This is a genomic window from Gordonia sp. SCSIO 19800, assembly GCF_018132775.1.
GTDB classification, from domain to species: Bacteria; Actinomycetota; Actinomycetes; order Mycobacteriales; family Mycobacteriaceae; genus Gordonia; species Gordonia hongkongensis.
In genome coordinates, this window is record NZ_JAGRQM010000002.1 from 109,496 (window position 1) to 165,529 (window position 56,034).

The following is a 56,034-nucleotide window of genomic DNA, read 5'->3' on the forward strand; positions in this document are numbered from 1 at the left end:
GCGCTACAAGATCATCCGCGGCTCGCTCGACACCCAGGGTGTCAAGGACCGCAAGCAGGCTCGCAGCCGCTACGGCGCCAAGAAGGGGAACTGATAAGTCATGCCACGTAAAGGACCCGCTCCCAAGCGCCCCCTCATCAACGATCCCGTCTACGGTTCGCCGCTGGTCACCCAGCTGGTCAACAAGATCCTGCTGGACGGCAAGAAGTCGACCGCCGAGCGCATCGTCTACGGCGCCCTCGAGCAGGCTCGCGACAAGACCGGCACCGATCCGGTCGTCACCCTCAAGCGCGCTCTCGACAACGTGAAGCCCACCCTCGAGGTGAAGAGCCGCCGCGTCGGTGGTGCCACCTACCAGGTGCCGATCGAGGTCAAGCCGAACCGCGCCAACACCCTCGCGCTCCGCTGGCTCGTCAGCTTCAGCCGTCAGCGTCGTGAGAAGACCATGGTCGAGCGTCTCGCCAACGAGCTGCTGGACGCGTCCAACGGTCTCGGTGCTTCGGTGAAGCGCCGCGAGGACACCCACAAGATGGCCGAGGCCAACCGGGCGTTCGCGCACTACCGCTGGTAATCGACCCCAAACCGGGTACTGGGCGCTCGGCGCGAAGCGACGACCGCCCAGTCCACCCGAACTCGTTCGGGTGGGGGCGAGCGCAGCGAGCCCGGGGCTGATAAGTGAAGACAGCCTTTAGTCCGAAATCTTCCCGAAGGGAACTTGATGGCACAGGAAGTGCTCAGCGACCTGAACAAGGTTCGCAACATCGGCATCATGGCCCACATCGATGCCGGCAAGACCACCGCCACCGAGCGAATCCTCTTCTACACCGGTGTGAACTACAAGATCGGTGAAACCCACGACGGTGCCTCGACCACCGACTGGATGGAGCAGGAGAAGGAGCGGGGGATCACCATCACCTCCGCGGCGGTGACGTGTTTCTGGAACAAGAACCAGATCAACATCATCGACACCCCCGGCCACGTCGACTTCACCGTCGAGGTGGAGCGCAGCCTCCGCGTGCTCGACGGCGCGGTCGCCGTGTTCGACGGCAAGGAAGGCGTCGAGCCGCAGTCCGAGCAGGTCTGGCGTCAGGCGGAGAAGTACGACGTCCCGCGTATCTGCTTCGTCAACAAGATGGACAAGCTCGGTGCGGACTTCTTCTTCACCGTGCGCACCATCGAGGAGCGCCTCGGCGCCAAGCCGCTGGTCCTGCAGCTGCCGATCGGCGCCGAGGACAACTTCGACGGCGTCGTCGACCTCATCGAGCAGAAGGCGATCACCTGGCGCGGAACCGTCGAGATCGGCGCTGCGCCGACCTTCGAGGAGATCCCCGCCGACCTGGTCGATCAGGCTGCGGAGTACCGCGAGAAGCTCCTCGAGACGGTCGCCGAGACCGACGAGGCCCTGCTCGAGAAGTACTTCGGCGGCGAAGAGCTGACCACCGAGGAGATCAAGGGCGCGATCCGCAAGCTCACGATCGCCCGTGAGTTCTACCCGGTGATCTGTGGCTCGGCGTTCAAGAACAAGGGCGTGCAGCCCATGCTCGACGCGATCATCGACTACCTGCCGTCCCCGCTGGACGTGCCGTCGGTCGAGGGTCACGCCGTGGGCGACGAGGAGGAGATCCTCTCGCGCAAGCCGTCCGCGGACGAGCCGTTCTCGGCTCTCGCGTTCAAGATCGCGGCTCACCCGTTCTTCGGCAAGCTCACCTTCGTGCGCGTGTACTCCGGCAAGATCAATGCCGGCACCCAGGTGCTCAACGCCACCAAGGGCAAGAAGGAGCGCGTCGGCAAGCTCTTCCAGATGCATGCCAACAAGGAGAACCCGGTCGAGGACGCCACCGCGGGCCACATCTACGCGATGATCGGTCTCAAGGACACCACCACCGGTGACACCCTGTGCGATTCGGCGTCGCCGATCGTGCTCGAGTCCATGAGCTTCCCGGACCCGGTCATCAACGTGTCGATCGAGCCGAAGACCAAGTCCGACCAGGAGAAGCTGGGCACCGCGATCCAGAAGCTCGCCGAAGAGGACCCGACCTTCTCGGTCCAGCTCGACGAGGAGACCGGCCAGACCGTCATCGGCGGTATGGGCGAGCTCCACCTCGACATCCTCGTCGACCGCATGAAGCGCGAGTTCAAGGTCGAGGCCAACGTCGGCAAGCCGCAGGTGGCCTACCGCGAGACCATCCGCAAGACGGTCGAGAAGCACGAGTTCACCCACAAGAAGCAGACCGGTGGATCGGGCCAGTTCGCAAAGGTCATCATCAAGCTCGAGCCCCTGGTGGACGCCGAGGACGGTGCGACCTACGAGTTCGCCAACGCCGTCACCGGTGGCCGCGTCCCGCGCGAGTACATCCCGTCGGTGGACGCCGGTGCCCAGGACGCCATGCAGTACGGTGTCCTCGCCGGATACCCGCTGGTGAACCTGAAGGTCACCCTGCTCGACGGTCAGTACCACGACGTCGACTCCTCGGAGATGGCGTTCAAGATCGCCGGCTCGCAGGCCCTGAAGGAAGCTGCGCGGATGGCCGGTCCGGTCATCCTCGAGCCCCTGATGGCCGTCGAGGTCACGACTCCCGAGGACTACATGGGTGACGTGATCGGCGACCTGAACTCCCGCCGTGGCCAGATCCAGGCCATGGAGGAGCGCAGTGGTGCGCGTGTCGTGAAGGCACAGGTGCCGCTGTCGGAGATGTTCGGCTACATCGGAGACCTCCGGTCGAAGACCCAGGGCCGGGCAAACTACTCCATGGTGTTCGATTCGTACGCGGAGGTTCCCGCGAACGTGTCGAAGGAAATCATCGCGAAGGCCACCGGCGAGTAAATCCGGTCCTAGCGACATGCGCCGACCAGTTCTGCGCACCAACGTAAGAAGAAAACCCCTGCTGGGATCCGCCCAGTAGAGCAACAAGTCCAGGAGGACAATCAAGTGGCGAAGGCGAAGTTCGAGCGGACCAAGCCGCACGTGAACATCGGCACCATCGGTCACGTCGACCACGGCAAGACCACGCTGACCGCGGCCATCACCAAGGTGCTGCACGACAAGTACCCGGACCTCAACAAGAGCTTCGCGTTCGATCAGATCGACAAGGCTCCCGAGGAAAAAGCTCGCGGTATCACGATCAACATCTCGCACGTCGAGTACGAGACCGAGAAGCGTCACTACGCCCACGTCGACGCCCCCGGTCACGCCGACTACATCAAGAACATGATCACCGGTGCTGCCCAGATGGACGGCGCGATCCTCGTGGTCGCCGCCACCGACGGCCCGATGCCGCAGACCCGCGAGCACGTGCTGCTGGCCCGCCAGGTCGGTGTGCCCTACATCCTGGTCGCCCTGAACAAGGCCGACATGGTCGACGACGACGAGATCATCGAGCTCGTCGAGATGGAGGTCCGCGAACTGCTGGCCGCCCAGGAGTTCGACGAGGAAGCCCCGGTCGTCAAGGTCTCGGCTCTCAAGGCCCTCGAGGGTGACCCCGAGTGGACCAAGTCGGTCGAAGAGCTCATGGCTGCCGTCGACGAGTCGATCCCGGACCCGGTCCGCGAGACCGAGAAGCCGTTCCTCATGCCCGTCGAGGACGTCTTCACCATCACCGGCCGCGGCACCGTGGTCACCGGTCGTGTGGAGCGCGGCGAGGTCAACGTGAACGAGGAAGTCGAGATCGTCGGCATCCGCGAGAAGAGCACCAAGACCACCGTCACCGGTATCGAGATGTTCCACAAGCTCCTCGATTCGGCACAGGCAGGCGACAACGCCGGTCTGCTGCTCCGCGGCCTCAAGCGTGAGGACGTCGAGCGCGGTCAGGTCATCGTGAAGCCGGGCACCACGACCCCGCACACCGAGTTCGAGGGCCAGGCGTACATCCTGTCCAAGGACGAGGGCGGCCGTCACACCCCGTTCTTCAACAACTACCGTCCGCAGTTCTACTTCCGTACCACGGACGTGACCGGCGTCGTGACCCTCCCCGAGGGCACCGAGATGGTCATGCCGGGCGACAACACCGAGATGAGCGTCAAGCTCATCCAGCCGGTCGCCATGGACGAGGGCCTGCGTTTCGCCATCCGCGAGGGTGGCCGCACCGTCGGTGCGGGTCGAGTCACCAAGATCACCAAGTGATCTCGTTCTGACTCACTGACTCTCTGAGTCGAAGGCGCCCGGTCACGAAAGTGGCCGGGCGCCTTTTTCGTGCCCGGTCACCATGTGGCCGGGCGCCTTTCGTGCGTCGACAGCACCGCGCACAGCCTCCCGCGTTTCTTGACGCGCCGATCACTAAGATTCACGCCTCAGTGAAGGCTCTGACGACCCCGCTGGACTCTAGCGTCTCGAGGGCCGCTGCGCCCCAACTTTTTAAAGTTCCGCAGACTGCTGGACAGATCTATGTACATAGTTCACTATGATCCAGATAACACAGGTCGGGATAAAGTAACTTCGATCACGTGAGGTGCTGATGGTCGAGGCGCTCGAGGTTGCGAACCTCTCCAAATCTTTCGGTGGCCAGCGGGCGCTGGCCGACGTCTCGCTCTCCCTCGGCCCCGGCGAGATACGCGCGCTGGTCGGTCAGAACGGGTGTGGCAAGTCGACTCTGATCAAGGTTCTCGCGGGTTACCACGAGCCGGATCCGGGTGCAACGATCCTCGTGGGCGGGAACGAGCTGCACCTCGGTGTGCCCGGCAGCGGTGAGACCGCCGGCCTTCGGTTCGTCCATCAGGAACTGGGTCTCGTCGGCTCCCTGGACGTGGTCGACAACATGGCCCTCGGCCACGGCTACCGGCGAACGCGTCTGGGCACCATCGATTTTCGCGCTGAGCGTCGGCACGCACGATCAGCGTTGGACGAGCTGGGCATCGACCTCGACCTCAGGAAGCGCGCGTCCGACCTGAGTATGAGTGAGCGGACGATGCTCGCGATGGCGCGCGCGGTCCAGGGGGGCAGCGGTTCGGCCAAGGTGCTGGTGCTCGACGAGCCCACCGCCAATCTCCCGGCAGCAGAGGCCATTCGGCTGTTCGACCTGGTGCGCAGAATCCGAGACTCCGGCGTCGCGGTGCTGTTCGTCTCCCATCACCTGCCGGAGGTGTTCGACCTCTGCGACACGGTCACCGTCCTGCGGGACGGCAACGTGGTGACCACGCGTCCGCTGACGGGTCTCGACGAGGACGCGCTGGTTGCGCTCATGATCGGGACCCGAACGCCCGGAGCCCCATCCTCGCTTCCGGCCAGACAGCAGACCGCGCCGCCTGGTGGCGGTCTCGAGCGGTCCGCAATGCTCGATGTGTCGCAGATGTCCTGCGGGAACATCACCGGGTTCGATCTCTCTGTCGGGGCGGGCGAGGTCGTCGGGATCGCCGGGATCACTGGTTCCGGACGCGAATCGGTCGTTCCGGCACTGTTCGGCGGGATCGGCCGGGTCGGCACCATGACAGTCGACGGTGTGGTTGTGCGCGCCGACCGGCCGGACATCTCGATGGCAGCCGGGATGGGATGTGTGCCGGCGGAACGGTTGACGAACGCCGCGTTCGCGACGGCGTCGCTCCGGGAGAACGTTTCCGTGGCTGACCCGTGGGCCCACGCCATGGCGGGATTTCTTCGCCTGAAGCGCGAGAAGTCCGATGTGGCAACGTGGCTCGACCGGCTCGGGGTGCGCCCGGCCGGCGACACCGAACGTCAGCTCGGCACCCTCAGCGGTGGCAATCAGCAGAAGGTGATGCTCGCGCGTTGGCTTCGCCGCCATCCCCGGGTTCTCCTGCTCGACGAACCGACACAGGGTGTCGATGTCGGCGCGCAAGCCGACATCCATGCGCTCATCGATGACGCCGCCTCGGCCGGAGCGGCGGTGCTCGTCGTCTCCACCGACCACGCCGAGCTGACACGTTTGTGCGACCGGGTCGTCGTCCTCGCGGCGGGACGGATCGTCGACGAACTCCGGCGGCCGAACATCGATCCCGACGAGCTGACCGCCTCGACGCTCAAGACCTCCGCTCACGTACATGCGTAAGACCTCAGAACCGAAAGGACCCGCGATGACCACACAGTCATCCGAAGAAGTGCCGACCGCGTCCCGTGGCGGTGGTGCCGACGGCAATACGCCCGCGGGCCCGGGCGGGCTCGGCCCCGAATCGGCCCGACGTCGGCGCGTGGTGTCCCTGGGCCTTGATCGGTTCAGCGGCATCTACGTGTGGGTGGCCATCATCGTGTTGTTTGCGCTGTGGATCCCGGACACTTTCCTCACCGAGGGCAACCTCAGGATCATCGCCGGTGATCAGGCCATCACCGCGATCCTGGCGATCGGTCTGATCGTGCCGCTGGCGGCCGGGGTCTTCGACCTCTCCATCGCAGGCGTGATGGGCTTCTCGGTCGCCATGGTCTCGTATCAACTGTCCCTGGGGATCAGCGCGACGGTCGCGATACTCACCACGCTGCTGTGCGGAGCCCTCATCGGTGCCGTCAACGGCTTCGTGGTCGTCCGGCTGAAGGTGGACTCCTTCATCGCGACGCTGGGAATGTCGAGCATCATGCTGGCGGGGACGTACTGGGTCACCGACGGCAAACAGATCACCGAGGGGTTCACCGACGGTTTCCTCGGGCTCGGAAGCGGTATGTTCCTGGGTCTTCCGTTGCCCTTCTACTACATGGTGGTGGTGGCGGCGGTCATGTATGTCCTTCTCGAGAAGACCCCGCTGGGGCGGTACCTGTACGCCACCGGCGGAAATCGGCAGGCAGCCCGGCTCGCGGGTCTGCGCGTCGAGCGGATCATGTTCGGTTCCCTGGTCACCTCCGCGACAGTCGCGGCGCTGGCCGGCGTCGTGCTGGCCGCCAAGCTCGGCACGGCTGCGCCCGATATCGGGCCGTCGTACTTGTTGCCGGCGTTCTCGGCGGTCTTCCTGGGCTCGACACAGATACGGGCGGGACGAGTCAACGTGCTGGGCACCCTCGTCGCCATCTACCTGCTGGCCACCGGGGTCAAGGGACTCCAGCTCGCGGGCGCGCCGAGCTTCGTCAACGACCTCTTCAACGGCCTCGCCCTCATCATCGCGGTCGCGCTGGCCGCCCGTACGGCACGACGTTCGTGACGAACGCTCGCTGCCTCCTTCTGCCGCTGCGGCGGATCCCCATCGGCCGAGAGGCCATCGTGAAAGGAAACCGAGTGAGAACCAAGTCCTGGGTGCAGACGATGATCGCGGTGGCCGCCGTCGGTGCCGTCGCCACCGCCTGCTCGAGTGCCGACGGTGGGGGTTCGGGTGAGCCCGCAGATGTCTCGGCGGCGCGTAGCGTCGCGGATCAATACGAAAGTCCCCCTGATGGATTGGTGCTCACAACTCCGCTGAGTCGCGCTCCGCAAGCGGGTAAGTACGTGATCAGCATCGAGACGCCACAACCGATCTCGAGTGCAAAGGACGACGCGATCCAACAGGCCGCGGATCTCCTGGGGTGGCGCTACCAGCGAATCCTGCAGGGTACTGACGCCGATGCCGGTCCGAAGGCGATGGACCAGGCGATCGCTCTCGGGCCGGACGCGATCCACATCTCGGGCACGCCGCTGTCGATGTTGTCGACGCAGATCGAACGCGCCTCGGACGCCGGGATCCCGGTCATCGCCGACAGTGTGGGCGACGATCCGGTGCCCGGGGTGATCTCGACCTCGCTCGACGGCACCAAGCAGGTCCAGGAATGGGGCAAGATGGTCGCGAGCCAGGTCGTCGCCGACAGCGATGGTGAGGCCAACATCGCGGTCTTCACCATCACCGACTACCCGATCCTCAATGTCTTCACCGATGCCTTCACCGCACAGATGAAGACACTCTGCCCCGGCTGTCGTGTCGAGACGATCAATCAACAGGTGACGGACCTGGGTACCAAGACGCCGCAGAGTGTGGTCAGCACGCTGCAACGTGATCCCGAGATCAACTATGCGCTCTTCTCGTTCGGGGACCTGGTGCTGGGCGTCGACGCGGCGCTTCGAGCCGCGGGGCTCCAGGATCAGGTGCGATTCGCCGGTCAGACGCCGACGCCGGCCAACCTCGCATCACTGAAAGACGGAGACGACAGTGTGTGGGTCGGCTTTCCGGTGCAGATCCTCGGCTGGCGTGTGATCGACATGCTTGCCAGGCAGTTCAACGGCGACGATCTGAAACCAGCCGATGATGCGTTCTTGCCGACCCAGTTGCTCAACAGCGACAACATCGGGACTGCGGTTCTCGATCCGAAGACGGGGTTCTACGTCGGCGTGGCCGACTATCAGGACCAGTTCGAAAAGCTCTGGCTCAAGTAGCGCGCACCAGGCGCGGTCACGTCAGGCGCTCGGTCACATGTGTGACCGAGCGTCTCGCGTGGTACGGCCAGTGAGCGAGGCGCGCGCTCCCTGGTTCTCGTGACACATTCACTCACGACCCGCCTGTCGTTCCATGGCCGGACGCTGTGTCATAAGGGCTTCCGTCACCGCAGGTCCGCGCCTAGAGTTCGCGCATGACCATGTTCGGAGAGTCGGGGACCGGGCCACGTGTTCCTGCCCATGTGTGGAGTGCCGTGGGCACTTTCGCGTTTGTCATGCTGTGCGGGATCGTCGGTCCGATCTTCCTCGTCGCCTACTTCGTGATCGATGCACCCGACACGGAGTGGATGCTGTGGACCGGGATCGGCATCACCGTGCTCGATGTCGTTCTCGGCGTTGCCATCGCGTGGTTCAACTATCGGGGTGGCGCCAAGCTGGAACGCCTGCGCGCCGCCGGAGTGTTCGGCATCGCCGAGATCACCTCGATCGGTCAGACGAATGTCGAGATCAACGACCAGCCGCTGATGAAGCTCGGGCTCCGGATCCACGCCGAGGGACTCGCTCCGTTCGAGGTGTCGACGAGGAAGGTCGTGCAGCATTACCAGCAGCCGCTGCTGCACGCCCGTCGGTTGGCCGTGATGGTCGATCCCGAGTCCCAGGACTTCGAGATCGACTGGCAGGCAACCGCTTTGCTCGCCGGTTCGGTGCTGGCCAGGTTCACCTCCGAAGAAGACGGCCGGACCTACGATCTCACCGGCCAGGCGGAACCGTTGGGGGAGATCCTGCAGATCCTCGGACGTCACGGGGTGGCGGGCAGTGGCGTGATCGATCTGCGGTCCAATCCCGCGGCCCGAGCGGAAGTCATGGAGGTCGTGCGCGGCTGGGCGGGAGTCCGGGCGGATTCGGCGAGCTCGTCTCGGATGGACCCCCCGTCGTTCACCAAGGCCGGTGGCGGGTCGGGCCGGGGTGGTGACCCGGGCCGTTCGCCGGCCGAACGGCTCGCGTCGCTGGACGAACTGCGCCGCACCGGCGCGGTCACCGAGGAGGAGTACGCGCGGGCGCGTCAGCGCATCGTCGACGATCTCTGAGGATGCGTGGATGGTCTGTAACAAGGTGAATCCTCTGCCACATACGCCACTTCATTCACTGTAGTCACTCTGGTCACCACTCGATATCGATGTCGATGCCCTAGGGTCACAGCCGTGGCATTGCTGATCGTCGTCGAATTACAGTTCGTCGGTGCAGCTTTCACTACGGCCACGTCGGCTTGCCCGCCGACGTCGAGCCTTCGCGTTCGCCCTCGCGCTCCTCGCGGTGGTCGGCGTGGTCACCATCGGGTCGGGTAACGCGTCCGCGTCGGCCGCGTTCGGCAGGTTCCACGTGTCTGGCTGCGGCATGCCGAGCACCCCGGTCGACACCTGGACCCGGTGGGGCAACAGCAAAACCGTCATCGCTCTCGACGGTCTTCGCGCGACCGGTGACATCAGTGGCTGGCGTCGCGACACGCGTGTCCACCGCATCGCCGACTCCGGCGTCAACGTGATCCAACCGGTCGGAGGTCTCGCGAGCTTCTACACCGATTGGGAAGCGGCGAGCCCGGCCAACAAGGTCGGATATCGCTATCGGTGGACGTGCCGACTCGACACCATCGTGCGCGAACTCGACGCGCGCGGACTCGCCGTCGGCCCGCTGGGCAAATACGCGATCATGGGCATCTCCATGGGCGGTAACGCGGCGATGGTCTACGGGGCGTACCACCGCAAGCGCATCTCGCACGTCTTCTCGATGTCCGGCTACCTGAACCTGTCCGCGCCCACGATGCGAGAGGCTGTTCGGCTCGCGTTGATCGACGCCGGGGTCGGGGCGGGGGTCGGTCCGTTCAGCGCGGACGCCATGTGGGGACCGCCCTGGAGTGACCGGTGGACGCGCAACGATGCACTCGTCCAGCTGCCGCGGATGCGCGGGATGAAGATCCGCATCGGGTCCGGTTCGGCGACATGGGGTCCGCACAACGCCGACGCCGTGGCCTCGGTCAAGGGCACACCGCTGGAGGTGGTGTCGCTCGCGCAGACCCGGTCGTTCGAAGTCGCGGCCGCGTTGCGGGGCATCCCGGTCACGACGGACTTCCCGTCCGTCGGGACACACGCTTGGGGGTACTGGGAGGACATGGTGTGGCGCGCCAAGAACAGCGGCTGGTTCCGCGACCGGTGAGCAGCGGTCCGGGCGAGGTGCGGAGGGCCGGGTGGAGTGTGACGGCTCCCGCACGGCCGACGTTCGTAAGCTGACGGTCATGCGTGTTCTGCGTCGAAGCGGCGACCCCGACCTCGCGGTCCGGATCGCGGGGGAGGCCGACCGGGGCGTACCGGTCGTCCTCGTGCACGGGATGGCATCGGACCATTCGACCTGGCGCCGGCTCGCGACGGCACTCCGCGCCCGCGGGCGTGCGGTGATCAGCGTGGACCTCCGTGGACACGGGCGCAGCGGCCGGGCCCGTGAGGTCTACCGGCTCGACGACTTCCGCGACGACCTGGCCTATGTCCTCGACACCCTCGGGATCGCGGTCGCCGACGTGGTCGGCCATTCGCTCGGTGCCCACACCGCGCTGCGACTGGCCATGCGTGAGCCCACGAGAATCCGACGCCTGGTGCTCGAAGAGGTGCCGCCGATGCCCCGCGACGAGGCCGATCTGTCCGAGGGCATCGCCATGCGCGCCACCCTGGGCGAGCAGATTCGTGGGCTGATCGCGCTCGCGCGCAACCCCTTTCCGGTCATCCGCTACGACGGCCGGATGGGCGACCAGATCGTCGCCGAATTCGACGTCTGCGCGCCGCACTGGTGGTCGGAGCTGCCGGATGTGCAGGCCACCGCCATGGTCATCTCGGGTGGCGAGAAGAGCTTTCTGCCCCCGCGCCACCTGCGGACCCTCAGCGACGCCCTGCCGAACTCGCGGTTCGTCACCATCGAGGCGGGGCACAGCGTTCACCGCGACCGCGCCGAGGAGTTCGTCACCCACGTCGACGGGTTCCTCGGGCACTGACCCTTCGTGACGGCCCTCCGCAGGCTCCGGGCCTCCCCAGGGAGCGGAAGCGGCCGCCGCCCTCCGCAAGCTTCGGGCGCTCCTAAAGAAGCGAAGCGCTATCAGGCGGGCTTGTTGTGCAGCGGTCGCGGGTCGATCCCGACCTTGCGCCAGGCGTCGTAGGCCCAGGGGACGTAGAGGTACTTGAGCGGCAGGCGGTTGATCAACGGGTTGGCAGCCCGCATGAGGGCGGCGAACCGTTGGAAGTTCTTCTCGCGCCTGTCGTTCCACTCGAGGTCGCACACGTCACGCATCTGCTGGGGCAGCGTTCCGACGACAACGGTGCGGATGAAGGCGTTCAACGGAAGCGACAGGATCTTCCACACGGGCAAGGGGATCTTCTTGGGGCAGGGGAGTCCCTGCCGGATGTAACCGGTGGCGTAGACGATCGTCTTGTGCGGCACGAACCGGTCGAGCATGTCTTCCCAATACTGGACGAACTCCTCGTACGTCTGCGGCTGCCCGCGATCGCTCACCCCGTAGAGCTGATACCAGACCTTGCTCTCCTCGAAAATCTGGACCTTCTCGGCGTAACTCAGGCGTCGGATGAAGGTGTCGGTGATGTAGAGGACCTGGTCGACGAACGTCGCGTGCGCCCAGTAGAACAGCTCCGGATTGAGTGCGTGGTACCGCGATCCGTCACTGATGGTGCCCTTGATGTCGCGGTGGAAGTCGCGCACCGTGCGCCCCCACTTCTCCGGCTCGGTGCTGTACACGGTCCGCATGACCGGGGGGCCGGTCCGCTTGGCCCGGCCGAGGAAGTCGCTGAAGATGATCGAGTGATCGAGCACGGCCTGGCCGAGTTGTTCGATGCAGTTCTCGGTGCCGGCCAGACGCTGGAAGCCCAGCAGTCCGCGGTTGTCGCCGTAGAACTTCCACACGAGCGAGTCGGCGCCCAGACGTGGCGAGGCGATCTCGCCCGCGGTGTCCGGAGTGTCGTCGACGATCATCGGCTCTGCCTCGCGGATACCGGCGTCGAATCCCTGGTTGACTGACATGGCGGCGAGAATATCGCACTTGGAACAAACTTGGAAGGTTGTTCCAACGACGCGGGGTGATCTGTATGCGGAGAGGGAGGACGGATGATGCGGGGCAGGCAACCGGACTGGGCGCTTCCCGACGTCGAGGAGGTCCTCGCTTCCGCTGTCGCGGTGCGCCTGCCGATGCGTACGAGATTCCGCGGCCTGACCACGCGCGAGACGATGGTCTTCGCGGGGCCGGCGGGTTGGGGGGAGTTCGGTCCGTTCGTCGAGTACGACGACCCGGAGGCGGCCTCGTGGCTGCGGGCCGGCATCGAGGCCGCCTGGGTCGGCCCTCCCGCCGCGGTCCGCGACACCGTCCCGGTCAACGCGACCGTGCCCGCCATCCCCGCCGACGAGGTCGACGCATTGCTGCAGCGATACCCCGGCGCGGGAACCGCGAAGGTCAAGGTCGCCGAACCGGGGCAGACCCTCGACGACGACGTCGCCCGGGTCGCGGCGACGCGGGAGCTCATCGGCAGGGTGCGCATCGATGCGAACGGCGGCTGGACCGTCGACGAGGCCATCGCCGCCCTGCGCGCCATCGGTGAGGTCGAGTATGCCGAACAGCCCTGTCGCACAGTCGAAGAACTGGCGGCCGTGCGTCGGGCGGTCGAGGTGCCGATCGCTGCCGACGAATCCATCAGGAAGGCCGAGGACCCGTACCGTGTCGTCGCGGCCGACGCTGCTGACGTGGCGGTGGTCAAGGTCGCGCCGCTCGGCGGCATGCGCGCAACCCTCCAGCTCGCCGAGAACCTGGGACTCGACATCGTGGTCTCGAGTGCCCTCGACAGCGCGATCGGGATGGCCGCCGGCGTGGCTGCCGCGGCCGCGCTACCGCGCCTGGAGCTCGCGTGCGGGCTGGGCACCGGGTCGTTGCTCGCCGCGGATGTCGCCGCGTCCTTCCAGATGGTCGACGGCTCGGTGGGAACGCGATGGTTCGGCACCGACGCCTCGGTCGACGTGCGCGGACTCGCGGTCGAAGAAGAGCGTCAGCATTGGTGGCGCGAGCGTCTGCGGCGGTGTCACCGCCTGCTGACGATGGACGGGTCGCCCACGGGTCGCGGGCGAGGATAGGAACGCATTTTCCGATCTGTCTCAACGTGGTCTATCATGCGATGTGGGTCACATGCCGACCGTCCGTACCCGGGGCGGCCGTTGCGGGAGGGAGACGATCATGGCCTCGGTTCTGGCGACAGTGCCGGCAGCAGTCGATTCGGTCGGCGTCCCGTCTCCCGACCGCGACGGAACCCCGTTGCACGTCGGCCGGGGTCGCGGTGCCCGCGGACACCGGACCGCCGGGCTGTATTTTGACCAGATGGAGATCACGGAGATCAGACATCGCCGGCTGCACGAAAACCACTGGTCGGCACCCGAGGACTCGCTGCCCGCCACCCGTCGGCGGCGATGACCGTGGCAGGCACCGGAACCAAGGCCGACAGCAGGAATCGGACCTCGACGCGTAAGGTCCGCAACACCGCCAGCCCGGCCGACCAGGAAGCCGCGATCCTCGCGGCTGCCGGGGCGGAGTTCGCCGAGGTCGGTGTCCGCCGCGCGAACATCGACGAGGTCGCCGCGCGGGCTGGAGTGAGCCGCAGCACCTTGTACCGGCGCTTTCCGAACAAGGATGCGCTGCTCTACGCGGTGGCCAACGACGCCTACGAGACGGGCATGCAGAAACTCGAGGCCTCGGTGAAGGGGCTCGGACCCAAGGCCGCGCTGGTGGAGGCGTTCGCCGTCGGCGCCGAGTGGGTCAACTCCGATCCGCTGCTGAGCCGGATCGTCCTCACCGACTCCGAGATCAAGAGCGTCACGGCGACGATGACGTCGTTGTTCATCGACATGGTCACCGACCGGGTCGCGGCCACACTCCGCGACGAGGGTGCGCAGATGCCCGTCGAGGATCTGCTGGAAGCCGTCGAGATCCATGTGCGACTGGTGATCTCACTGCTGGAGACGCCGCCGTCGGACCCTGCTCGCAACGAACCCCAGCGCGTTCGGGATTTCGCCGCCAAGTTCCTCGCACCGATGATCTGGTGAAACCCCACCGGAGATGACGGGCCACGCCGGCCCCGTTCCTCTCGTCTGAAGTCCGCATCCACCGAAGGAGATCCAATGAGTCTGCGTGACAAGCTGTCCCGCACACCCGACCACGACGCGATCCGCGCCGCGCTACGGGACAAGGTCGTGGTCATCACCGGCGGCGCGCGTGGCATCGGATTCGAGACCGCGACCCAGCTGTCCGAGGCGGGGGCCAGGGTCGCGATCGGTGATGTGGATTCCGAGGCGGTGGGCAAGGCCGCCGCCGACCTCGGTTGCGAGGGCATCGAGGTGGACGTGACCAAACGCGAGTCCTTCGATGCGTTCCTGACCGAGGTCGAAAACCGGCTCGGACCGATCGACGTGCTCGTGAACAACGCCGGGATCATGCCGGTCGGACCGTTCCTCTCCTACGACGACACGATCATCCGCCGGACGTACGAGATCGACGTCCTGGGCGTGATCATCGGATGCCAGGAGGCGGCCCGCCGGATGGCGCCCCGCCGGACCGGCCACATCGTGAACATCGCATCGACGGCCGGGCGCATACCCACCCCCGGCCTCACCATCTACAACGGCGCCAAGGCAGCCGTCATCGAGTTCTCCGAGGCGCTGGGCGCCGAGCTGGAGCCGCAGGGCGTCGCCGTCAGCGCGGTACTCCCCACGTTCACGCGAACCGCCCTGATCTCCGGCCTGCAGACCAACAAGTTCATCCAGACCGTCGAGCCCGGCGAGGTGGCGTCGATCGTCGTGCAGACGATCGCGCGGCCGGTGGTCCGCGTCTACGCGCCCCGGTCGATGCGGTGGGCGGAGTCGGGCGCGTTGTTCCCGCAGGCGATGAAGCGGTGGTCGCGCCGGTTGACCAAGCTGGACTCGATCTTCCTGAGCCCCGACCAGCAGGCGCGCGCGGCATATTCCAGCCGGATCCGCGGTGAGAAGATCGACACCCGGGCGCCGGGCGACAGTCTGACGCAGCCCCAGGAGAGCACGCCCCTGTCGTCGTGAAGAGGGACGGCATGGGTGCTCGGTCGGGGGCGCAGGAGGTGTCCGCCGACCGGGCCGCGAGACGCGAGCTGCGCGAGGCACTGGACGATCTGCACGCCCTCGAGGTCGAGGCCGGACTCCGTCGGCGCCTGTCGCGGCTCCGCTGGGTCGTCGCGGTCGTGGTCCTCGTCGTCGCGCTCGTGCTCGCGGGGGTGGCGGTGACCGCGTGGCAGCGAGACCGTGAGCGGTACTCCGATGCCGAACTCCAGTCCGCGGCGGCCGACCGGGTTGCGGTGCTCATCGCCCCGAACAGCCGAGACGATCGGCGCGCCCAGCGCATCCTGGCCGGCGCCACCGGCACCTTCTACGACGAGTTCGCCCAATCCGCCGACAGCTACACCGAATTCATCCGGGCCAACGGCACCGTCGCGCAGTCCTCCGTCGACGGCACGGGGATCTCCGTCCGGACCGGCGACACCGCCACGGTCCTCGTCGCGGCCACCGTCGTCTTCACCGGTGGGGCGGCGCCGGCCGAGACCGGCGACCGGGCGCGCAGATTCCGGTTGCGGGTGCTCATCACACCGGCCGACGACACGCTGAAACTGAGTGCGGTGCAGTACCTTCCATGACGCCACCGACTCACACCCCGGGCGTCGAGCCGGTCCCGGGACGCGGAACGACCCGGCCCATCGGGGTGCGAGGTGCCGCCATCCGCCTCGCGATCGCGGCGGTTGTCCTGGTCGCGACGCTCGTCGTGGTGCTCGCCCTGTGGAACTCGCACCGTACCGGCTCCGACGTCGCGGAGAGCCGAGACCAGTTGCGAGCACAGGCGGGAACGATCGTCGCGGACGTGTTCTCGGTCGATGCGGACCGCTGGCAGCAGGACCGGACGCGGGCGCGGGAGCGGGTCGCCGACGAGTTCACCGACAGCTACGGGGCCCAGCTCGATCGGCCCCCGCCCGAGGGGACGTCGTCGGTGACCTGGCGCCCCGAGGTCGTCAGCATCGTCGCGGTCGACGCCGCGGAGGGGGAGGCGCTGCTGCGTGTCGTGGTGACAGTACGTCCGGCCGCGGGGCCGGCGACGACCGTTCAACGCACGGTCCTGGCCCGCTACGCGCGGTCGGACGACACATGGCTCCTCGCGGCGGCGGATGTGATCGGATGAGCGTCCAAAGGAATCTGCGGGTGCGGCGATGACCGAGAACATCACCACGCGAATCGAACTCGCCCGCGCCCGGGTCGACGCGGCGACCCGACGGGCGCGCACCGCCCGGATCGTCGCCGCGCCGGCGCTCCGGGCGCGTGCGGCACGCCGGACACAGACGGTGCGCCGGACTCTCGTCGGAGCAGCGATCGCGGTGGTCGTCCTCGTTGGCGTCGCCGGCTTTCTTGCCTGGCAGATCCGCGGCCAGCAGGCGGCGACCGAGTTGCAGGACGACGTGCTCGCATCCGCCCGCGGCGCCGTCACCGTCATGCTGACCGCCGACCCGGCCGACCCCGAAGGCTACGTGGTACGCGTGGCGGAGGTGAGCACCGGACCGCAGCTGAAACGGATCGACGCCGCCCGGGAGGCACTGGTGACAGAGGTGGGCGGGCAACGGGGTTCGAGTGTCGGGCAAGTGATCTCGGCCGGGCTCGTCACCGATCCGTCGTCCGACGACATCGGTGGAAGCGTGGACGTGCTCGTCGTCGCCGACGCGACGAACCCGGCGCTCCTGGGCGGGTCGGGGGACGGTTCGGAGATCGACACCACCGGAGAGCGGATCACGGCGCTGATCACCATGACGCGCACCGACGGCGGCTGGAAGATCGCCGAGGCGAGGCGTCCATGACCGCCGCCGACGACCGGGTCCTGCTACCGGCACGGCCGACCCGAACCCAACGCATCCGCATGCGGCTTCTCATCGCCGCATCGGCGGTATCCCTGGTGGTCGCGGCGATCGCGGGCGCCGCGACCCTGCGCCCCGATCCCGACCCGACCGAGGCGCAACGCAGCGAGATCCTCAGCGCGGCTGCGGCTGCCGTGAGTGCGCTTCTGACCTATTCGCCCGACGACCCCGCCGACCGGCGGCAGGCGACCGACGCGTTGCTGACCGACCCGCTACGCCTGGAGTACCGGAACCGCGGCACCGACGTCGTGATTCCCGGCGTCCGTGCATCAGCGTTGTCGGTGACCGGCGAGGTCGTCGGTGCCGGACTGCAGGAGGGCGACTCGGAACGCGCCCGGGTGCTCGTCTTCGCCGACCAGCGGGTGACAGCCGGGTCCGGTTCACCGGCACCGGGTGCCGCGAGCCGTCCACCGGCCGAGACGACCTCTATCGCCCGGTGGGCACTTATGCGTAAGGTCGACGGGAATTGGCTGCTGTCCGACCTGCAACCGGTCGGCGACGTGACCCGTTGAGACATGAGATGCCCGGCCCCGGGCGGTCCGCGCGACCGCCGGCGCAGACGGGTGCTCGCGGGTGGGATGACGAAAAGGGGACCAGAGATGAGTGCATCGAGCGCGGGTGTGGTGATAGTCGGGGCCGGACTCGGCGGGATCCGGGTCGCGGAGAACCTGCGGAACAACGGTTTCACCGATCCGATCACCCTCGTCGGAGCCGAAGCGCATCCGCCGTACGACCGTCCGCCGCTGTCGAAGTCGGTGCTGCTGGGCAAGGACGACCGCGTCGATCTCAAACCCGCGGAGTTCTACGAGGACTCCGACATCACGCTGCGACTCGGTGAAGCGGTGACCGCGGTGGCACCGACGGACCGGACGATCACGCTGGCCTCCGGCGCCACCGTCGCCTACGACACCCTCGTACTGGCGACCGGGCTCGATCCACGGCCGTTTGCCGGCCTCACGGAGAACGTCCGAGGCGCGCACGTGCTCCGCACCTACGACGACGCGGTGGCGCTGCGTGGCGAGATCGATTCCGCGAGCACCGCAGTCGTCATCGGCGCCGGCTTCATCGGATGCGAGGTGGCGGCCGGCCTCTCGGCCCGCGGACTGGCGGTCAGCCTCGTCGAACCGGCTCCGACGCCGCTCGCCGTGGCGCTGGGGGAGCGGATCGGCGCCCTGGTGTCGCGGTTGCACGTGGCCAACGGCATCGATCTGCGGACCGGGGTCGGGGTCGCGAAGATCGACGTGTCCGACGGGCGGGTCAGCGCGGTCGAACTCACCGACGGCACCACCCTGCCCGCCGACATCGTCGTCGTCGGTATCGGTTCGACCCCGGTGACCGGGTATCTGGACGGTTCGGGCATCGAACTCGCCGCGCGCGAGGTCGGGGGTGGGATCGCCTGTGATGCAACCGGACACACCAGCGCCGAGAACGTCTTCGCACTCGGCGACGTGGCGAACTGGCTCGACGAGGACGGGAGGCCGAAACGCGTCGAGCACTGGAACCACACGGTCGAGCAGGCCTCGGTCGTCGCGCACCAGATCACCGGTGGCGACGCGGTCACCGCGTCGGTCGCGTATTTCTGGAGCGACCAGTTCGACGTCAAGATCCAGGTACTCGGCTCTCCGCGCGCCGATGACGAGGTCCACGTCGTCGACGACGACGGCAAGAAGTTCGTCGCGTACTACAGCCGGGACGGCGTGCTCACCGGCGTGGTGGGCGCCGGCAAGGTGGGTGCCGTGATGAAGACCCGGCCGAAGCTGCAGACCCCCACGCCCGTGGCGGATCTGCTGTAGTGACGCAATGACGGATACGCCCACCGCTGCGCGGGTGCGTGATGCGGCAGCCGTGGTGGCCGACCCGGAACTCGCGCTCGGCCAGGCCGCGTTCTTCCAGGCCCGACCGGGGGGATACGGGGAGGGCGATGAATTCCTCGGAATCCGTGTACCGGTACAACGGAAGCTCGCGAAGGGGTTCCGCGGCATCGCGCCGGATCAGGTCGTCGAGTTGCTCGACTCACCGATCCACGAGCATCGCCTGATCGCATTGTTCCTCCTGCGTGAGGAGTTCGAACGCGAGCTACGCCGCGGCGGCGACGGCAAGGGCTGGGTCGACCTCTACCTCGACGCGGTGCGCCGCGGCCGGGTGAACAACTGGGATCTCGTCGACTCGTCCGCCGATCCTGTCCTCGGCGAATACTGCCGGCGCAGCGGCGAACTCGATCTCGTCCTGCAACACGCACGGGACGATGATCTGTGGCGGCGCCGGGTGGGGGTGATCGCGACCTTCGCCTTCATCAAGCACGGCGACCCGGCGGCACTGCTCGCGGTGGCGCCGCTCGTCCGCGACGACCGACGGGATCTCATCCAGAAGGCATTCGGCTGGATGCTGCGGGAGGTCGGCAAACGAGTCGACGAGACCGTCCTGCTCGGCTACCTGGACGACAACGCTGCCCGGATGGGCCGCACCGCACTGTCATACGCGCTCGAGCACCGGACCCCGGAGGAGCGCACGCACTACCGCGCCCTCCGGGATTCGTGACGACAGGGTCAGCCCTCGCGTGCGACCTTCGCGGCGGCCCAGATCATCGGGAACTGGAACGGCAACCGGGCCAGGGCGACGATCTTGTAGGGCAGCGGCCGGTCCCACCACAGCCGGACCATGTTGATGTTGGCGGGATAGACGGCGAGGAACAGCAGCACGGACGCCGCGCCGGCGGCGCGTCGGGTCTTCGGAGCGAGAAGTGCCGCGCCCAAACCGATCTCGGCAACACCGGAAGCGTAGGTCAGCGTGCGGGGGTCGCCGGGGATCTCCTCCGGGATGATCTCGTCGAACGGTTTGGGTGCCACTAAGTGGAGCACTCCGATGCTGATGAGCATCGCGGCGAGGCCACGGGCGAGCTGGACGGGGTCGAGCCGGGAACCGCGGATGGTGCTCACGTCGTCGTTCTCCTTCGATGGACCGGTGACTGTACGAACTCGAACCACTCTCTCAGAATTCGATCTTCAGCGTGTCCGATGTCGGATGCGCCTGACAGCCGAGGATGTACCCGTCCTCGATGTCCTCGGGGTCGAGCGCGCCGGCGTTGTCCATGTCGACGCTGCCCTCGGTGAGAGTGCAGGCGCACGAACCGCACTCACCCTCCTGGCAGGAATACGGCGCATCGAGTCCGGCGGCGAGCATGATGTCGACGAGAGTTCGTGAGCGAGGCCAGGTCAGGGTGTGGGTCTCACCGTCGAGCTCCACCTCGACGGTGGCGGCACCCGCCTGCTCCTCCTCACTCACCTCGCCGAGTTCGACGTCGGCGAACGGGTCGCCGGACAGCGAGTTGTAGACCTCGGTGTGGACGTTGTGGTGCGGGAAGTTCGCGTCCGACAGACCCTTGTGGACGGCATCCATGAACGGGCCCGGTCCGCACATGTAGGCGACGTGCGACGTCGCGTAGGGCGCGAAAGCCGTTGCCAGAGCGGCCGCACTCGGCAGACCCTGGAGTGATTCGAGCCAGTGGACGAGGGTGAGCCGATCCGGGTGGGCGGCCAGGAGTTCTCGGAGTTCGGCGGCGAAGATCACGTCGGCGACGTCCCGGTTGGCATAGAAGAAGACGATCGGTGCGCCGCCCTTCTCGAGGGCCGCCTTGAGGATCGACATCACCGGCGTGACACCGCTGCCCGCCGCGATGAGCAGCAATGGGGTGTCATAGGACTTCGGGGTGAACACGCCCGACGGCGGCAGCACCTCGACCTGGGTGCCGGGGGAGAGGTTGTCGCACACCCAGTTGGATCCGTAGCCGTCGGCGGTGCGCTTCACGGTCACCTTGGGCCGCGGGTCGGTGAACGGCGACGACGCGAGGGAGTAGCAGCGCGCGACCGAGCCGGTCTGCTCGCTCGGAATCCGTAGCGTGAGGAACTGCCCCGGTTTGTAATCGGTGAACGGCTTCGGCGAGGCCTCGGGTACCTCGAAGGCGATGGACTTGGCCTCGGCCGTCTCGTCGATCACCTCGGACACCGTGAGGATCACGCTGCGTGAACCGTGAGGGGTCAGGTCAGACATGTGCGCAGTCTCCGCCGTCGAGGACCGGCACCCCGGCCCAAATTAGAACACGTTCTACTTCAGCCTAGCGCAACGACCGGTGTTCCCACGAGGGGCTTGCGGTCGATCCCGTGCGGCCGTTGCCAGCGTAGTCACGCCAGGGCCGCCACGCCGTCGGCCACGGTGCGCGCGCCGGACTCGATGAGCGTCTCCAGGTCGGCATCGGGGTCGTCGAGCCATTTCTCGTACGCGGCGAGGGCGGCACCGAGACACAGCCAGCCGATGGTCTGCGGCAGGTGATCGCGGACATCGACGCCCAGCCGGGTCGCGCAGAACTCGGCGATGACCTGACGCCAGTCGGCATAGACGATCATCGAATGTGCCTGCAGCGCAGGCACCCCGAGGAGGAGGGACATACGTCGGCGATGGTTGTCGAGTTCCTCGGCGGGCACCCGGTTGAACGAGACGAGGGCGTCGACGAGGGCCTGTGCCATCGGCGTCTCGGGCGGGATACCGGCGAGGAGAGTGCGTAGTTCGAGGAGATGGTCGTCGAACTCGCCCCAGGGGATCTCGTTCTTTGACGAGTAATACCGGAACAGTGTGCGCCGGGCTATCCCGGCCGCCTCGGCGATGTCGTCGACGCTGGTGTCCTCGAAGCCCTGGGTGGTGAAGAGGCGGATCGCGAGTGCGCTGATCTGCGCACGCGACGTGATGGGGCGCCGGCCCGGCGGGGTACGTGCGGGGTCGTCACCGCGCATCTTCGTGGTCATCGGGACCTCAGCCTATGGGACCGGTGTCGTCCGGATCGACAGAACCGTCCACCTGGCCATTCGGGCAGTTCGCTCGCGAACGCTGGATTTCTGCACCGAGTGCCACTATAGTATGTCGTGATCCACATCACTAACCCACCAACCAGGAGGTATGGATCATGGCAGATCAGTCCGCTGCGACCAGTCACAGCTCGAACGACACCGAACTCCTCGCCGAGTCACTCGTCGAAGAGGTCTCGATCGACGGGATGTGCGGGGTCTACTGATGTCAGCCCCGACATCGAATCCGATCTCCGGCGACCGTTCCGCGGTCGCCGGGGTCCGGTTCGACACCCCAGCCGAGGCGCCCGGTTTCGACACGCTCGAGCCGTGGCGGCTCAATCCGAAGGTCGCTCTGCGGCCGGAACCGTTCGGCGCGCTGCTGTACCACTTCGGTACGCGCAAGCTGTCGTTCCTCAAGAACCTCACCGTCGTCGGCATCGTGCAATCCCTCGCCGACCACGACTCGGCGGAGGCCGCCCTCCTCGCCGCCGGGATCTCGCCCGCCCAACGTCCCCTGTACCTGCAGGCGCTCACCGCCCTCGCCGACAGCGGCATGATCGTGCCCCGCTCCTGAGCGATCAGGCCCGACGTCCCGGCCCGGACGTCCCAGTCCCGAACCGACAGCCCCGAATCCAAGGACCTCAACGATGACGACCATCGAGATGCCGCCCACAGCAACCGAATTCGCGAGTGCGCTCCGGGCGCCCGCGCCGACCACCGGCGAGGTGCCGAAGGTGGGCCGGCTCGTCGACCAGTTCGAGAAGGGTCTCGACGCCCCCATCTGCCTCACCTGGGAACTGACCTACGCATGCAACCTCGCGTGCGTGCACTGCCTGTCGTCGTCGGGCAAACGCGATCCCCGCGAGCTGTCCACCGAACAGTGCAAGGCGATCATCGACGAGCTGCAGCGCATGCAGGTCTTCTACGTCAACATCGGCGGCGGCGAACCGACCGTTCGTCCGGACTTCTGGGAGCTCGTCGACTACGCCACCAGCCACCAGGTGGGGGTGAAGTTCTCCACCAACGGCCTGCGCATCGACAAGAAGGTGGCTGCGAGACTCGCGGCGTCGGATTATGTCGACGTCCAGATCTCGCTGGACGGGGCGACCGCGGAGGTCAACGACGCGGTTCGCGGTCCGGGTTCGTTCGACATGGCCGTCCGTGCGCTGGAGAACCTGGCAGAGGCGGGTTTCGCCGACGCCAAGATCAGCGTCGTCATGACACGACAGAACGTCGCGCAACTCGACGAGTTCAAGGCGCTCGCCGACCGCTACAACGCCACGCTGCGCATCACCCGGTTGCGTCCCTCCGGCCGGGGCGCCGACGTGTGGGATGACCTGCATCCGTTGCCGCACCAGCAGCGAGAACTCTACGACTGGCTTGTCGCACACGGTGATCGAGTGCTGACCGGTGACTCGTTCTTCCATCTGTCGGCGTTCGGTTCCGATTCCGGCGGCGGCCTCCCCGGCCTCAATCTGTGTGGTGCGGGACGCGTGGTCTGTCTCATCGACCCGGTCGGCGACGTGTACGCATGCCCGTTCGCGATCCACGAGAACTTCCTCGCCGGGAACATCCTCTCCGACGGCGGCTTCCAGGAGATCTGGCAGCGGTCGGACCTGTTCACCGAATTGCGCGAACCGCAGAACGCCGGCGCCTGCACCAAGTGCGCGCATTTCGACGCCTGCCGCGGCGGCTGCATGGCCGCGAAGTTCTTCACCGGCCTCCCGCTCGCCGGCCCCGACCCGGAGTGCGTGCAGGGTTACGGTGAGGAACTCCTCGCCGGCGACCGCACGAAACCGACCGCCAACAAGGACCATTCACGCGGTACGCCGCTGACCCTGATGACCCGGCGCCCCGACGGCGACCTGACCCCGGTGGCCTCGCGTCCCACCAAGTCCTGTGACGAGAACCCGCTCGCCGGGTTCACCCCCGCCGCGCGGTAGATCGCCCGCGGTACACCACGGGGCGCCGTCGTCAGAACCGGCGCCCCGTCTCCATGAGAGCCAACCGGTCTCCATGGATGGATCAATGAGTAGGAAGCACATGTCTGCCAACCCCTGGGCCCGAAATCCCTGGTTCGAGACCGTCACCGAAGCACAGCGACGGGCCAAGAAGCGTCTGCCCAAATCGGTGTACTCGTCGCTCGTCGCCGGCACGCAGGCCGGTGTCACCGTCGACGACAACGTCCGCGCGTTCTCCGAACTGGGCTGGGCGCCGCACGTCGTCGGTGCGCAGGCCGACCGCGAGATGACGACAACGGTGATGGGAGAGGAGATCTCGTTCCCGGTCATGATCTCGCCGACCGGCGTGCAGGCCGTCGACCCGGACGGTGAGGTGGCCGTGGCCCGCGCGGCGGCCGCCCGTGGCACCGCGATGGGACTGTCGAGCTTCGCCTCGCACGCGGTCGAAGAGGTCACCGCCGTCAACGACAAGGTCCACTTCCAGATCTACTGGCTGGGCAGCCGCGACGAGATCCTCGCCCGAGCCGAGCGCGCCAAGGCGGCCGGTGCGAAAGGTCTCATCGTCACCACCGACTGGGTCTTCAACGTCGGGCGCGACTGGGGCAGCCCCGAGATCCCCGAGAAGGTCAACCTCAAGGCGCTGCTGCGCCTGGGGCCGGAGATCGCGGTCAAGCCGCGGTACGCACTCGACTGGGTCAAGGGCGGAAAGATCAACATCCCCGACCTGACCGCACCCAACCTCACACCGCAGGGGGTGCCGGGACCGACGTTCTTCGGCGCCTACGGCTCGTGGATGAGCACCCCGCCGCCCACCTGGGAAGACCTGAAGTGGTTGCGCGAGCAGTGGGATGGGCCGTTCATGGTCAAGGGCATCACCCGCCTCGACGATGCCAAGCGTGCGGTGGACATCGGCGCAACCGCACTGTCGGTGTCCAACCACGGTGGCAACAACCTCGACGGCACCCCCGCCACGATCCGCCTTCTCCCCGACATCGCGACGGCCGTGGGCAACGACATCGAGGTCCTGCTCGACGGTGGTATCCGACGCGGCAGCGATGTGGCCAAGGCGTTGGCGCTCGGGGCCCGCGCGGTCATGATCGGGCGTGCGTACCTCTGGGGTCTCGCGGCCAACGGCCAGGCCGGTGTGGAGAACGTGCTAGACCTCCTGCGCATGGGACTCGACGGCGTGCTGATGGGTCTCGGCCACAAGAGCGTGCACGAGCTCTCGGCCGCCGACCTCGTCGTACCCGACGGCTTCACCCGCGCGTTCGGGCACGCCTGAACCGTTCGTCGGGCCCCGGCGAACACTGGGGAGCAGAACTAGAACGTGTTACAGTTCTGCCATGGGACAGTTCGACGGCAAGGTCGTCTACATCACCGGCATCGCCCGAGGTCAAGGTCGCAATCATGCGATCCGGTTCGCCCGTGAGGGGGCCGCGATCGTCGGCCTGGACATCGCGGGTCCGATCATCGACCACGCGACCTACCCCGCGGCCACGGCCGACGACCTCGCCGAGACGATTCGTCTCGTCGAGGGCGTCGGCGGCAAGATCCTTGCACGGCAGGGAGATACGCGCGATCTTGCTTTCCAGCAGCAGCTCGTGGCCGACGCCGTCGAGCAGTTCGGTCGGCTCGACCACGTCGTCGCCAACGCCGGGGTGCTGACCTGGGGCAAGGTCTGGGAGCTCAGCGAAGAGCAGTTCACCGACGTCGTCGACATCAACCTCGTCGGCGCGTGGAAGACGCTGAAGGCCACCATTCCGGCGATGCTCGAGGCGGGCAACGGGGGCTCGATCACCGTCATCAGTTCCGTCGCGGGGCTGAAGGCGATGCCGCTGCAGGCGTCGTACTCGGCGTCGAAGTACGGACTCGTCGGACTGACCCAGACGACCGCGAAAGAGCTCGGTCACCATCGCATCCGGGTGAACAGCGTGCACCCGTACGCGGTCGACACCCCGATGGGTGTGGCTGACACCGAGGCGCACCGGATCTTCGGAATCCCCTGGGTCAACCCGCATTTCACGTCGATCCTCGACTACCATCCGGTCGCCGCGCTCGACGAGATCTCCGACGCCGTCCTCTACCTCGCGTCCGACAGTGCCAAGGGGATCACCGCGGCCGAGTTCCAGATCGACATGGGGCATTCGAAGGTCTGACGCCGCGCGGCCGCGGAAGAACCCTTGCGTTCGAGGGCGAGTGGCCGATTCATCTGCTCCCTGAGGTGCGAGCGAAGCGAGCCACGAAGGGCGACGTGAGTTGTCGCCCTTCGTGGCTCGTCGACCTCGACGCGCTCCTTCGTCGCTTGCTCGGCCCGGCGGCTTTCGCTCCTGGAACCTCGGGGAGCAATGGGCGGGTCGCCACCGCTTCTCCCGCACGGAGAAGCGGTGGCGGGACCCTCAGTCGGCCCAGAGCGTCGACGGATCGGTCGCCTCGGTGGTCGGGCCCGTGGGGGTCTCCGGCTTGGTGCGCGAGAAGCGCGGTGCCACCTGGGCCTGGGTCACGCCGTCGATGTCGACGAGGTTGGCGCGGGCGGCCATGTGGGCGTCGGCGGGTGCCTCGGCGAAGGTGAGGACCGGCGAGGTGCAGGCGTCGGTGCCCTCGAAGACCGCGGCCCATTCGTCGCGGGTACGCGACTTGAAGGTCTCGGTGAAGATCTCCTTCAGCTTCCCCCACTGGGCGATGTCGTTCTGGTCCGGCAGGTCGGCGTCGGTGAGTTCGAGGCCCTTGAGCAGCTCGGCGTAGAACTGCGGCTCGATCGCGCCGACCGCCATGTACTTGCCGTCCGAGGTCTCGTAGACCTCGTAGTACGGAGCGCCGGTGTCGAGCATGTTCACACCCCGGGTGTCGCTCCACAGTCCGGTGCCGCGGAACGCCCACATCATCTGTCCCAGAACGGAAGCGCCGTCGACCATGGCCGCGTCGACGACCTGCCCCCGGCCGGACACCCCGCGCTCGAGCAGTGCCGCGAGCACACCGACGACGAGGAACATCGAACCGCCGCCGAAGTCACCGGCCAGGTTGAGCGGGGGCACGGGACGATCGTCCTTGCGTCCGATGGCGTGCAGCATGCCCGTGAGCGAGATGTAGTTGATGTCGTGGCCGGCGAGGTTGGCACGGGGTCCGTCCTGTCCCCAGCCGGTCATGCGCCCGTAGACGAGGCCGGGATTGACCTTCTCGAGGTCGTCGGGTCCGAGTCCGAGCCGTTCCATCACGCCGGGACGGAAACCCTCGAGGATCACATCGGCCTTGGCGACGAGGCCGAGAATGGTCTCCCGGTCGTTGTCGTCCTTGAGGTTGGCCTCGACGACGCGTCGGCCGCGGAGCAGAGCATCGGCATTGCGGCCGGGCTTGGGCAGCGACCCCGGGCGCTGAACGCGCACGACGTCGGCGCCGAGATCGGCCAGCAGCATGGCGGCATGCGGACCGGGGCCGATACCGGCGAACTCGATGACCCGGATCGAACTCAGAGGGCCGGGCTTGCCGCTGTCGTGTGGTGTGGCACTGCTCATGGGTGTCGTCCTCCCGATCGTTGTTCGCGCACTGTGTCAGGTGTCACTGGATGCTCTCAGCATTCCACAACCGATCGAACGCTCGTCAGAGTGGTGGTTCGCGACATCTGGACGCGTTTTTCGCTCCGTTTTTCGGGCGAGACCGACACACTCGCAGGCACCATCGCTAGCATTGGTCGAATGACGGTGCCATCGGCGTTGGGGCAGTGCAACTGGCCAGACCTCGATGGGCAGGTGATCACCCTGCTGGTGCCCCTCGGTTCGGTCGAGCAGCACGGGCCCCACCTCCCGCTCGACACCGACACGCGTATCGCGTCGGCGATCGCCGAGCGCGTCTGCGGGCGATCGAAGGCCTCCGGACTCCTGTGCGCACCGGATCTGAACTACGGCGCCAGCGGCGAACACGAGGGCTTCGCCGGGACCATCTCGATCGGACACGAGGCGTTGCGCGGCCTCCTCGTCGAGTACGGCCGCAGTGCGTGCCGATGGGCGGCGCGCGTGGTGTTCGTCAACGGACATGGCGGGAACACCCGGACGCTGATCGAGGCGGTGACCCGACTACGCTACGAGGGCCGGGACGTCGCCTGGTTCCCGTGCGCTTTCGAAGGCGCCGACGCCCACGCGGGATTCACCGAAACATCTGTGCTGCTGCATGTTTCGCCGTCCGTCGTGGATCCCGACCGTGCCGTGGCGGGCAACCGGGAGCCGGTGGGGGCTTTGATGGGGGCGATGCGGTCGGGCGGTGTCGCCGCCGTGAGTCCCAACGGTGTCCTCGGCGACCCGGAGGGCGCGAGCGCCGAGACGGGGGCGGGTCTGGTCGACGGGGTGACCGACCGCCTGTGGGCCGCCCTGGAGTCGTGGCAGATCGACGATCTGGGGCGCCTGGGATGACGGCCCTCGACGACTCGGCCCCACGACGCTGGGCCGGGAACCAGGACGCGGACGACGCCTCCGCCCGGGACGACTCGGAGTCCGTCGAACCCGGAGCGCACTCGGACGCCGACGCGCCTCCGGGGCCGCGCACCGATCTGCCCGACGGCTTCCAGGTGCAGATCGACCTGCGCTGTGCCAAGGCTGGCGACTTCCGGTATCTGGTCGGCGGTTCGCCGACGCGGCTGCTGCGCATGTCCGACACCGCACTCGGGATGACCTCCGAGGACGGTCGGATCGAGGTGTGCGACAACGTGACCCGACGATTGGCGCGCGCACTGCTGGACGCGGGGATCGCCAATCCCCGGCCCATGTTCGGACCGCAGCCGCAGGACGTGACCGTGGTCGTCCCGGTCCGGGACAACCAGGTTGGCATCGATCGCCTGCTCGACGCCCTCGACGGGCTGACGGTCATCGTCGTGGACGACGGCTCCGCCACCCCGATCGTGGTGGACCGGCCCACGGCGCGGGTCCTGCGCTTCGACGACAACCGTGGTCCGTCCGCGGCGCGCAACGCGGGTGCGGAGGCCGCGACGACCGACTTCGTCGCATTCCTCGACTCCGACGTCGTGCCCGACCCGGATTGGCTCACCATCCTGCTGACGCACTTCTCCGACCCCACGGTCGGGCTCGTCGCACCGCGCATCGTCGGATTGCAGTCCGACGCGGCGGTGGCGTCATCGCTGGCCGAACGGTACGAGAACGGGTGGTCCTCCCTGGACATGGGGCCCGAGGAGTCCGCGGTGGCGCCCTCGACCCGGACCCCGTATGTGCCCAGCGCCGCGATGGTGGTGCGGCGCAGCGCTTTCTGCGGTTTCGACGAGTCGCTGCGGGTGGCCGAGGATGTCGACGCGTGCTGGCGGATGCACGCGGAGGGGTGGCGGATCCGTTACGACCCGGTGGCTCGTGTGGCCCATGAGCACCGCGCTGACCTGCGCTCAGTGCTCTCGCGTCGCTGTTTCTACGGCACCGGCGCCGCACACCTGGCCTCCCGGCACGGTGACCGAGCAGCGCCGATGAAGATGTCGGTTCCGATGGCCGCCGCGGTGGTGGCGTTGCTGTCGCGGACGCGGTTCGGTGCCGCCCTGGCGATGATCGTCCTCACCCATCTGGCGGTTCGGATGCGGCGGCGGCTGGGCGACCTGCCGTCGGCCCCGCTGGTGTCGGCGCAGATGACCGGACGAGCGGCCGGGTTCGGACTGTTACAGGCCGCGGACGCCATCTGCCGTCACTATTGGCCGGTGGCGGTGTTGCTCGCCCTCGTGTCGAAGCGTTTCCGCACCCTCGCCGTGCAGGTGGCGATCGTCGAAGGGGTGGTGTCCTGGGTCCGGGATCTGCTCGCCGATCCGACCAGTCCGCCCACGCTCGGTCCGCTGCGCTACATCCTCATGCACCGGCTCGACGACCTGGCCTACGGTGCTGGCCTGTGGCAGGGGGTCATCACCCATCGAGACCCGGAAGCGTTGCGCCCGGTCATCTCTCGATGACGACGACCGACCGGTCGCTCACCGCTGACGTCGTCATCGTCGGCGCCGGCAGCGCCGGATGCGTGCTCGCCGAGCGGCTCTCGCGGAACCCCGACCGTACGGTCGTGCTGCTGGAACGCGGTCCGGGAGGCCTGCCGACCCCCGCGGACCTCGAGCTGTCTCGGCTACCGATCGACGACGCCGCGCCGCACGCGGTCCGCCACGACACGAACCTCGGGGTGTCGGCGGCCCGCGGATCGGCTCTCGGCGGCTCGTCGGCGGTGAACGGCGGGTACTTCCTCAGGTGGCATCGGAACGACTTCGAAACGTGGCCGGCGGGGTGGGGGCCCGACGCCATCGCCGATGCGTACGACGAGCTGGACGCGCCCGGCGGCACCATGGGTGTCGAACCCGTCGCCGACGACGAACTGGGAGACGCCGGAACCGCTTTCGAGCGCTACTGGGTGGGGCGGGTACCGGTCCGCCCGCTCGCCCAGCGGTGGCCGGTGGTCGGGCTCAACCGGGTGCCGATGAATCGGAGCGGGCTCGCGCGCCGCTCGGCTGCCGACGCCTACCTCGTCCCGGCGCTGTCCCGCCCCAACCTCCGGGTCGTGACCGGTTGCGCGGTGGACCGTGTGGCGTCGGCCGGGGGTACGACGGTGACGGGGGTGCACGCGGGCTCGCTCACGGTCGGCGCGGGTGAGGTCATCCTCGCCGCGGGCACCCTCGGCACCGCGGGGATCCTGTTGCGTTCGGAGTTGCCCGCACTCGACATCGAGGGTCGCGCAGGTGCCCGTTCGCTGGGGGCCGGGGAGCATCGAGGCCTGGCGGTGTCGTACGCCAGGCGGGCACCGGCGGGGCCGGGCATGGTGTTGCCAACGGTGGTGCACACCGACAGCGGTCTCGAAATACGCTGTTATCGAGATGATTTCGCCTCGTACATACGCGGCCTGCGCGCCTGGGGTCCGATCGTCGAGGTGACCGCGATGAGGCATTCGGCGGTACGGATCGTCGCCGACGGCGCCGCAGTACGGATGGAGTTCGACGAACCCGACCCGGCTACCGCCATCGCGTTGCGGACGGCGGCCGCGGGAGTCGTGGAGATGCTGCGGGCGCCCGAGTTCGCCGACGTCGTCGTCCCGGGGAGCGTGCGGATCGCCGATCGGGCGGGGTTCTCCCAGCACGCGTGGGGGACGATGCCGATGGGCGTCCGGACCGATTGGCTCGGCGGGGTGTACGGGGTTCGCGGACTCCGGATCGTCGACGGGTCCATTCTGCCCACCAGCGGGCGCAGTGGCCCACACGCGACGATCATGATGATGGCGTGCCGGATCGGTGATGTCCTCGCGCAACGGTGAGGCGGTCGGGTCCGAACACCTCGCGGTTGCGGCCGGGTCTCTCTAGGGTGAGAGGCATGTCTGCGCCCACGCTGTCCGACCCGGCCATCCGCGAATTTCTCACCAGCGGCACGAAGACCGGGCACCTCGGATACACCGCCGCCGATGGTCGACCGCTCGTCGTTCCGGTGTGGTTCGTCCTCGACGGCGACCGGATCGCGTTCAACACCGGGGCCACGACTGCCAAAGGCCGTGCGCTGTTGCGTGATCCACGTGTCGTGATGGCGGTCGACCTGCCCGAACCGCCGTTCGGGTTCGTGCAGGTGCAAGGCATCGCGCGGGTCACCGAAGACCTCGACGAGGTGCGTCGCATCGCGACGATGTGCGGGGCGCGATACATGGGTGCCGAGCGGGCCGAGGAGTTCGGAGCCCGCAACGGGGTCCCCGGCGAGCTGGGGATCTGGATCGAGCCGAGCAAGGTCATCGCGAGCCTTGATGTCACTGCATGACCGCACACATGCGTTCCTGACGCCGACGCTGCCCAAGCAGTGCTGGGGGTTCATGATCGGGTCGGCGCTGTTCGCGCTGGGGTCGGCCCCCGGGCTGGCCCACTTGATGGGCGCCGGGTTCGCCAACAGCTGCTACTTCGTCGGCGCCTTGTTCTTCACCGCAGCCGGATTCATCCAGCTGATCCGCAGCGGTACCGTGGCCGAACTGCGGTCGTCGGCGCCCGGTTCGGTCATCCGTGCCGAATGGCTCACAGCAGCCACGCAATCGGTGGGTACGATCCTGTTCAACGTGTCGACCACGGGAGCTCTGGTCGCGCATACGATCTGGGGCGACCGGCACCTGGTCTGGACCCCGGACGCGGGCGGGTCCATCGCCTTCCTCATCAGTGGCGCGGTCGCCTTCGCCGGCTACACCCGCGCCACCGGACGCCGGTGGGATCTCCGCGATCGGGACTGGTGGTCGGTGCTGATCAACTGGATCGGGTGTGTCGCATTCGGGGTGTCGGCCGTCGGAGCGTTCGTGACCATGGGTGGCGTCACCGCCGACGCGGTGGCCGCTACGTTCGGTACGTTCGTGGGAGCGATCTGCTTCTTCCTCGCCTCATTGGTCGTTCTGCCGAAGCGGCACAACGGGTCCGGCTGAGGGCTCGATGGATTCCCGGCCGGGCTGCGGCGCGTCGGCGTCCGCGCGCTCGTCGACGGCGCTCTGGTGGGCCGAGAGTTCCCGGTCCAGCGCCGTGTCGAGGGCGCGGTCGAGTGCGGCGTGGGCGTTCTCGGTCCCGACGCGGCGCATCATCCCCAGGAGGTTCACCGCCCAGGCGACGTCGTCGTCGTTCTCCGGCAGCCAGCCCGGGCCCTTGCGTCGGTCCACCTCGTCATGCGCGGCAGCGAGCAGGATCTCGGCGGCCTCGTTGATCTTTGCGGTGAACCGTTCGTGGACATCTGCCAGCGCGGTGATCTGCACGCCCCGTCGCACGAGTTTCGCCAGGTTTCCGATGATGCGCGGGTCGATGGCCTCGTACACCCCATCGCGCGCGGTCTCGGAGATCACACCCGCTCGCACGAGAGCCGCGACCTGGGCATCGTCCAGCGGACCGAATCGCTCGTCGAGCTCGTCGCGGGTGATCTCCGGGCGTGACGTGCTCGACCAGTGCTCGTCGAGGATCTCGTTGAGCTCCAACGCATCCCCGATGCGGGCGCCGGGGTTCGTCATGAAGGTGGCGATGTGCTTGAGGGTGAACCCGCTCCCGAGCAGTTTGTTGATGGCCCGGAGGTTACGCAGGTGCTTCTCGGTGTAGATCGCGACGCGTCCGCGCCGCAGCGGCTGGGGGAGCAGCCCGCGTTCCTGATAGCCGCGGATGTTCCGGGTCGTGGTTCCGGACACGCGCGCCAGGTCGTCGATCCGGTACTCGGTCATCCCCTCACTGTAACGCTGCGGTGGCCGGAGTCCGAGCGTCCTGGTGAACGAGGATCCGGTAGTCGCGCAATTCGACGCGGCGCAGCTGATTGACGTATTGGGTCGCGAAGCCGGGGTACATCGTCGCGTTGAACCCGTCGTCGGTCAGGTACCAGCTCTGGCATCCGGAGTTCCAGGTGGTCGAGGTCAGTCGACGCTGGATGTCCTGGTTGTATCGCTCCTGCGCCTCGGCGCGCACGTCGAGAGCCTTCCAGTCGTTCTCGAGCAGCTGGGTGACCGCTTCGGTGATGTAGTCGATCTGGGCCTCCATGTAGACCAGCGCGGAGCTGTGGCCCGGGCCGGAGTTGGGTCCGAACGTGAAGAACAGATTGGGATAGCCGGACACGGCGACGCTGCGGTACGCGAACGCGCCCCGGCCCCACTCGGACGCGAGGTCGCGGCCGTCGAGGCCGGTGATCGGGATCGGCGTCCCGGTCTTGGACACGTCGAATCCGGTCGCGAACACGATGCAATCGAACTGGTGCTCAACACCTTCGACGGTGCGGATGCCGCGTTCGGCGATGCGGGCGATCGGCCAGGTCACCAGTGTGCAGTTCGGTCGCTGGAGCGCGGGGTAGTAGTCACTGGTCATGAGCAGTCGTTTGCATCCCGCGGCGAAGTCGGGGGTGAGCTGTCGGCGCAGCCACGGGTCGTCGACCTGCGACCGCAGGTGCATTTTGCTGGCCGCCTCGACGACGCGGGTCAGGGGAGTGTTCCAGACGACGCCCAGCGCCACCGTCTCGTGACCCCAGAACCAGAGTGAACGCGCCAGTCGCTGGGTGCCGGGCACCGCCCGATAGAGCCGCTTGGTCGTCGCACGGGTCCGCACGTTCGCGCGGGGCAGGACCCAGCCGGGCGTGCGCTGGAAGACCTTCACCGACGCGGCGGTCTCGACCAGCTCCGGCACGATCTGGACCGCGCTCGCCCCGGTGCCCACGACAGCGACCTTCTTGCCGGTGAAGTCGTAGTCGTGATCCCAACGTGCGCTGTGGATCTTGTGCCCTTCGTAGTCCTCGATGCCGGGGATGTCGGGGAAGGAGGCGTTCGCGAGCGGACCCGAGGCCAGGACGACGGCGCGCGCCCGTACCGGTTCGTGCCCTTCGTCGAAGGTGATGGTCCACAGACCGTCGTCGGCTTTGTACTCCATCCCGGTCACCGTGTGGCCGAACCGGATGTGCGGTCCGATCCCGGAGTCGTCGACCATCGACCGGATGTAGTCGAGGATCTCGGCACTGCGCGAGTAGGTGTGCGACCAGTCTGGGTTGGGCGCGAAGCTGTAGGAGTACAGGCGCGACGGGATGTCGCACGCGGCACCCGGATAGGTGTTGTCGCGCCACGTGCCGCCGACCCGGTCGTCGCGTTCGAAGATCGCGAGGTCGTCGATTCCGCGCTCCCTGAGTCGGATCGCCGCGCCGATGCCGGCGAATCCGGCTCCGATGATGGCCACCGAGATGTACATCACCGCCGCCTCAGGCCGTCGGCTCGTAGGTGAGTTCCTGCGACCACGTGGGTGTTCGGTGGACCAGGCCGAACGGGATGCGATCGGTGAGTTTCACCATCGAGTCGGCGAACAGGTGGTAGGGCACGTTGCCTCGATTGATCACCGCCGCACCGTGGTACGCGACCACCTGGAACATGGGCAGGCGCCGCACGTACTCACTTCGATCTCCCACCGCCCGGTAGCGCTTCATCGCGCTGTACAGCCGTTCCTCGTCGACCCCCATCGCGACGATGTTGTCGCGCATCTTGTTCAGGAGCGGTACATAACTGAGAGCTCCGATCAGGAAGGTCGGCTTGACCCACCCGCCGACGAAATCGATCGTCCGTTTGCGCAACCCCGCGTGTCCGAGGATCTCCATCACCTCGAAGTCGACTGCGAGGTGCCGCGATTCATCGGAGTTGATCCGTCTGAACACCTCCTGGGCCACCGGGTCCTTGACCTCGTCGGTGATGAACTTGATCAGCGCGCCGTCGAGCGCGACCTCGAGCATCGGGATCACGGTTCCCAGAAAGGACAGGGACATGTCGTCGGAGTGTCGGTCGAGCCAGTTGATCACCAGCTGCACGTTGACATTCGGTGACGGGATCTCGTCGCCGTCGAGCATGCCCCACCTGCGCATCAGTGCCAGTTCGGCATTGGCATGCTTCTGTTCCTCGGCGTGGAAGTGTTCGTAGATGCTCTTCAGCGTCGGGGTCGGCGCCTTCTTGGCCATGGCCGCGAAGCCCCGTGCGCCGACGTTCTCGATCCACATCAGGTCACTCATGAAGGGTTTGAGTTTGGCGTGGAGGTCGGGGTCGATGAGCTCGGCGCCCGGTGCGTCCCAATCGATGTCGATCAGGGCCCATTGACGGTCCTTGATCTTCTGCAGCATGTTGTCGAGGTCGATGGCCATGAGAGTGGTCCTTTCATGTGGTCGGTGCGCTGAGGTTGCCGGGTCAGGACGACGGCAGGAGGCGGTTGAGGAGTCCGAGTCCGCGGACGTAGGACGCCGGGAAGTGTCGTTTGAGATGCCAGATCACGCGGGCGTCCAGTTGCGGCAGGACGTAGAGACGTCCCAGATCGTGGGCGTCGAGTGTCGATGCGGCCACGCCGGCCGGGGACACCCCGGTCCAGCGCATCAGCGTCCCGGCGAGATCCTGTGCGTCCGAGGTGATCCGACCGTCGCGGGCCACGTTGGTCTTGACGAACGTGGGGCACAGAACCGTGACACCGACGCCGGCGGAGGCCAGCTCGGCGGCGAGTGTCTCGCTCAGCGAGACCACGCCGGCCTTCGACACGTTGTAGGGCGCCATCACCGGCGCCGCGGCGAAACCCGCGGCCGACGCGACGTTGATGATCCCGCCGCGGCCCGCTTCGCGCAGCATCGGTGCGAAGAGTTCGCACCCGTGCACCACACCCCAGAGGTTGATCCCGAGCGTCCAGTCCCAGTCGTCGAACCCGATGTCGCCGACCGGGCGGCCCCCGATGCCGACTCCGGCGTTGTTGACGACGAGAGTCGGTGGACCGTCGAAGGTGTCGCGGGTGAACGCCGCGAGCGAGGCCATCGCGGCCCGGTCGGCGACATCGCAGGTGAACGCATGGGCCACCCGCCCGGTCCGGGAGGTGACCAGCGACGCGGTCTCGTCGGCGCGTGTCTCGTCGATGTCGGCGCAGATCACCTCGCCGCCGCGCCGGCCGAGTTCGAGCGCGAACGCACGGCCGATCCCGCTCCCGGCACCGGTGACGAGCGCGCGAGCGTTCTGCGACACCGGATTCCGGAGGAACCGGCGCCGTATTCCGTCGACCGCGGTGATCATGACGCGTCCGCCTCGGTGAGTGAGGCCGGGGCCGTCGCCGGAGACGGCCGGTCCGCCGCCCGGTCGCCCAGGAACTCGGCCACCCGGCGCAGTGCGGCGTCGGCTTCTGGGCCGAGCCGGGGGAGGGCCTGGAAGACGTGCATCAGGCCCGGCCAGATCTCCAGCCGGCTGTCACCGCCGTGCGCGCTGAGTTGCTCGTGCAGGTGGCGGGCGTCGGCGCTGAGCATCTCGGCGCCGCCCGCCTGGATGAGGAACGGTGGAAGATCCCGTGCCGCCGCGAAATCCAGCGCGAGACGCGGGTCGTCGGCGGCAACGTCGCGGGTGTAGAGCGCCACCAGGCGGGCGGCAGCCGCAGCCGTGATCGCCGGGTCGCGCCGGATGCGTTCCTGGGTGCGCGCCAGCTCGAAGGTGAGGTCGATGAGCGGGGAGAACAGGACGACCGCGGCGGGTTGGGCAGCGCCGCCGTCCGCGCGTCGGAGGGTCAGATCGCAGGCCAGATGACCGCCGGCGGAGTCGCCGGCGACCACGATGTCGGAAGGGAGGAAGCCCTGGCGGAGCAGCCAGTCGAAGCCGTCGGCGACGTCCTCGGCGGCGGTGGGGAATCGGTGCTCGGGCGCCAGACGGTAGTCGACGACGAACACCGGTATCCCGGTCGCGAAAGAGAGCCGCGCGGCCAGCGACCGATGTGTGCGAGCCGAGCAGATGCTGTACGCGCTGCCGTGGACGTAGTAGATCGCGCGGCGCCCCCGTCGGACATCCGGTCCGAGAACCCACTCGCCGCGAATGCCGTTCTCGCGGACCGGATACACGGTTGTTCCGGATGGCGTACGTCCGAGCGTGCGCATGATCGCGGCGATGAGACCGCGCGAGAGTCGGATGCCCAGCGGATTCAGTGGAATCGCGCCGGTGAACGTGCCGAGCCCCCACCTCGTCGCATGGGCGGTCACGGTGGCCCGTGCCGACGCGCGGGTCGGCAGCGGGGTCGGAGTCGTGCTGGTGTGCATCAACTCACACCATCAGCAACCGTGCCATTTGTCAATGGCACGATGGATGCGTCAGGGGTGGGCGGTGGGTTCGGGAGCCGCACACACAGCAGACCGGGCCGCGCGAGATGCTCGCGCGGCCCGGTGGTTCACCGCCCGTCAGTTCCGGGTGCTGCCCCCGGGCACGGTGGACGCGGCTTCTGTGGTCGGCGTTCCCGCGGTCTCGGGCTCCGCCGACATCACTTCGATGTCAGCGGTCATGCGAGCGAGCGCCGCGGGTCCGTAGATCAGGCGGGTCGGCACGAACTTCATCCCGAGCCAGTAGAGGAGCATGCCCATGCCCGCGCCGATGAACCATGTGAAGCTGGCCTGATACACGGTGCCGAAGATGACGACACCGATCGGGAGGATCGACGCGATGGCGGTGGCGCCGACGGCAACCGGGTTCCAGCCGTTGCGGTACCAGTAGGCGCCCTCGGGCCTCATGGTGAAGAGCTCGTCCACCTCGATCTTCTGCTTCTTGACGAGGTAGAAATCGGCGATGAGGATGCCGAACAGCGGACCGATGACCGCGCCGAGGGTGTCCATCGTGTAGTGGATCGCGGTCGGATTGTTGAAGAGGTTCCACGGCGTGATGAGCACCGAGCCGACCGCCGCGATCATGCCGCCGGTTCGCCAGCTGATCTTGGTGGGCGCGACATTCGAGAAGTCGAAAGCCGGCGAGACGAAGTTCGCGACGATGTTGATCCCGATCGTGGCGATGGCGAAGGTGAGCACGCCCAGCACCGCGGCGGTCGTGTTGTCGATGCGATCGACGATGTGCACCGGATCGGTGATGATGTTGCCGTCCTCGTCGGTGCCGATGACCGTGACCGCCGCGGAGACCGTGCACACCACGAGGAGTGAGAAGAAGAGGAAGTTGACCGGCAGGCCCCAGAAGTTGCCCTTTTTCACCTCGCCGAAAGTGCGCCCGTACCGCGAGAAGTCACCGAAGTTGAGCATCGGACCGGAGAAATAGGAGATCACGAGTGCGATCGCGCTGATCATCATCGTGAACGACGACCAACCGGAGAGCCCGTCGCCGACCGACAGGTCGAGACTCACGTTGTCCCAACCGGCCTCGACGACCAGGTAGGCCGCCAGCGCGATCATGACGACATACACTGCGGGACCGCAGAAGTCGATGAACTTCCGGATGGTTTCCATGCCGTTCCAGAACACGAACGCCTGCAGGATCCACATCAGGATGAAACCCGCCCAGCCGAGCGCGGACAGGCCGAGGAAACCATGCTGTTCGACATCGCCCCAGGGTTCGAGTCCGGGCCAGAACTTCAGCGCCAGGAGCCCGAAAGCGACTGAGGCGAGATAGGTCTGGATGCCGTACCAGACGACCGCGATCACGCCGCGGATGATCGCCGGGATGTTGGCTCCCTTGACGCCGAAGGAGACCCGGGTCGTCACCGGGTAGGGGACGCCCGCCATCTGGGAGGGCTTCGCGACCAGATTGCACAGGATGTTGACGGCCACGATGCCCACCACGAGCGCCACCAGCACCTGCCAGGCCGCGATGCCCAGCGCGAAAAGGCTTCCCGCGAACACGTAGCCGCCGACGCTGTGCACGTCGGACATCCAGAAGGCGAAGATGTTGTACCACGTCCACTTCTGTTCCTTCAGTGGCGCGAGATCGGTGTTGGTGAGCCGATCGTCGTAGGTGGACTTGATGACGCTCTCACCGGCGGCGCCGGTGTGGGACGTGGCCGCAGGTACCTGCGGTCCGGGCGTCCCGGAGGGTGGTGTGGACATTGGCGTTCTCCTGGTCCTGGTCAGCGGCCGGGGTCGGAAGTCGTACGGGGCGCACGCTGATGGGAGAAATGTAAGAACGGATTGTTACCCCGCGATGAACGGGCAGATATATTTCGCCGGGGCTCAGTCGTGGCGGACGTCGAGGAGTGCGGCGGTCTCGATGACGGCGCTCTCGAGGCGCTGGTGGTGACGGTGTGCGACGTCGAGGACCGATGCGGTGTCTCGGTCGCCGAAGGCCGCGAGCAGGTCGGCGTGGTCGGTGTTGAGTGCCTGCTGGGTCTCGGCGGTCACCGATCTCATCACCTGGAACGGTTCGGTGAGATTCCAGGTCGCCTCGAACATGTTGAGCAGCCGCGGCATCGCGCACGGCTCGGTGAGAGCGCGATGGAACTCGCGGGAGATGTCGTGAAAAGCCTTGCCGTCGTTGTACTTCACCGCCGCGAGCAGCTCGATGTGGTGTGCGCGTGCGGTCTCCAGGGAGGACTCGTCGATCAGGCCGACCGACCGGGCGAGTGCTGCTTGTTCGAGAGTGCCTCGGACGAAGTAGATCTCGCGTAGCTCCTCGGTGGACAGCTGACTCACCCGGTACCCCGCTCCGGGGCGGTGCACCACCAGGCCTTCGCCGACCAGTGTCTTCAGGGCTTCGCGGACCGGGATCGGACTCACGTCGAAGGCGTCGGCGATCTCGCCCGGCGGGAGTTGGGTCCCCGGGGGCGCGCCACCGGACAGGATCAGTCGACGTAGTTCCTCGAGCACATTCGCACGTGTGTTGGGCGAACGCGTCTCGGCGAGCTGGGCGAGCAGGCGGTCGGTCATCCGCCGGTTCATCGAGATGACCGATTCCGGGACGGGTGACGCGCGATCCAGTCGGCGACCGCCTCGGTGAGCCGATGTTGATTGTGCCGCTTGACGATCTCGTGACCCTCGTCGTCGAACATCAGCATCTCGGCCACGGCGCCGCGTGCCTGGAGTTCGGCGACGATCTGTTGCGACTCGCTCACCGGCACGTTGGTGTCGTGCGCTCCGTGGACGACGAGCAGCGGCGCGCGCACCGCGTCGATCCGGTGGATCGGCGACAGGTCGGCGAGGAGTTCACGGTCGAACTCCGGATGTCCGTACTTGGTGTAGGCCGCCACCGCGATCCACGGTTCGGTGTTGCGGAAGAACGACTCCAGGTCGCTCATGCCGCAGATGGCGATCCCGGCGGCGAACAGGTCGGGATGGAAGGTCAGGCATGCCAGGGTCAGATAACCGCCGTACGAACGGCCGGAGCAGTAGACCGCGTCGGGGTCGGCGATGCCCTGTCGACACAGGAACTCGGCACAGTCCGCGGCGTCGTCGATCCCGGCATACCGTCCGTAACGGTCGTCGGCGTGCGCGAACAACCGGCCGTATCCCGACGACCCGCGGACGTTCGCGGCGAAGACCGTGATCCCGGCGTCGACGAGGGGACCGAACAAGAACTGGTAGTCCGGGCGCGACTGCCCCTCGGGTCCGCCGTGGAAGTAGAGCAGGGTGGGGCCGGGCGCGGCCGTGCCGACGGTCCGCTTGGCGCGGAACAGGAAGCCGGACAACGGCATACCGTCGCGCGCCGAGAACTCCATCAGTTCGGGCCGGAGCAGACACGAGGGACCCTCGCCGGCGACGACGTCGTCGCGGACCGGGAACACCTGCCGGTTGGCGACATCCACGAGATGGACGAGGGGGGAGTGCTGCGGGCTCGACACCGTCACCGTCACGACCGACCCCGCGGCACTGATGGACAGGTCGGAGGCCACCTCGCCGGGCAGGTCGATGGGCGGGTGCAGGGTCTGATCGGGCAGGGTCAGGATCTGCAACTCGCTGCAGCCCCGCACATTCCACAGCAGGGCGACGGTCGACTGGTCGTGGCTGACCGCGAACTCGTCGAGCCCGATGTCGACGCGCTGGGCCATCACCCGGAAGCGCACGCCGAACTTGCTGACCTCGACTCCCAGAAGCCGAGGGAACTTGGCGTCGAAATCGCTGCGCACCAGCGCCTGGACACTGTCGAGGTCGCGGGCCGGTTCGTTCGGGGCGGGGACGAACACCAGGGATGAGTGATCGAAACCCTGGTCGAGGAGATAACCCTGATCGGTGATCGCGCCCGGATCCTGCGGCAGCAGCGGGGTCATCGTGATCTCGTCGTCACCCGATTGGGGATGGCGGCGCAGCAGCAACATGTCGTGATACCCGCGCGGGCCCACCCGGACGAGGGTGGCACCCTTCCACGAGTCGATCAGCACGCTGCCGACGCGCTGATCGAGGGTGAGTGTCGTCCCGGTCCCCGGATGCACGCGGAGCGCGTGGGAGGTGCCGTCCTGATCGATGGCGGTGATCAGGACCCAGTCGGTGTCCCAGCCGACCAGGCCCACCGTGCCGAACGATCGCCCGTCGGGGCGCGTCGCGGCGATGCGATGGGCGGTGTCGTCGTCGGGATCGGTGGTGACGACCCACACCTGGTGGTGCTCACCGCCGCTGGGCGCGATCTCCACTGCGAGCCAGCGACCGTCCGTGGAGTGCACCACCTTTCGGACCGGACCGGTGGATCGGAGCTGCACCCAGCGCAACTCGCCGACGCCGTCCCGCGAGAGCGATCGCTGCGCGGCCCGCGGATAACCGGTGCCCTCGTCGACGATGTAGGCGAAGGCACTCCCGTCGGGGGAGAGCGAGGCGCCGTAGGTCTTCCAGCCGCGGTCGTCGAAGCGCAGAGCGGTCACCGTCGGGCGTTCGCTTCCATCGTCTGCAACCACATCTCCAGTAGGGCGACCTGCCACAGCTCGTTGCCGTCGAGTCTCGTGCGGATTCCGTTGGGGTCGGCGAACAGTCGGTCGAGGGCCGCGGGACGGTACAGGCCGCGATCGCGGGCCGCCTTCGACCGCAGGGTGTCCGACACGAGATCGAGGACACCGCCGGTCAGATGGCGGATACCCGGCACCGGGAAGTACCCCTTCGTGCGATCGATGACCGCCGACGGCAGCAGCGCCCGGCTCGCCTCCTTGAGGACGCCCTTGCCGCCATGCGCGAGTTTGAGATCGGGGGGACACGTGGCGGCCAGTTCGACGAACTCGTGGTCGAGGAACGGGACGCGGGCCTCCAGGCCCCAGGCCATCGTCATGGTGTCGACGCGTTTGACCGGGTCGTCGACGAGCATGACGGTCGTGTCCAGGCGGAGGGCGGCGTCGACGGCGGTGGCCGCGCCCGGTGCGGACTGGTGGGCCCAGGCGAATTCGAAGCTGGGGTCGTAACCGGCCTCGGTGAGGTAGTCGTCGGCGAGGATGCCGCGGATGTCGACATCGTCGCGGTCGAAGAACACGTCGGCGTACGCGCGCGTCGTCTTCTCCCTCGTCACGTCCAGCAGCGGGGGATACCAGCTGTACCCGCCGAGGATCTCGTCGGCGCCCTGACCGGACTGGACCACCTTGATGGACTTGCTGACCTCCTGCGACAAGAGATAGAACGCGACGCAGTCGTGGCTGACCATCGGTTCGCCCATCGCCGCGACCGTATCCGGGATCGCGGGCAGCAACCGGTCGGTCCCGATGTGGATCTTGTGATGGTCGGTACCGAAGGTGTCGGCGATGAGGTCGGAGTAGGCGTACTCGTCCCCCGATTCCCCGGCCGCGGAATCGAATCCGATGCTGAAGGTCGCGAGGTCGGTCTGACCCTGCTCGGCGAGCAGCGCGACCACCAGCGAGGAGTCGACGCCCCCGGACAGCAGCACGCCGACCGGGACGTCGGCGACCATGCGCCGGCGCACGGACGTCCGCAGCGAGTCGAGCAGCTCGTGCTGCCATCGCTTCTCGTCCCAGTCCCGGCGGTCGGGATGCGGTTCGAAAACCGGTTCCCAGTAACGGCGTTCGGTGCGGCGTCCGTCGGGCTGGATGGTCATGACGGTGGCCGGCGGCAGCTTCCGGATGCCGTTGTAGATGGTGTGGGGTGCCGGGACGACGGCATGGAAGCTGAAGTAGTGGTGCAACGCCACCCGATCGATGGAGGTGTCGACGTCGCCGGCGCGCAGGAGTGCCTGCACCGACGAGGCGAACCGGAGCCGGCCGGGGGTGTCGGCGAGATAGAGCGGTTTGATGCCGAGCCGGTCCCGTCCGAGGGTGACCACGCCGGTGTCGGTGTCGACGACGGCGAACGCGAACATGCCCATGAAGTGGTCGACGCAGTCGGGGCCCCAGGCATGGAACGCCTTGAGGATGACCTCGCTGTCGGCGTGGGAGAAGAACGTGTAGCCCTTGCCCTCGAGTTCGGCGCGCAGTTCGTGGTGGTTGTAGATGCAGCCGTTGAAGACCAACGCCAGGCCGAGTGCCGGGTCGATCATCGGCTGACTGCCCTTCTCGGTCAGGTCGATGATCTTCAGGCGCCGATGACCCAGCGCCACAGCGCCTTTCGAGAAGACGCCCGAGCCGTCAGGGCCGCGACGTGTCATCTCGCAGGTCATGGCGTCGACCGCCGAGACATCCGGAGCCGTCCCGTCGAACCGGATCTCGCCGCAGATTCCGCACATGGGTCGGTGGTCCTCCTCGTTAGCTGTCGTACTCCGGTGCCGCTGGTGCCCTGGTGCCCCGGGCGGAGGCATCCTCCCACCCTAGGAGCAGCCGGTCGGGACGGCACCCCGGGCGGGGCGACTACTTCGGCGTCACCCAGGTGGTGATGTCGCAGTGCACGACCTCGACGCCCTCGGTGTCGACGATGCTCACCGACACGGTGACGTCGGTGCCGGTGGTGATCGCGTCGAAGTCGACGGGGTCGGCCAGTCGCGCCTCGGCGGTCAGGCGCGTTGTGGCCTTCGTCAGATAGCGGGTCTGCATCGCCTTGGGAATCCAACGGTGGGTGGTGGGCGTGGTGGCCTCCATCAGCATCCCCATCGCGGCCTCGGCGAGGTTGCACGCCGCGATCGCGTGGAAGGTGCCGATGTGGTTGTGGACGCCGAACCAGTTGGGTGCGGTGACCTTGCAGTAGCCGGGCTCCATCTCCTGCACGAGAGGCAGGACGGTGCCGAAGTACGGGACCTTCGCGACCATGCCGAGGGAGAAGAGGACGTTGCCCAGCGGAGTGGCGGGCAGCTTCTTGCGCAGGGCGAAGGTGGGGTTCGTGGAACTCATGGCGGTATCTTACTCATCGGTCAGGTAAGGTTCGGCCGACGGTCGCCGGCGCTGATTTGATCGTGCTCCCGACCTGATGCATACTGTTCGGGTTGCCTTGACCGGCGGACGCAGGTTGTGCCATGTGCCAGACCTGCGGTCGCGATCAGGTGAATGACTCCCAGGCCCGGTCTACGGGGACTGGGCGTGTAACGCGTGCCCCGACATCGGTTCACGGTCCCGACACGCCCGACCGCGGGTGCCGGAGCAAACCGGCTCGTACTAGGTGCGAGCCAACGTACAACGACAGATGAACAGCGTCGATTGCCGTATCTCACACGGTGGTCATGTGCTCAGCCGGCGAGAGGTCGGTCCAGATCACGCGGTGTTTGTCTGTCGAGAACAACTGACGGAAGAGGACACAGCGTGGCGGGACAAAAGATCCGCATCAGGCTCAAGGCCTACGACCACGAGGCGATCGACGCTTCGGCGCGCAAGATCGTGGAGACCGTGACCCGTACCGGGGCACGCGTCGTCGGCCCGGTGCCATTGCCCACCGAGAAGAACGTGTACTGCGTCATCCGTTCGCCGCACAAGTACAAGGACAGCCGCGAACACTTCGAGATGCGTACCCACAAGCGACTCATCGACATCCTCGACCCGACACCGAAGACGGTCGACGCGCTCATGCGCATCGACCTGCCGGCCAGCGTCGACGTCAACATCCAGTAGGACGGGGGCGAGATAACACATGAGCAATCAGAGTTCGACCAAGGGCATCCTGGGCACCAAGCTCGGCATGACCCAGGTCTTCGACGAGAACAACCGCGTCGTCCCGGTGACTGTCATCCAGGCCGGCCCGAACGTGATCACCCAGCTCCGCACCGCGGACCGTGACGGCTACACGGCCGTCCAGCTCGCCTACGGCGCCGTCGATCCCCGCAAGGTGACCAAGCCGGTCGCCGGTCAGTTCGGCAAGGCCGGGGTCACCCCGCGCCGCCACCTGGCCGAGATCCGCGTCAACGACGTCGCCGAGTTCGAGGTCGGTCAGGAACTGACCGCCGAGATCTTCGCCGACGGCGCGCTGGTCGACGTCACCGGCACCTCCAAGGGCAAGGGCTTCGCCGGCGTCATGAAGCGTCACGGCTTCGCCGGTCTGGGCGCCAGCCACGGTGCCCACCGCGTACACCGCGCTCCGGGTTCGATCGGTGGCTGCGCCACGCCGGGTCGCGTGTTCAAGGGCATGCGCATGGCAGGCCGCATGGGTAACGACAAGGTGACCACGCAGAACCTCACCGTCCACAAGGTGGACGCCGAGGCCGGTCTCCTGCTGATCAAGGGAGCGATCCCGGGTCGCAAGGGCGGCATCGTGATGGTTCGCGACGCAGTGAAGGGTGGTGCCAAATGAGCACCGAGACGGCTACCAAGCTGACGCTGGACGTCAAGACCGCCGACGGCAAGACCAACGGAACCGTTGACCTGCCCGCCGCGCTCTTCGACGCCCCGGCCAACATCGCGCTGATGCATCAGGTCGTCGTGGCCCAGCAGGCAGCGGCACGCCAGGGCACGCACTCCACCAAGACCCGCGGCGAGGTCCGCGGCGGTGGCGCCAAGCCGTACCGCCAGAAGGGCACCGGCCGTGCGCGTCAGGGTTCGACCCGCGCCCCGCAGTTCGCCGGCGGTGGCACCGTCCACGGCCCGCAGCCGCGCGACTACAGCCAGCGCACCCCCAAGAAGATGAAGGCGGCCGCACTGCGCGGTGCGCTGAGCGATCGCGCTCGTAACGAGCGCATCCACGTGATCACCGAACTGGTCTCCGGGCAGAAGCCCTCGACCAAGTCGGCGCGTCAGTTCCTGGAGAGCCTCTCCGATCGCCGCAAGTTCCTGGTCGTCCTCGGCCGCGAGGACCTGACGGCGTGGCTGAGTGTCGCGAACCTGCAGAACGTGCTGCCGATCGCGCCGGATCAGCTCAACACCTACGACGTCCTGGATTCGGACGAGGTGGTGTTCAGCGTCGAGACGCTCAATGCCTTCATCGAGCAGAACACGGCGGATGCCAAGGCTGCCGTCGAGAAGACAGCAGAGGAGGCCTGACATGGCGACCGTTGCCGACCCGCGCGACATCATCCTGGCGCCCGTGATCTCGGAGAAGTCCTACGGGCTCATGGAGGACAACGTGTACACCTTCCTGGTGCACCCGGAGTCCAACAAGACCGAGATCAAGATCGCGATCGAGAAGATCTTCGGTGTCAGCGTTGCCAGCGTCAACACCGCGAACCGACAGGGCAAGCGCAAGCGGACCCGCACCGGCTACGGCCAGCGCAAGTCCACCAAGCGCGCCATCGTGTCGCTGACCGCAGACAGCAAGCCCATCGAGATCTTCGGGGGCTCGGTCAGCTGACCGGGGCGCCCAGAGAAGGACTAGAGACTCATGGCTATTCGTAAGTACAAGCCGACGACCCCGGGTCGTCGTGGGGCCAGCGGCTCCGACTTCGCCGAGGTCACCCGTGACCACCCGGAGAAGTCGCTGGTGCGTCCGCTGCACGGGCGTGGTGGCCGAAACGCTCACGGCCGTATCACCACTCGTCACAAGGGTGGCGGCCACAAGCGCGCCTACCGTCTGATCGACTTCCGTCGCAACGACAAGGACGGCATCAACGCCAAGGTCGCTCACATCGAGTACGACCCGAACCGCACCGCGCGGATCGCGTTGCTGCACTACGTCGACGGCGAGAAGCGCTACATCATCGCGCCCAAGGGCCTGAAGCAGGGCGACGTCGTCGAGAGCGGTTCGACCGCCGACATCAAGCCCGGCAACAACCTGCCGCTGCGCAACATCCCGACCGGTACCCAGGTCCACGCCGTGGAGCTGCGTCCGGGTGGCGGCGCGAAGATGGCCCGCAGCGCGGGATCGTCGATCCAGCTGCTGGGCAAGGAAGGCACCTACGCCACCCTGCGTATGCCCTCCGGCGAGATCCGTCGCGTCGACGTGCGCTGCCGCGCCACCGTCGGCGAGGTGGGCAACGCCGAGCAGAGCAACATCAACTGGGGCAAGGCCGGCCGTATGCGCTGGAAGGGCAAGCGCCCGACCGTCCGTGGTGTCGTCATGAACCCGGTCGACCACCCGCACGGTGGTGGTGAGGGCAAGACCTCCGGTGGTCGCCACCCGGTCAGCCCGTGGGGCAAGCCCGAGGGCCGTACCCGCAAGAACAAGGCCAGCGACAAGCTGATCGTCCGCCGCCGTCGTACCGGCAAGAACAAGCGATAACAGGAGGAGGTAAGAGAATGCCACGCAGCCTCAAGAAGGGCCCGTTCGTCGACGACCACCTCCTGAAGAAGGTGGATGTCCAGAACGAGAAGGGCACCAAGCAGGTCATCAAGACCTGGTCCCGTCGTTCGACCATCATTCCCGACTTCATCGGTCACACCTTTGCCGTCCACGACGGCCGCAAGCACGTGCCGGTGTTCATCTCGGATTCGATGGTCGGGCACAAGCTGGGCGAGTTCGCCCCCACCCGTACCTTCAAGGGTCACATCAAGGATGACCGGAAAGCGAAGCGCCGGTAATGACTACGCAGACCGATAATCCGACAGCAAAGGCGACCGCCAAGTTCGTGCGCGTCACGCCGATGAAGGCGCGTCGTGTCCTGGACCTGGTCCGCGGCAAGAACGTGGACGAGGCGCTCGACATCCTGCGGTTCGCACCGCAGTCGGCGTCCGAGCCCGTGTACAAGGTCCTGGCGAGTGCCGTGGCCAACGCGGAGAACAACCTGGATCTGGATCGCCGGACCCTGGTCGTCGCCACCGCGTTCGCCGACGAGGGCCCGACCCTCAAGCGCTTCCAGCCGCGCGCGCAGGGTCGTGCGTTCCGTATCCGCAAGCGCACCAGCCACATCACCGTGGTCGTGGAGAGCCTGCCGGAGAAGGCAGCCGGCGGCCGTGGCCGTTCGCGTCAGCCGAAGAAGAAGGGAGCCTAGTAGTGGGCCAGAAAATCAACCCGCACGGCTTCCGTCTGGGCATCACCACCGACTGGAAGTCGCGGTGGTACGCCGACAAGCAGTACGCGGACTACGTCAAAGAGGATGTCGCCATCCGCAAGCTCCTCTCCACGGGGCTCGAGCGGGCCGGCATCGCCAAGGTGGAGATCGAGCGCACCCGTGACCGGGTTCGCGTCGACATCCACACCGCGCGTCCGGGCATCGTCATCGGTCGCCGCGGCGCCGAGGCCGATCGCATCCGCGGCGACCTGGAGAAGCTGACCGGTAAGCAGGTCCAGCTGAACATCCTCGAGGTCAAGAACGCCGAGTCCGAGGCCCAGCTGGTGGCCCAGGGCGTCGCCGAGCAGCTGAGCAACCGTGTGGCGTTCCGCCGCGCGATGCGCAAGGCGATCCAGTCGGCGATGCGTCAGCCGAACGTGAAGGGCATCCGGGTCCAGTGCTCGGGTCGTCTGGGCGGCGCTGAGATGAGCCGCAGCGAGTTCTACCGCGAGGGTCGCGTGCCGCTGCACACGCTGCGCGCCGACATCGACTACGGACTCTACGAAGCCAAGACCACCTTCGGCCGGATCGGCGTGAAGGTGTGGATCTACAAGGGCGACATCGTCGGTGGACGTCGTGAGCTGGCCGCGGCCGCTCCGGCAGCCGAGGATCGCCGTCCGCGCCGGCCCAGCCGGCCCCGGCGTAGCGGTGCCTCGGGCACCACTGCGACGAGCACCGACGCCGCTCGCGCGGCCGAAGCCGCTCCCGCCGAGGCCACCGCTGGTGCGGCTGAGAAGCAGGAGGGCTAGGCCATGTTGATCCCACGTCGGGTCAAGCACCGCAAGCAGCACCACCCCAGCCTCAAGGGGCAGGCCAAGGGCGGCACCAAGGTGACGTTCGGCGATTACGGCATCCAGGCTCTGGAAGGCGCGTACATCACCAACCGTCAGATCGAGTCCGCTCGTATCGCGATCAACCGGCACATCAAGCGTGGCGGCAAGGTCTGGATCAACATCTTCCCGGACCGCCCGCTGACCAAGAAGCCGGCCGAGACCCGCATGGGTTCGGGTAAGGGTTCGCCCGAGTGGTGGGTTGCCCCGGTCAAGCCGGGTCGCGTGCTGTTCGAGATGACCTACCCGAATGAGGAGATCGCTCGCGAGGCCCTGCGTCGCGCGCAGCACAAGCTCCCCATCAAGACCAGGATCGTGACCAGAGAGGAGCAGTTCTGATGGCACTCGGAGTTGCTGCGAACGAGCTTCGTGAGCTCAACGACGCTGATCTGGTCGATCGCCTGAAAGAGTCGAAGGAAGAACTGTTCAACCTTCGGTTCCAGATGGCCACCGGCCAGCTCGACAACAACCGTCGCCTGCGGACCGTGCGTCGCGAGATCGCGCGTATCTACACCGTGATGCGCGAACGGGAGCTGGGCCTGGCGTCCGGACCGGATGGTGATGACGCATGAGTGAGGACCAGAAGGTGACCGAAACCCAGACCGAGGTGCGCGCACGCCGCAAGGAGCGCATCGGCTACGTGGTCAGCGACAAGATGCAGAAGACCATCGTGGTCGAGCTGGAAGATCGTAAGAGCCACCCGCTCTACGGCAAGATCATCCGGACCACGAGCAAGGTCAAGGCCCACGACGAGAACGGCGATGCCGGCGTCGGTGACCGCGTGCGGATCATGGAGACCCGCCCGCTGTCGGCGACCAAGCACTGGCGTCTCGTCGAGGTGCTGGAGAAGGCCAAGTAAGCCCTCTCCCAACGAGTTCTACCGTCACCGGCCCGTTCCCCACAGGGAGCGGGCCGGTTTCGTCGTATTTGGTCTCAACAGGGGATTGACCGGTCGAGCCGGACGGTGTGAGGCTGAGACGCGATGCCCACCACCGATCTCGCGAGCGGCGACACCCCCGCACGACCCGCGTGGGTGCGGCGCGCATTCGAATCGGATTCGGCGGAGCCGGATCTGGACCGCGTCCGCCGGGTGGGCGCCCGCTTCCTGGGCCTGGGTTTCATCGGTTACCCCGTGGTCTCCGCGGCGTCGATCCTCGCCTCGGCGCCGCTGACCGACGCCTGGTGGCCACCGCTGAGCATCCTGCTGTCGGTCGGACCAGGAATCCTGGTGATCGCGGCGACGTTTCGACCGGGCACGGCGTGGCTCACCCCGCTCGCCCTGACGACCTGGGCCGGGTACATCCTCGGCCTGGGTCTGTGGTTCGTGGCCTGGAACGGGACGACCCTGACGAATCCCGACGACTCGGCGCAGTGGATGGTCGCCTTCTGCGGTATGCCGAGCATGGTGCTGATGCTCGTGCGGCCGCGTCTCGCAGTGGCGGGTCTGCTCGTGTCGTCGACCCTCGCGCACATCTCCCAGCAGCTCGGCCGGTTCGGTGAGGTGACTTCCGATGCGCCCGTGGAGATCCTGTGGTCGCTGGTGTTCACCGGGGTCTTCCTCGCGGTCGTGCTGGTCGCGACCCGCACCGGCCGTGAGCTCGACGAGACGCGTGAGGAGACCTACCGCACCGCGGCCAACGTGGCCGCGGCGTCGGCCCGCGAGGTGGAGAAGGAGCGGTTCGACGCCATCGTGCACGACCGGGTCATCGCCTCACTCCTCGCCGTCCGGCCGGGGCGTCCCGATGAGCGGCTCGCCGCCCAGGCCGCGTCGGCCCTCGATGAACTCGCCCGGGTACCGGGACCCGGGGATGCGGACACCGTTCCGGATGTCGAGGTGGTCCGTCGCATCAGGTCTACTGCCGCCGATATCTCCGAACGATTCGACGTGGAGGTCGTGGGTGGCCAGAACGCCGATGACCAGGACCCCGGTGACCAGGACGCCGTGGAGGTTCGGCGTGCCGAGCCGGCCTCGTATCCCGTCGAGGTCCTCGATGCGGTCGTCGAGGCGATGTCGGAGTCGTTGCGGAACGTGCTGCGCCACGCCGGGGACGATGCCGAATGCGCCGTCATCGTGCAGTTGGCATCCGACGCCCTGAGCATGGCGGTCGTCGACGACGGCGTCGGGTTCGATCCGGAGTCGGTGGCGGTCGGCCGGCTGGGAATCGCGGTGAGCATCCGCGGTCGTCTCGCGAGGCTGCCCGGTGGCCACGCGCGGGTGCACAGTCGCGCCGGGCGGGGGACCACGGTTCAGATCCGATGGGAGCGGCCGTGAGACGAGAGTGTTCTCGCGGCGTCGACGACGCCGAACGCGGCGAGGTCGTCAATGCGTTCGGCATCGGGTCGCGGCCCCTGTGGCTGATGATGGGCGCGTTCGCATGCGGCTACTTCGCCGTGACGCTCTATGCCGACTCGTCCATCACCGGGTGGTGGCAGTGGACCGGGGTGTTCGCCGGTTTCGTGTTGTTCGTCGTGGCCGGGATGACGATCCTCGATTCGCCCGGTGATCCGCTGCCCGGATCGACGACCTCCGTCATCGCCGCGATGACCGTCTCGGCCGTGGCCGTGACGCTGTTCTCGTTGCCGTCGCCGCCGTCGCACGTGATGCAGACCGGGCCGCCGATGGGGGCCTCGGTGATCATCCTGGCCTTCGTCGCGGTGCGCGGTCGTCCCCTGGCGGCGTGGCTCGCGAGCGGTTGCATCAGCGTCATCGCGGGCGTGTGGGGCGCCGTCTCGACCGCGGGAGCGGTCTGGGGACTGTCGATCACCCTGCCGGGATACGCGATCATGATCATGGGGTCGCTGTTCTCCGTCATGCTGCGCCCGATGGCCCGCAACATCTACGAACTACGCGAGGCCAACGAACGCCAGGCGGCGCTCGACGCCGCCGCCGCTGCGGCCACCGAGGTGCGGGACCGACGTCTCGCCGCTCTCGACGAACGCGCACGCCCCGTCCTCACACGCATGGCGCGCCGCGAGACCCTCACCGCCGACGAGGTGGCCACGGCCCGGCTGCTCGAGGCGCAATTACGCGACGGCATCCGTGCCTCCGGGCTCGACCTCCCGATGGTCCGGGACGCGGCGTGGCGGGCGCGTCAGCGGGGTGTGCGCGTCGTTCTGCTCGACGACGGCGGGCTGGCCGCGCTCGACGACGCGCACGCGGCCGTGGCGCGTGCTCAACTCACCGTCGCGGTCGAGGACGTGCTCGACGGGACCGACAGCGGACGGGTGACCGTGCGCATCCAACCACCCGGCCGCGACGCACTGGCGACCGTCGGGGTCGACACAGGTGACGCTGTCTCGCTGATCGCGTTCGGTGTAGATCCGTTGGCCGGTGACCCGGAGACCGAGGCGAGCACGACCGCCACACGGGCGACGTGATGCGGGCGGTCGGAGATGCGGTCGCGCACCGCGTGAGTGTTGGAGGGACGGCCGTCGTCGAACTCCGCCATCGAGCATCCGTGCTCCGGCAGGGTATGGGGGGAGGCCGACGCGAGGACGACTCGGACCTCGCCCGGCAACAGCGGATCGGCTGCCGTTTCGTCGGTTGCGGATTGCTTCTGTTCTGCCTGTTGATGGTTCCGGTGGCGATCCGGCATGCCGAGATCACCGATCCGTGGTGGACTGCGGTCAGCTTCGGGCTCGTGGCCACGCCGGCTGTTTGTGTTGTGGTCTCCACCTTGTTGCCGATTCCGAGACACCTCGACGGCTTGGTCATCGCCTGCGCATGCGGGTACCTTGTCGCGACATCGTTGTGGTTTCCGGCATGGCGGGGCGAGCCCGACGACGATGCGCGGTGGGCGGTGTGGATGCTGCAGTTTCCGTCGGTTCCGAGTTTTGCACTCGTGATCATGTCGAGAACGCGGTGGGCATTGGCCGCCCTGGTGGTGAACACGTTCCTGGTCCACATCGCCAACCAGATCGCACGGTACGGAGAGGTCAGACCGCTCGAGTTGCTGAGTGCTCCGCTGTCGATCGCCCTGGCCGGTGTGTTCCTGTCCGTGGCGTTCGCCACGGTGCGTAACGTACGCTCTCTCGACGATCGGCATCCCGAACTCCTGAGGTCGGCTGCCGCAACGGCTGCAGACACTGCGCAGGAGGCCGAACGCGCGCGGTTCGCAGCGTTGATCCACGACCGGGTGATCGCGACCCTGCTCGCGGTGCAAGCAGGGCCGCCAGACCCGAGACTGGCGGCACAGGCAAGATCAGCTTTGGAGGAACTCGACAGGAGCAGGGGCACACCGACGCTGCTCGACGCGGAGGGCTTCGCGGCGCGTATCCGAGCCGCGGCCCTGGCGACCAGCGAAGCAGTGCGTTGTTCTCTCGTGGTGTCCGGCGAGTGGCGGTACTCCACCGAGATCGTCGACGTGATGGCCGACTGCGTCGGTGAGGCGACACGGAACTGGTACCGACACGCCGGCGCGGGCTCACGGTGCGAGGTGGACGGCTATTTCGACGCCGAGCATGTTCGGGTCATCGTGGCCGATGACGGGGCCGGATTCGATCCGTCGGCCGTCGATCCGCATCGCTTCGGTATCGCCGGCGGGATACATGCCCGTATGACGCGGTTGACGGGAGGCGCGGCAACGGTGAGCAGCGCACCCGGACTCGGGACCGTCGTGACGCTGGATTGGCGACATCGTGAGAACTGACCCTCCTTCGCCGGAATTCGCCGGGCTCGACGACCTCGACCGGACTGCGGTCAACCTGTTCGGGCTGGGATCCCCCGTGTTGATGAGGGCCCTGCTGTTTTATGGCTGTGTCCACCTCGCCGTCACCGTGGCCGCGTGCTGGAACATCCGCGCACCGGCCACCTGGTTCGCACTCGTCGCCGGATTCGTCATGTTCGTCGGTGCGGCGGCCGCCCTCATGCGGTTCTCGGCGTCGGAGTTGCCGCGACGGCGAGCATGGGCCGTCACCGCGGCGACGATGGCGGGCTTCGGGGTCTCGCTCGCAAGCCTGCCGCAGGCAACCTACATGACCCTCCAGACGACGCCGGCGACTTCGGCACTGACCATCCTTCTCGTCATGGTCGTGTTGTACGGACATCCGGTGATCGCCTGGATCGGTGCGGCATCCGGAACCGCCTTCGCGGCGGCAGCCGGTGCGATGACCGGCGTCGGGTTCGGAGTGCTCGTGGGTAATACCGTGTTCTGCTACCCGGTTCTGATGATCGCGACCCTCTTCGCGCTGATGGCCACGCCGATGCCCGAGCGAATCCGGCGCATACGAGCAGACATCTTCGCGCGCGCCGCGGCCGAGGCCGCGACCCGCGCCGCGGCCGGGGAACGTGATCGGCAGATGGCCCGACTCGATGCGCGGGCCCGTCCGATTCTCCGACGAATTGCTGACGGCTGCGAATTCACGCCCGCGGAAGTGGGGGAGACCCGTTTGACCGAAGCTCAGATGAGGGACATCATCCGGGCGCCCGCCTGGGACTGCGCCGAAGTGAGAGAGGCTGTGTGGACAGCGCGCCAGCAGGGAGCTTCCGTGCGTCTTTTGGACGACGGTGTCTCACGCGAGGGCAACGATGTCATCCGGCGCGCCAGAGCAATGCTCGTCGACGAGCTCGCGGCCCTGAACGGCGATGCGGCTGAACTGACAGCGCGAATTCTACCGCCCGGCAGACCGCTGGTCGCCTCGATCGTGGTGCAGGGCGTTGTGGGTTTCCGGAAGATCGAGTTCCATCACGATGGTGCAACCGTCACGGTCGACGATCCGGATCCTGGGCTGATGGCGACCCAGGACACCTGAGGGCAGGGCTAGCGCTTCTGCGCACGCAACCAGGTGAGTACGGCGGGCGACACCGGTTCGGCGAAGCTCGCATACTGAGGGTTCTTCTCGAGGAAGGCTGCCACCAGCGGGCACACCCCGACAATCCTCAGCCCGCGGTCGCGTGCGTCGTCGAGTGCCTCACGGACGAGGATCGTGGCGAGACCGCGGCCGCCGAAGGCGGGATCGACCTCGGTGTGGAAGAAGACCCGCGCGACGCCGGAGGCGGCGTCTGAACCGGCGTCGCGGTCGCGGTACTCGGCGAAGCCGGCCGGCGCGGTGGTTCCCTCGACGGTGATCTCGTATCGGCGCTCTGCGGGATTGTCGCTCACCGCTGTCTGCGCGCCGGTCTTGTCCGCCGTCATCTCGCGGCTGCCACGACCGGACCCTGCACGGACCAGGGGAAGTCGATCCACTTGTCGGTGGTGCGCCACGCATAGTCGGGCACGGTGATGGTGTGTGGTTTCCGGTACAGCACCGCGTTCCGGACTTCGGCGACCCTACCCTGTTCCTCGCAGAAATCGTTGACAAGTTTCAGTGTCTTCCCGGTGTCGGCGACATCGTCGACGACGAGCACGCGCTGATCGGTCAATCCGCTCGATTCCAACAGGGAAGGGAGCATCACCGGTTCCGCGAGTGTCTCACCGACCCCGGTGTAGAACTCGACGTTCAGCGAGATCATGAGTTTGCAGTCGAGACCGTAGGCGATGGTGCCGGCCGGGATGAGCCCTCCTCGTGCGATACCGAGGATGATGTCGGGAACGAAGGAGTCGTCGGCGACCTGCTGTGCGAGTTCACGACAGGCGATGCCGTTGAGTTCCCACGTCAGGACTTCATGGTCGGTGGCCGGAACGTCCATGTCTCAACTCTGCCAAATGCCGCATCCGACGGTGGAACCGGCCCGTATAACGGCCGGTCAT

At 67.3% G+C, this 56,034-nt stretch carries 61 protein-coding genes and 1 pseudogene; 45 read left to right on the forward strand and 17 right to left on the reverse strand.

Features of this window, described 5'->3' with window-relative positions:
* The 10 genes and pseudogenes from KB201_RS02935 to KB201_RS02980 all read left to right on the forward strand — a co-directional run.
* A pseudogene (locus tag KB201_RS02935) lies at positions 1-94 on the forward strand (30S ribosomal protein S12); the annotation flags it as partial.
* Between the two features lie 6 nt (positions 95-100).
* Positions 101-571: a 30S ribosomal protein S7 gene (rpsG, locus tag KB201_RS02940; protein WP_004020595.1), complete on the forward strand. Its 471-nt coding sequence runs from the start codon at positions 101-103 to the stop codon at positions 569-571.
* A gap of 147 nt (positions 572-718) precedes the next feature.
* Positions 719-2,824 (forward strand): elongation factor G, encoded by a 2,106-nt coding sequence (gene fusA, locus KB201_RS02945; protein WP_211538307.1) that lies wholly within the window; start codon positions 719-721, stop codon positions 2,822-2,824.
* A gap of 105 nt (positions 2,825-2,929) precedes the next feature.
* A complete protein-coding gene (gene tuf / locus KB201_RS02950) occupies positions 2,930-4,120 on the forward strand; it encodes an elongation factor Tu (protein ID WP_004020593.1) in 1,191 nt (396 codons plus the stop codon).
* A 331-nt stretch (positions 4,121-4,451) separates the two neighbouring features.
* A complete protein-coding gene (locus KB201_RS02955; protein WP_211538308.1) occupies positions 4,452-5,996 on the forward strand; it encodes a sugar ABC transporter ATP-binding protein in 1,545 nt (514 codons plus the stop codon).
* A gap of 25 nt (positions 5,997-6,021) precedes the next feature.
* Entirely contained in the window at positions 6,022-7,071 is a 1,050-nt protein-coding gene (locus KB201_RS02960; RefSeq protein ID WP_211538309.1) for an ABC transporter permease, read from the forward strand.
* Between the two features lie 74 nt (positions 7,072-7,145).
* Positions 7,146-8,270 (forward strand): sugar ABC transporter substrate-binding protein, encoded by a 1,125-nt coding sequence (locus tag KB201_RS02965; protein WP_211538310.1) that lies wholly within the window; start codon positions 7,146-7,148, stop codon positions 8,268-8,270.
* Positions 8,271-8,464: 194 nt separating this feature from the next.
* Positions 8,465-9,358, forward strand: a complete 894-nt coding sequence (locus KB201_RS02970) for an SHOCT domain-containing protein (RefSeq protein WP_249145020.1) — start codon at positions 8,465-8,467, stop codon at positions 9,356-9,358.
* 151 nt (positions 9,359-9,509) lie between these two features.
* On the forward strand, positions 9,510-10,481 hold the full coding sequence (locus tag KB201_RS02975; RefSeq protein WP_211538311.1) for an alpha/beta hydrolase family protein: 972 nt from the start codon (positions 9,510-9,512) through the stop codon (positions 10,479-10,481).
* A gap of 79 nt (positions 10,482-10,560) precedes the next feature.
* Positions 10,561-11,307, forward strand: coding sequence for an alpha/beta fold hydrolase (locus tag KB201_RS02980; RefSeq protein WP_068970114.1), 747 nt, complete (start codon positions 10,561-10,563; stop codon positions 11,305-11,307).
* A gap of 101 nt (positions 11,308-11,408) precedes the next feature.
* Here KB201_RS02980 and KB201_RS02985 read toward each other — a convergent pair whose 3' ends face one another.
* A complete protein-coding gene (locus KB201_RS02985) occupies positions 11,409-12,344 on the reverse strand; it encodes an oxygenase MpaB family protein (protein WP_211538312.1) in 936 nt (311 codons plus the stop codon).
* 84 nt (positions 12,345-12,428) lie between these two features.
* On the opposite strand from KB201_RS02985, the gene KB201_RS02990 reads away from it, so the two are divergent.
* The 10 genes from KB201_RS02990 (at position 12,429) to KB201_RS03035 (ending at position 19,816) form a co-directional block, all read left to right on the forward strand.
* The gene (locus tag KB201_RS02990) at positions 12,429-13,442 is read left to right on the forward strand and encodes an o-succinylbenzoate synthase (RefSeq protein WP_065629667.1); all 1,014 of its coding nucleotides are present in this window, start codon (positions 12,429-12,431) and stop codon (positions 13,440-13,442) included.
* A gap of 100 nt (positions 13,443-13,542) precedes the next feature.
* On the forward strand, positions 13,543-13,776 hold the full coding sequence (locus tag KB201_RS02995) for a hypothetical protein (RefSeq protein ID WP_211538313.1): 234 nt from the start codon (positions 13,543-13,545) through the stop codon (positions 13,774-13,776).
* Entirely contained in the window at positions 13,773-14,405 is a 633-nt protein-coding gene (locus tag KB201_RS03000; RefSeq protein ID WP_065629665.1) for a TetR/AcrR family transcriptional regulator, read from the forward strand. The genes KB201_RS02995 and KB201_RS03000 overlap by 4 nt, the downstream gene beginning before the upstream one ends.
* 75 nt (positions 14,406-14,480) lie before the next feature.
* On the forward strand, positions 14,481-15,410 hold the full coding sequence (locus KB201_RS03005) for an SDR family oxidoreductase (RefSeq protein ID WP_211538314.1): 930 nt from the start codon (positions 14,481-14,483) through the stop codon (positions 15,408-15,410).
* An 11-nt stretch (positions 15,411-15,421) separates the two neighbouring features.
* A complete protein-coding gene (locus KB201_RS03010; RefSeq protein ID WP_211538315.1) occupies positions 15,422-16,018 on the forward strand; it encodes a hypothetical protein in 597 nt (198 codons plus the stop codon).
* A complete protein-coding gene (locus KB201_RS03015) occupies positions 16,015-16,554 on the forward strand; it encodes a hypothetical protein (RefSeq protein WP_078113120.1) in 540 nt (179 codons plus the stop codon). Before KB201_RS03010 ends, KB201_RS03015 begins: the two co-directional genes overlap by 4 nt.
* 28 nt (positions 16,555-16,582) lie before the next feature.
* A complete protein-coding gene (locus KB201_RS03020; RefSeq protein WP_211538316.1) occupies positions 16,583-17,221 on the forward strand; it encodes a hypothetical protein in 639 nt (212 codons plus the stop codon).
* On the forward strand, positions 17,218-17,790 hold the full coding sequence (locus KB201_RS03025) for a hypothetical protein (RefSeq protein WP_211538317.1): 573 nt from the start codon (positions 17,218-17,220) through the stop codon (positions 17,788-17,790). The genes KB201_RS03020 and KB201_RS03025 overlap by 4 nt, the downstream gene beginning before the upstream one ends.
* Positions 17,791-17,877: 87 nt before the next feature.
* Positions 17,878-19,071 carry an NAD(P)/FAD-dependent oxidoreductase gene (locus KB201_RS03030; RefSeq protein ID WP_211538318.1) on the forward strand — a complete coding sequence of 398 codons (1,194 nt, stop codon included), beginning with the start codon at positions 17,878-17,880 and terminating at the stop codon, positions 19,069-19,071.
* A 7-nt stretch (positions 19,072-19,078) separates the two neighbouring features.
* On the forward strand, positions 19,079-19,816 hold the full coding sequence (locus KB201_RS03035; protein WP_211538319.1) for a DNA alkylation repair protein: 738 nt from the start codon (positions 19,079-19,081) through the stop codon (positions 19,814-19,816).
* 8 nt (positions 19,817-19,824) lie between these two features.
* Here KB201_RS03035 and KB201_RS03040 read toward each other — a convergent pair whose 3' ends face one another.
* From KB201_RS03040 to mftR, 3 genes are all read right to left on the reverse strand, one after another.
* Positions 19,825-20,214, reverse strand: a complete 390-nt coding sequence (locus tag KB201_RS03040; protein WP_211538320.1) for a hypothetical protein — start codon at positions 20,212-20,214, stop codon at positions 19,825-19,827.
* Between the two features lie 52 nt (positions 20,215-20,266).
* The gene (locus KB201_RS03045) at positions 20,267-21,325 is read right to left on the reverse strand and encodes a ferredoxin--NADP reductase (RefSeq protein WP_211538321.1); all 1,059 of its coding nucleotides are present in this window, start codon (positions 21,323-21,325) and stop codon (positions 20,267-20,269) included.
* Positions 21,326-21,456: 131 nt separating this feature from the next.
* Positions 21,457-22,074, reverse strand: a complete 618-nt coding sequence (gene mftR / locus KB201_RS03050) for a mycofactocin system transcriptional regulator (RefSeq protein ID WP_211538322.1) — start codon at positions 22,072-22,074, stop codon at positions 21,457-21,459.
* Positions 22,075-22,232: 158 nt separating this feature from the next.
* Here mftR and mftA point away from each other — a divergent pair, with 158 nt between their 5' ends.
* The 5 genes from mftA (at position 22,233) to KB201_RS03075 (ending at position 26,233) form a co-directional block, all read left to right on the forward strand.
* A complete protein-coding gene (mftA, locus tag KB201_RS03055) occupies positions 22,233-22,340 on the forward strand; it encodes a mycofactocin precursor MftA (protein ID WP_058252362.1) in 108 nt (35 codons plus the stop codon).
* Entirely contained in the window at positions 22,340-22,690 is a 351-nt protein-coding gene (gene mftB, locus KB201_RS03060; RefSeq protein ID WP_058252361.1) for a mycofactocin biosynthesis chaperone MftB, read from the forward strand. Before mftA ends, mftB begins: the two co-directional genes overlap by 1 nt.
* Before the next feature lie 73 nt (positions 22,691-22,763).
* Positions 22,764-24,059, forward strand: a complete 1,296-nt coding sequence (gene mftC / locus KB201_RS03065; protein ID WP_211538323.1) for a mycofactocin radical SAM maturase — start codon at positions 22,764-22,766, stop codon at positions 24,057-24,059.
* A 100-nt stretch (positions 24,060-24,159) separates the two neighbouring features.
* Positions 24,160-25,359, forward strand: coding sequence for a pre-mycofactocin synthase MftD (gene mftD, locus KB201_RS03070; protein ID WP_211538324.1), 1,200 nt, complete (start codon positions 24,160-24,162; stop codon positions 25,357-25,359).
* Between the two features lie 61 nt (positions 25,360-25,420).
* Positions 25,421-26,233 (forward strand): mycofactocin-coupled SDR family oxidoreductase, encoded by an 813-nt coding sequence (locus KB201_RS03075; RefSeq protein ID WP_058252358.1) that lies wholly within the window; start codon positions 25,421-25,423, stop codon positions 26,231-26,233.
* 240 nt (positions 26,234-26,473) lie between these two features.
* Here KB201_RS03075 and KB201_RS03080 read toward each other — a convergent pair whose 3' ends face one another.
* A complete protein-coding gene (locus tag KB201_RS03080; protein ID WP_058252357.1) occupies positions 26,474-27,586 on the reverse strand; it encodes a CaiB/BaiF CoA-transferase family protein in 1,113 nt (370 codons plus the stop codon).
* Positions 27,587-27,766: 180 nt separating this feature from the next.
* Between KB201_RS03080 and mftE the strand changes: the two genes are divergently transcribed.
* The 5 genes from mftE to KB201_RS03105 are packed head-to-tail and all read left to right on the forward strand — an operon-like array spanning position 27,767 to position 32,471.
* A complete protein-coding gene (gene mftE / locus KB201_RS03085) occupies positions 27,767-28,477 on the forward strand; it encodes a mycofactocin biosynthesis peptidyl-dipeptidase MftE (protein ID WP_058252356.1) in 711 nt (236 codons plus the stop codon).
* Positions 28,474-30,003 (forward strand): mycofactocin biosynthesis glycosyltransferase MftF, encoded by a 1,530-nt coding sequence (gene mftF, locus KB201_RS03090; RefSeq protein WP_211538325.1) that lies wholly within the window; start codon positions 28,474-28,476, stop codon positions 30,001-30,003. The genes mftE and mftF overlap by 4 nt, the downstream gene beginning before the upstream one ends.
* The gene (gene mftG, locus KB201_RS03095) at positions 30,000-31,340 is read left to right on the forward strand and encodes a mycofactocin system GMC family oxidoreductase MftG (RefSeq protein ID WP_211538326.1); all 1,341 of its coding nucleotides are present in this window, start codon (positions 30,000-30,002) and stop codon (positions 31,338-31,340) included. Before mftF ends, mftG begins: the two co-directional genes overlap by 4 nt.
* Positions 31,341-31,396: 56 nt before the next feature.
* Positions 31,397-31,828 (forward strand): PPOX class F420-dependent oxidoreductase, encoded by a 432-nt coding sequence (locus KB201_RS03100; protein WP_211538327.1) that lies wholly within the window; start codon positions 31,397-31,399, stop codon positions 31,826-31,828.
* Entirely contained in the window at positions 31,815-32,471 is a 657-nt protein-coding gene (locus KB201_RS03105; RefSeq protein ID WP_211538328.1) for a hypothetical protein, read from the forward strand. Before KB201_RS03100 ends, KB201_RS03105 begins: the two co-directional genes overlap by 14 nt.
* Here KB201_RS03105 and KB201_RS03110 read toward each other — a convergent pair.
* From KB201_RS03110 to KB201_RS03155, 10 genes are all read right to left on the reverse strand, one after another.
* The gene (locus KB201_RS03110) at positions 32,430-33,245 is read right to left on the reverse strand and encodes a MerR family transcriptional regulator (protein WP_249145021.1); all 816 of its coding nucleotides are present in this window, start codon (positions 33,243-33,245) and stop codon (positions 32,430-32,432) included. The two genes, KB201_RS03105 and KB201_RS03110, sit on opposite strands and share 42 nt — an antisense overlap.
* Before the next feature lie 4 nt (positions 33,246-33,249).
* Positions 33,250-34,743, reverse strand: coding sequence for an NAD(P)/FAD-dependent oxidoreductase (locus KB201_RS03115; RefSeq protein WP_211538329.1), 1,494 nt, complete (start codon positions 34,741-34,743; stop codon positions 33,250-33,252).
* 10 nt (positions 34,744-34,753) lie between these two features.
* Complete coding sequence (locus tag KB201_RS03120) at positions 34,754-35,677, reverse strand: hypothetical protein (RefSeq protein ID WP_058252351.1); 924 nt, start codon at positions 35,675-35,677, stop codon at positions 34,754-34,756.
* A 43-nt stretch (positions 35,678-35,720) separates the two neighbouring features.
* Positions 35,721-36,581 (reverse strand): SDR family NAD(P)-dependent oxidoreductase, encoded by an 861-nt coding sequence (locus KB201_RS03125; protein WP_068970130.1) that lies wholly within the window; start codon positions 36,579-36,581, stop codon positions 35,721-35,723.
* Positions 36,578-37,585 (reverse strand): alpha/beta hydrolase, encoded by a 1,008-nt coding sequence (locus KB201_RS03130; RefSeq protein ID WP_211538330.1) that lies wholly within the window; start codon positions 37,583-37,585, stop codon positions 36,578-36,580. The genes KB201_RS03125 and KB201_RS03130 overlap by 4 nt, the downstream gene beginning before the upstream one ends.
* Positions 37,586-37,723: 138 nt before the next feature.
* The gene (locus tag KB201_RS03135; RefSeq protein ID WP_065629647.1) at positions 37,724-39,367 is read right to left on the reverse strand and encodes an NCS1 family nucleobase:cation symporter-1; all 1,644 of its coding nucleotides are present in this window, start codon (positions 39,365-39,367) and stop codon (positions 37,724-37,726) included.
* 123 nt (positions 39,368-39,490) lie between these two features.
* Positions 39,491-40,183 (reverse strand): GntR family transcriptional regulator, encoded by a 693-nt coding sequence (locus tag KB201_RS03140; RefSeq protein ID WP_058252347.1) that lies wholly within the window; start codon positions 40,181-40,183, stop codon positions 39,491-39,493.
* Between the two features lie 8 nt (positions 40,184-40,191).
* Positions 40,192-42,105: a S9 family peptidase gene (locus KB201_RS03145; RefSeq protein ID WP_211538435.1), complete on the reverse strand. Its 1,914-nt coding sequence runs from the start codon at positions 42,103-42,105 to the stop codon at positions 40,192-40,194.
* Positions 42,102-43,901 carry an N-acetylglutaminylglutamine amidotransferase gene (locus tag KB201_RS03150; protein ID WP_211538331.1) on the reverse strand — a complete coding sequence of 600 codons (1,800 nt, stop codon included), beginning with the start codon at positions 43,899-43,901 and terminating at the stop codon, positions 42,102-42,104. The genes KB201_RS03145 and KB201_RS03150 overlap by 4 nt, the downstream gene beginning before the upstream one ends.
* Before the next feature lie 121 nt (positions 43,902-44,022).
* Entirely contained in the window at positions 44,023-44,499 is a 477-nt protein-coding gene (locus KB201_RS03155) for a hotdog fold domain-containing protein (RefSeq protein WP_211538332.1), read from the reverse strand.
* Positions 44,500-44,904: 405 nt separating this feature from the next.
* On the opposite strand from KB201_RS03155, the gene rpsJ reads away from it, so the two are divergent.
* The 15 genes from rpsJ to KB201_RS03230 all read left to right on the forward strand — a co-directional run bounded on the left by rpsJ (position 44,905) and on the right by KB201_RS03230 (position 55,096).
* On the forward strand, positions 44,905-45,210 hold the full coding sequence (gene rpsJ, locus KB201_RS03160; protein WP_003938093.1) for a 30S ribosomal protein S10: 306 nt from the start codon (positions 44,905-44,907) through the stop codon (positions 45,208-45,210).
* Between the two features lie 19 nt (positions 45,211-45,229).
* Entirely contained in the window at positions 45,230-45,886 is a 657-nt protein-coding gene (gene rplC / locus KB201_RS03165; RefSeq protein ID WP_058252343.1) for a 50S ribosomal protein L3, read from the forward strand.
* Positions 45,883-46,572, forward strand: coding sequence for a 50S ribosomal protein L4 (gene rplD, locus KB201_RS03170; protein ID WP_058252342.1), 690 nt, complete (start codon positions 45,883-45,885; stop codon positions 46,570-46,572). Before rplC ends, rplD begins: the two co-directional genes overlap by 4 nt.
* 1 nt (position 46,573) lies before the next feature.
* A complete protein-coding gene (gene rplW, locus KB201_RS03175) occupies positions 46,574-46,879 on the forward strand; it encodes a 50S ribosomal protein L23 (RefSeq protein WP_058252341.1) in 306 nt (101 codons plus the stop codon).
* A 30-nt stretch (positions 46,880-46,909) separates the two neighbouring features.
* Positions 46,910-47,746 carry a 50S ribosomal protein L2 gene (gene rplB / locus KB201_RS03180; protein ID WP_004020552.1) on the forward strand — a complete coding sequence of 279 codons (837 nt, stop codon included), beginning with the start codon at positions 46,910-46,912 and terminating at the stop codon, positions 47,744-47,746.
* A gap of 17 nt (positions 47,747-47,763) precedes the next feature.
* Positions 47,764-48,045, forward strand: a complete 282-nt coding sequence (gene rpsS, locus KB201_RS03185) for a 30S ribosomal protein S19 (RefSeq protein WP_004020551.1) — start codon at positions 47,764-47,766, stop codon at positions 48,043-48,045.
* Complete coding sequence (rplV, locus tag KB201_RS03190; RefSeq protein WP_004020550.1) at positions 48,045-48,455, forward strand: 50S ribosomal protein L22; 411 nt, start codon at positions 48,045-48,047, stop codon at positions 48,453-48,455. Before rpsS ends, rplV begins: the two co-directional genes overlap by 1 nt.
* 2 nt (positions 48,456-48,457) lie before the next feature.
* Positions 48,458-49,264, forward strand: coding sequence for a 30S ribosomal protein S3 (gene rpsC, locus KB201_RS03195; RefSeq protein WP_004020549.1), 807 nt, complete (start codon positions 48,458-48,460; stop codon positions 49,262-49,264).
* Positions 49,265-49,267: 3 nt separating this feature from the next.
* On the forward strand, positions 49,268-49,684 hold the full coding sequence (gene rplP, locus KB201_RS03200; RefSeq protein ID WP_004020548.1) for a 50S ribosomal protein L16: 417 nt from the start codon (positions 49,268-49,270) through the stop codon (positions 49,682-49,684).
* Positions 49,684-49,917 carry a 50S ribosomal protein L29 gene (gene rpmC, locus KB201_RS03205; protein ID WP_004020547.1) on the forward strand — a complete coding sequence of 78 codons (234 nt, stop codon included), beginning with the start codon at positions 49,684-49,686 and terminating at the stop codon, positions 49,915-49,917. The genes rplP and rpmC overlap by 1 nt, the downstream gene beginning before the upstream one ends.
* Positions 49,914-50,204: a 30S ribosomal protein S17 gene (gene rpsQ / locus KB201_RS03210; RefSeq protein WP_058252339.1), complete on the forward strand. Its 291-nt coding sequence runs from the start codon at positions 49,914-49,916 to the stop codon at positions 50,202-50,204. Before rpmC ends, rpsQ begins: the two co-directional genes overlap by 4 nt.
* 123 nt (positions 50,205-50,327) lie before the next feature.
* Positions 50,328-51,617: a sensor histidine kinase gene (locus tag KB201_RS03215; protein ID WP_211538333.1), complete on the forward strand. Its 1,290-nt coding sequence runs from the start codon at positions 50,328-50,330 to the stop codon at positions 51,615-51,617.
* Complete coding sequence (locus KB201_RS03220) at positions 51,614-52,723, forward strand: hypothetical protein (protein WP_307848024.1); 1,110 nt, start codon at positions 51,614-51,616, stop codon at positions 52,721-52,723. Before KB201_RS03215 ends, KB201_RS03220 begins: the two co-directional genes overlap by 4 nt.
* A gap of 32 nt (positions 52,724-52,755) precedes the next feature.
* Complete coding sequence (locus tag KB201_RS03225; protein WP_307848025.1) at positions 52,756-53,994, forward strand: ATP-binding protein; 1,239 nt, start codon at positions 52,756-52,758, stop codon at positions 53,992-53,994.
* On the forward strand, positions 53,984-55,096 hold the full coding sequence (locus KB201_RS03230; RefSeq protein WP_307848026.1) for a hypothetical protein: 1,113 nt from the start codon (positions 53,984-53,986) through the stop codon (positions 55,094-55,096). The genes KB201_RS03225 and KB201_RS03230 overlap by 11 nt, the downstream gene beginning before the upstream one ends.
* 8 nt (positions 55,097-55,104) lie before the next feature.
* On the opposite strand, the gene KB201_RS03235 is transcribed toward KB201_RS03230, so the two are convergent.
* The gene (locus KB201_RS03235; RefSeq protein WP_211538334.1) at positions 55,105-55,479 is read right to left on the reverse strand and encodes a GNAT family N-acetyltransferase; all 375 of its coding nucleotides are present in this window, start codon (positions 55,477-55,479) and stop codon (positions 55,105-55,107) included.
* Positions 55,476-55,973 (reverse strand): phosphoribosyltransferase, encoded by a 498-nt coding sequence (locus tag KB201_RS03240; protein ID WP_211538335.1) that lies wholly within the window; start codon positions 55,971-55,973, stop codon positions 55,476-55,478. The genes KB201_RS03235 and KB201_RS03240 overlap by 4 nt, the downstream gene beginning before the upstream one ends.
* Positions 55,974-56,034: the final 61 nt, after the last annotated feature.

Coding starts and splice junctions, on each gene's coding strand:
- rplD (WP_058252342.1), top strand. CDS start 45,883: ATGAGCACCGAGACGGCTACCAAGCTGACGCTGGACGTCAAGACCGCC.
- mftG (WP_211538326.1), top strand. CDS start 30,000: ATGACGACGACCGACCGGTCGCTCACCGCTGACGTCGTCATCGTCGGC.
- KB201_RS03045 (WP_211538321.1), bottom strand. CDS start 21,325: ATGTCTGACCTGACCCCTCACGGTTCACGCAGCGTGATCCTCACGGTG.
- rplB (WP_004020552.1), top strand. CDS start 46,910: ATGGCTATTCGTAAGTACAAGCCGACGACCCCGGGTCGTCGTGGGGCC.
- KB201_RS02970 (WP_249145020.1), top strand. CDS start 8,465: ATGACCATGTTCGGAGAGTCGGGGACCGGGCCACGTGTTCCTGCCCAT.
- KB201_RS03110 (WP_249145021.1), bottom strand. CDS start 33,245: ATGACCGAGTACCGGATCGACGACCTGGCGCGCGTGTCCGGAACCACG.
- KB201_RS03150 (WP_211538331.1), bottom strand. CDS start 43,901: ATGTGCGGAATCTGCGGCGAGATCCGGTTCGACGGGACGGCTCCGGAT.
- KB201_RS03020 (WP_211538316.1), top strand. CDS start 16,583: ATGACCGAGAACATCACCACGCGAATCGAACTCGCCCGCGCCCGGGTC.
- KB201_RS03235 (WP_211538334.1), bottom strand. CDS start 55,479: ATGACGGCGGACAAGACCGGCGCGCAGACAGCGGTGAGCGACAATCCC.
- KB201_RS03140 (WP_058252347.1), bottom strand. CDS start 40,183: ATGACCGACCGCCTGCTCGCCCAGCTCGCCGAGACGCGTTCGCCCAAC.
- rplC (WP_058252343.1), top strand. CDS start 45,230: ATGAGCAATCAGAGTTCGACCAAGGGCATCCTGGGCACCAAGCTCGGC.
- rplP (WP_004020548.1), top strand. CDS start 49,268: ATGTTGATCCCACGTCGGGTCAAGCACCGCAAGCAGCACCACCCCAGC.
- mftE (WP_058252356.1), top strand. CDS start 27,767: ATGACGGTGCCATCGGCGTTGGGGCAGTGCAACTGGCCAGACCTCGAT.
- KB201_RS03125 (WP_068970130.1), bottom strand. CDS start 36,581: ATGATCACCGCGGTCGACGGAATACGGCGCCGGTTCCTCCGGAATCCG.
- mftA (WP_058252362.1), top strand. CDS start 22,233: ATGGCAGATCAGTCCGCTGCGACCAGTCACAGCTCGAACGACACCGAA.
- KB201_RS03030 (WP_211538318.1), top strand. CDS start 17,878: ATGAGTGCATCGAGCGCGGGTGTGGTGATAGTCGGGGCCGGACTCGGC.
- KB201_RS03215 (WP_211538333.1), top strand. CDS start 50,328: ATGCCCACCACCGATCTCGCGAGCGGCGACACCCCCGCACGACCCGCG.
- mftB (WP_058252361.1), top strand. CDS start 22,340: ATGTCAGCCCCGACATCGAATCCGATCTCCGGCGACCGTTCCGCGGTC.
- KB201_RS03135 (WP_065629647.1), bottom strand. CDS start 39,367: ATGTCCACACCACCCTCCGGGACGCCCGGACCGCAGGTACCTGCGGCC.
- KB201_RS03025 (WP_211538317.1), top strand. CDS start 17,218: ATGACCGCCGCCGACGACCGGGTCCTGCTACCGGCACGGCCGACCCGA.
- mftR (WP_211538322.1), bottom strand. CDS start 22,074: ATGACCACGAAGATGCGCGGTGACGACCCCGCACGTACCCCGCCGGGC.
- mftF (WP_211538325.1), top strand. CDS start 28,474: ATGACGGCCCTCGACGACTCGGCCCCACGACGCTGGGCCGGGAACCAG.
- KB201_RS03000 (WP_065629665.1), top strand. CDS start 13,773: ATGACCGTGGCAGGCACCGGAACCAAGGCCGACAGCAGGAATCGGACC.
- KB201_RS03130 (WP_211538330.1), bottom strand. CDS start 37,585: ATGCACACCAGCACGACTCCGACCCCGCTGCCGACCCGCGCGTCGGCA.
- KB201_RS03005 (WP_211538314.1), top strand. CDS start 14,481: ATGAGTCTGCGTGACAAGCTGTCCCGCACACCCGACCACGACGCGATC.
- KB201_RS03015 (WP_078113120.1), top strand. CDS start 16,015: ATGACGCCACCGACTCACACCCCGGGCGTCGAGCCGGTCCCGGGACGC.
- KB201_RS03120 (WP_058252351.1), bottom strand. CDS start 35,677: ATGGCCATCGACCTCGACAACATGCTGCAGAAGATCAAGGACCGTCAA.
- KB201_RS03105 (WP_211538328.1), top strand. CDS start 31,815: ATGTCACTGCATGACCGCACACATGCGTTCCTGACGCCGACGCTGCCC.
- rplV (WP_004020550.1), top strand. CDS start 48,045: ATGACTACGCAGACCGATAATCCGACAGCAAAGGCGACCGCCAAGTTC.
- rpsS (WP_004020551.1), top strand. CDS start 47,764: ATGCCACGCAGCCTCAAGAAGGGCCCGTTCGTCGACGACCACCTCCTG.
- KB201_RS03240 (WP_211538335.1), bottom strand. CDS start 55,973: ATGGACGTTCCGGCCACCGACCATGAAGTCCTGACGTGGGAACTCAAC.
- KB201_RS02995 (WP_211538313.1), top strand. CDS start 13,543: ATGGCCTCGGTTCTGGCGACAGTGCCGGCAGCAGTCGATTCGGTCGGC.
- KB201_RS02960 (WP_211538309.1), top strand. CDS start 6,022: ATGACCACACAGTCATCCGAAGAAGTGCCGACCGCGTCCCGTGGCGGT.
- KB201_RS02985 (WP_211538312.1), bottom strand. CDS start 12,344: ATGTCAGTCAACCAGGGATTCGACGCCGGTATCCGCGAGGCAGAGCCG.
- KB201_RS03010 (WP_211538315.1), top strand. CDS start 15,422: ATGGGTGCTCGGTCGGGGGCGCAGGAGGTGTCCGCCGACCGGGCCGCG.
- rpsQ (WP_058252339.1), top strand. CDS start 49,914: ATGAGTGAGGACCAGAAGGTGACCGAAACCCAGACCGAGGTGCGCGCA.
- KB201_RS03075 (WP_058252358.1), top strand. CDS start 25,421: ATGGGACAGTTCGACGGCAAGGTCGTCTACATCACCGGCATCGCCCGA.
- rplW (WP_058252341.1), top strand. CDS start 46,574: ATGGCGACCGTTGCCGACCCGCGCGACATCATCCTGGCGCCCGTGATC.
- KB201_RS02955 (WP_211538308.1), top strand. CDS start 4,452: ATGGTCGAGGCGCTCGAGGTTGCGAACCTCTCCAAATCTTTCGGTGGC.
- KB201_RS02980 (WP_068970114.1), top strand. CDS start 10,561: ATGCGTGTTCTGCGTCGAAGCGGCGACCCCGACCTCGCGGTCCGGATC.
- KB201_RS03080 (WP_058252357.1), bottom strand. CDS start 27,586: ATGAGCAGTGCCACACCACACGACAGCGGCAAGCCCGGCCCTCTGAGT.
- KB201_RS03035 (WP_211538319.1), top strand. CDS start 19,079: ATGACGGATACGCCCACCGCTGCGCGGGTGCGTGATGCGGCAGCCGTG.
- mftC (WP_211538323.1), top strand. CDS start 22,764: ATGACGACCATCGAGATGCCGCCCACAGCAACCGAATTCGCGAGTGCG.
- fusA (WP_211538307.1), top strand. CDS start 719: ATGGCACAGGAAGTGCTCAGCGACCTGAACAAGGTTCGCAACATCGGC.
- mftD (WP_211538324.1), top strand. CDS start 24,160: ATGTCTGCCAACCCCTGGGCCCGAAATCCCTGGTTCGAGACCGTCACC.
- KB201_RS03155 (WP_211538332.1), bottom strand. CDS start 44,499: ATGAGTTCCACGAACCCCACCTTCGCCCTGCGCAAGAAGCTGCCCGCC.
- rpsG (WP_004020595.1), top strand. CDS start 101: ATGCCACGTAAAGGACCCGCTCCCAAGCGCCCCCTCATCAACGATCCC.
- KB201_RS03100 (WP_211538327.1), top strand. CDS start 31,397: ATGTCTGCGCCCACGCTGTCCGACCCGGCCATCCGCGAATTTCTCACC.
- KB201_RS02990 (WP_065629667.1), top strand. CDS start 12,429: ATGATGCGGGGCAGGCAACCGGACTGGGCGCTTCCCGACGTCGAGGAG.
- KB201_RS03115 (WP_211538329.1), bottom strand. CDS start 34,743: ATGTACATCTCGGTGGCCATCATCGGAGCCGGATTCGCCGGCATCGGC.
- rpmC (WP_004020547.1), top strand. CDS start 49,684: ATGGCACTCGGAGTTGCTGCGAACGAGCTTCGTGAGCTCAACGACGCT.